This window comes from Nonomuraea turkmeniaca, assembly GCF_005889735.1.
In the GTDB taxonomy this organism is placed as follows: Bacteria; Actinomycetota; Actinomycetes; order Streptosporangiales; family Streptosporangiaceae; genus Nonomuraea; species Nonomuraea turkmeniaca.
In genome coordinates, this window is record NZ_VCKY01000045.1 from 1 (window position 1) to 53,477 (window position 53,477).

The window sequence follows — 53,477 nt, forward strand, 5'->3', positions numbered from 1 at the left end:
ATCCGGCCGGGCGGCGACCGGGCGCTGGTGCTGGCCCACACCGGGACCGACTTCCGGCGGCACGGGATCGAAGGCGTACAGGTCAGCTACCTGCGCGAACTGGTCGGGCGTGGCCGGCCCGTACGCCGTCAGATAGGTCCTGATCAGGCCGCCGAGCCCGTCGGCGACCGGCCCAGGGGCGGGCACGGCGACGGGCGGGGCGGTGTAGGTGACCTTGCGCCCCCTCGGGGGACCGAACACGACCGCGCCCCGATGCCCGGCCAGCGCCATCGCCTGCCGCCACCGCGGCCACATGACCTGGAACGCGGGCATGACCAGGTCCCCGGCCCACGGCCCGGTGGCGGCCACGACCGCGTCGCTCAGCTCGTCGATCGTCATCTCGACACCGGCGAGCACCTCGCGAATGGCCTCCACCACCTGGTCGGTCTGCTCGGAGGTCATCCGCACGCCGGGAGGAAACGTGTTGTACCCGGACGGCGCCGACGACAGCGCGCTCACCCACATCGGCAGGTCGCCGGCGGGCAGCAGGTGCACGGTGCCGCGCGGCCCGAACGTCTTGACCACGCTGCGCTCACGCCACAACGCCTCGCGCACGTGCGCGCGGGTGGCGCCGTCCAGCCGCAGGGCGACGGACGCCTCGCCGGCCGACATCACCTGGGCGTGCGCCCCGCACATGGCCGCCACGACCTGCGCCGGGGCCGTCTCGGTCAAGGGCGCGGCCAGCCCGGCCCGCTCCAGCCGCCGCGCGCTCACCTGCGGCCAGGACACTTCGATCATCACGTCCTCCTCCGTCCGTCATGCTCACGGTAGAGGCCAATGCGGAAGATTCCATGCCGCAATCAACGGCGTCCGATGCGTGGTAAGTATCCGTAAAGCGATCATCAATGCGGAATCACTAGTCTCACGCCCTATGACCCGCCTCAGTCCCGGCCTCGGGCCGCTCACCCCCCGCCAGCGCTGGCGCCGGGTCAGGCTCCAGGCCTACTCCTGGGCCCTGACCGGCGCCTATCGGCTCGGCGCGATGCATCCGGCCGTCTGGCGGCTGGTGGCCCGTGGCTACCATCCCGTGCTGGACCGGGTCGCCGCCAGGCATGCCAGAGTGGCCTGTCAGTTCGCCGCCGTGGACGTGCCGGCGTACCGCGACTTCCTGCGGGCGAACGGCGCCGAGCACTCCAGGCGGCTGGCGGACTTCCCGGAGACCACCAAGCACAACTACGCCGGCGTCTACGACGAGCAGAGCCGCTGCCAGGAGGGCCGGCTCCACCGGGCGGGCGTGATCGTGGACGAGTCGTCGGGGTCGAGCGGCAAGCCGTACAACTGGGTACGCGGGCCGCGCGAGCTCAAGGGCATCTACCGCAACGCCGCCGGCTACATCGAACTGGTCTTCCCCGGCGAACGGCTGTTCGTGATCAACGCGTACTCGATGGGCGCGTGGGCCACCGGCACCACCACGGGCGCCGCCATGGCCCGCATCGCGATGGTCAAGAACACCGGCCCCGACCTGGAGAAGATCGCCGACACGCTGGAGCACTTCGGGCCCGGCTACGACTACGTGGTGGCCGCGTACCCGCCGTTCCTCAAGCACCTGCGTGACCGCCTCGACGAGGCGGGCTTCCCATGGGGCGACTACCGCATCCGCGGCATGGTCGGCGGCGAGTACCACCCGGGGCGGCTGCCCGGCGAGGTGGCCGACGGGCTCGGCGGGATGCGCCGGGTGGCCTGCCGGGACCTGGCGGATCTGCTGCACGCGGCTGACCTGCACCAGTTCGGGGACCGGGAGGTGACGCGGGAGCTGCGTGCCTGGCTGCGCCTGACCCGGTGGCACCGCCGCTACCTGCTGGACGGCCTCAGCGACCGGGCGCTGGCGCTCAGCCGGTTCGAGGCGCTCGCGCTGCGTGCCTCCCTCGCCCTCTACCCGGCGCTGCGCCCGCTCGGCCTGCCCCGCCTGCTGGCCGGGGCGTCGCGCGGGCTGCTCGACTACGACGGGGACGTGCTGGTGCTGGTCGGGGCGGCCGGGGACGAGGTGGAACAGGGCCGCGTGCTCATGCGGCACTGGCTGACCTTGTCCGGCCTCGGCTACACCACGCATCCGCTGAGCCAGATCATCGACTGCGGTCCCACGCGGGACGAGCTGGCGCGGCGGCTGGAGGTGGACGATCCCACGTCGCTGCTCCACGTGGCCCGCGTCGGCCGGCCGAAGGCGCCTGCCGCGCCGTCGGCCCGGGTGAAGGATTCGTAGCGGCCGGACGACCAGCGAACGGGCCGCTTCCCGTGGGAGGACAAGAACGCGACGTCATGAGCCGCAGGCGGCCCGTGCCTCCGCGATGAGCCGGACCGCGTCGTCGACGGTGCGGCCGATCTCCTCCGGCGTCCGCCCGACCGCACCGAGCAGCGCCTGCGCCCGCTCGCCGAACCCGCTGGGCGCCGACGGCAGCCGATCCGCTGACGCCACCATGCCCTTCTCGTTGATCAGCCAGGCGCCGTCGTTCGCGTGCAGCGCGTGGCAGGCGACCCCGATCGCGCGGAACAACGCCCCCGCCGTGTACGCCGGGTCGCAGCCGACGGCCCCGTATCTGGCCGTCGCGAGAGCGAAGTCCGCCTCCCACAGCCTTCCGATCAACGCCTCTCGCAGCGCCGGCGGATACTCCGCGGCCTCTTCCCGCAACGCGGCCAGTTCCCCGCCCGGATCGGCGAGCACCCGGCAGAGCGCCGCCTCCCCCGCGTACGCGTGGGAGTAGAAGCCCAGCGGATGGCCGACCTGGACGCCGATCTCGACCCGGCCCTCCCGGCAGTCCCGCCAGATCCGGTGGACCCGGTCGAGGTCGCGGTAGATCCAGTCCACCCGCCACCCGGCCACGGTCAGCCACCCGCCGCCGTCCACCCACGGGCCCCATCCCCCCGGCTCGGTCACGTCGGTGGGCTCGCCCGTCACCTCCCGTGCCAGCGCCCGCAACGCCACCACGTCGGGCCGCTCCCGGTAGTAGAGGCCCAGGTCGATGTCCGAGTCCGGCCGGTGCGTGCCCCGCGCCCGGCTGCCGCCGAGCACCACGGCCACCACTCCGTGCACCTCGACCAGCCGGTCGGCGAGAGCGCGAAGATCCTCATCCTGCATGGAACGAAGCCTAGAGGCCGCGGGCGCCGGCTCCGCTAGCCCTGCCAGATACGCCGGTAGGCCTCGCGGTAGCCGCGCGGCTCCCATGAGGTCGTGTCACCCACGTTCCCGATCGTGGTCAGGTGCACCGGGGCCACGTACCCGCTGGGCGGCTGTCCGGCGAACGCCCGGTTGAGCTCGTCGATGATCTGGCTGCCCTGAGCGCTCAGCGGCTCGGGGACGGTCGCCTGCTGGAACCGCCGGTCGCGGATGCGCTCGAACGCCGAAGGATCGCCGTCCCCCGCGCCGATGGAGTAGGGAGGCCCGTCGCCTTTCCGGCCGGCGGCGCGCAGTGCCGGGGCGGCGTCGGCGAAGTAGACGTCGTTGATGGCGACCGAGTGCGTCCACCGCTCGCCGAATCGGGACAGCAGCGAGGGCACCACCACCGGCATGCGGCTGCCGGTGTCGGGGAGCGGGATGTTCTCGTACCCGAGCAGCTTGACGCCGGAGCAGCTCAGCAGGGTCTTCCTGATCAGCTGGGACTTGTTCTCCGCGAACGGGATCGAGGAGTCGGTGAAGATCACGACTCCGGCGTCGCCACCGGACCTGGCGATGATCCAGTACGCGCTGATCCGCGCGACGTCCTCCACCCGGCTGGTCACGTTGGTGAAGAGCTTGGGGTTCGCACTGGGGCCAGGGACCCGGAGCGCGTGCCAGCCGACGAGCGGAATGCCGGCGTCGGCGGCCTGCTCGACCTGCTGAGCCACGGAGCTCGGGTCGAACCCGCCGATGACGATCCCGGACGGCCGCAGGGCGATCGCCTGGCCCAAGGCCGACCGTATCCCGGCCGGAGTGCCCTGGCCGTCGATCACGCGGACGCCCCATCCTATGGTTCGCGCGGCCTCGCGTACCCCGTTGGCGGTGCCGGCCACGCCGGGGTTCGTCATGCTCGAGGCGACGAAGACCACGTTCTTGCCGGGGACCGCGCGCGGCCCGGTCGTGGGGCCGTCCCACGGAGTGTCCATCGCTTCCGCCTGGGCGACCGCACGCGCGGCCGTGTCCGCCACGTCGGGGCACGCGCCGGCCGGCCGGTCGCGGGCGGGCGCGCCGTCCGGCGCGGGACCGCGCGAGCAGCCCCCGGCCGCCGCACCGGCCACCACGGCGGCCAGCACGAGTGCGGTCGCGCCGTGCCGGAAGCCGCTGCGGGTGACGTTCATGTCTGCTCCTCGTTCGGGGCTTCTCGCTCGGGGGCGGGGCGGGCGCGCGTCCGGCGGCGTGCGGAGTAGCCGGCCAATCCGACCGCGATGAGCAAGGTGATCCCGTCGAACAGAGGTGTCACCCAGAAGTCCGCCCCCATTTGGCTGATGCCCGACAGGCCGATGGCCAGGACGGCGACGGCGACGACGGTCCCCCAGGGGTTGGCCCTCCCGGGTTTGATCGTGGTGGAGCCGAGCAGGGCGGCGACGAACGCCGGCAGCAGGTGGTCCAGCCCGACGCTCGGGTTGCCGATCTGCTGCTGGGCGGCGAGCAGGATCCCCGCGAAGCCGGTCACCAGGCCGGAGCCCGCGAAGGCGAGGATGACGTACCGGCGGACGGGGATCCCGACGAGTTCCGCGGCCCGCGGGTTCGAGCCGATGACGTAGAGGTAGCGGCCCAGCGCGAGACGCTCCAGCACGATCCAGAGCACGGCGGTCAGGACGAGGACGTAGAACGCGGCTACCGGCAGGTTGAGGATCCTCGATTCGTACAGGCCGGTGAGACCGGCGGGCAGGCCTTGCGGGCCGGCGACGATCCGGGCGCCGCCGGTCACCCAGCCCGTCACGGCGTACATGACGCTGCCGGTGCCCAGCGTCGCGATGAAGGAGTCGATGCGCGCGAACTCCACCAGGAATCCGTTGATCATGCCGACGGCGACCCCGCCGGCGAGGACGGCCAGGCAGGCCTCGTGCCACGGCCGGCCGGCGTTGACGACCAGGTGCAGCGTCATGACGTGGCCCAGGCCGAGGCCGTACCCGATGGACAGGTCGAAGTTGCCCGTGACGATGGGGATCATCGCACCCTGCGCCAGGATCGCGATGATCGAATAGGCGGAGATGATCGCCGTCAGGTTGGCCATCGTGGGGAACGTGTCCGGCAGGGCCAGCGCGAACACGACGAACAGGACAAGGGCCAGCGCCGGCAGCCCGTAGCCGCCGATGAAATGTCCGGCGGCGAGCCGCCGCCGGACGACCTCGCTGGTCAGCAACGGTCCGCCCGGCGGCCGGCGGGCGGAGCCGTGGCCGCGCGGGTGAGGGCGGCGACGGTGAGGGCGTCACCGCTGAGCTCGGCGGTGACCGCCCCGCGCACGAACACGAGCGCGCGGTCGCACATGTTCACGACCTCCTCGAAGTCCGCGGAGACGAGCAGGGCGGCCAGCCCGGTCGCCAGCGCCTCGCCGAGCAGCCGGTGGATCTCGGCCTTGGCGCCGACGTCGACGCCGGCCGTGGGCTCCTCGAGGATCAGCAGACGGCGGCGGGCGCCGAGCCAGCGCGCGATCAGGATCTTCTGCTGGTTCCCGCCCGACAGGGCGGCGAACGGCGCCTCGGTGTCGGCGGGGCTGACCCGCAGCCGCGTGATGACCGCCGCCGTCTCGGCGCGCTCCCGCCGCGCTCCCAGCGGGCTCAGCGGCGACCGGCCGCGCGTCGCGGGGTTGGCCAGCAGGTTCTCCCGTACGGTCAGCTCTCCGGCGGCCTCCTCCTGCCGGTCGCCGCTCACGAGACCGACGCCCGCGCCGACGGCGGCCGGCACCGAACCCGGCCGGTACGGCCGCCCGGCCAGGTGCACGCCACCCGACACGGCGGGACAGGCGCCGGCCAGCGCGCGTCCGATGTCCACGTGCCCGGCGCCCGCGAGTCCGACCAGGCCGAGCACCTCGCCGGCGCGCAGGTCGAATCCGACCGGTCCCGCCTGCCCGGCACGCACGCCGGCCACGCGCAGCAGGACCTCTCCCGGTCTGCGGACCCGGTGCCGGTGAACGCTGCCCTCCCGGCCGACGATGTCGCGGACGAGATCGGCCGGCCGGCGGCCGGCGAGCGGTCCCCGGCTGACGACGCGTCCGTCGCGAAGGACTGCGACGCTGCCGGCGATGCGGTAGACCTCGTCGATCCGGTGGGTCACGTACAGGATGCCGTGGCCGCGGTCACGGAGCGTACGCAGCACGTCGAACAGGACGACGCAGTCGGCGGCGGGCAGGGCCGCGGTCGGCTCGTCGAACACGAGGATGGTCGCGTCCGTGGCCAGCGCGCGGGCGATGGCCACGAGCGACCGCTCCGCGCGCGTCAGCTGCGCGATCCGCAGGGCAGGGTCGAGGTGGGCGGCGATGGTCCGGAGGGCGTCCGCGCCGCGGCGCCGCACCGCGCGCCAGGATATGAGGCCGCCGCGCCGGGCGTATCCCGCGCCGAGGGCGATGTTCTCCGCGATGCTCATCCAGTCCACGAGGCCGAGATCCTGGTGGATGAACGCCATGTGGCCGGACGCGGCCTGGCTGCCCAGGAGATGACCGGCCACCACGACCTCTCCCCCGTCTGCGTGATGGATACCGGCCAAGATCTTGATCAGCGTCGATTTGCCGGCCCCGTTCGCGCCGAGCAGGGCGAGGATGTCGCCGCCGTGAAGGTCGAGATCCACTCCTCGCAGCGCGTGGACGCCGCCGAAGTGCTTGCGGAGTCCCCGGATCCGGACGAGCGGATCGGGGCCGGCCGCCGGTCCCGGACTGACCGGACGGTGATTCGAGATGTCGTTGTGCACAGCTGTCTCCGCGGGACTTCACCACCCGGCGGACAGGCCCTCGAGCTCGCCGAATATGCCGTTTCATGGTACAGAACCCATGGTCAAAAGCTTCGTTGCGCGCCCGGGTTCACTCTTGATCGGGCCGGCGCGCGTCCCAGGTTTTGACGATCTGCGACCGGGACGTGAAGTTCAGCTTGCGGAGGATGTTCTCGACATGGCACTCCGCGGTGCGTTGCGCGATGACCAGGGTCTCCGCGATCTGTTTGTTGCTCAATCCTTTCGCGACGTATTCGGCGATCTCCCGCTCCCTGCGGGTGAGGACGGATGTCACATCGGGGCCGGCCTGGCGTGCCGGACTCTCGTCCAGCGCAAGGGCGGCGGCCTGGTCGAGGGTCAGCGCCGACCCGCGGTCGAAGGCCGCCTGGAACCGCTCTTCTCTCAGGCGCTGCCGGAGGGCGGACGCGCACCGGTCGTGAGCGCCGGCCAGGTGCCCGAGCCCGGACAGGGAGGTCCCGATCGACCTCCAGAGCACCTGCGCGGCGCCCAGCATCTGGGCGGCCTGCTCGTCCCGCTTGTCGTCCGCCAGGATCCAGGCCAATCCCTCGATGCACTGGGCCAGGCCCAGATGGTCGTTGCAGCGCAGCTTCAGCCGCACGGCGTCGCGCATCAGGGGCACGGCCTCTCGCAGAGCGCCCCGCCGCCACCGCTCGAGAGCCGTGACCCACTGCCCGTAGGAGACCGACCACTCGGCGTTCGCGCCCCTGGCCGCCTCCAGCACCTCCGCGCAGAGCTGCGCGGAACGCGGATCGTCCATGAGGACGGCGGTCACGGCCAGCTGGAAGAGCACGACCCACTCATGTCCCCGATTGCCCAGGGCGCGGCGCCGGTCCAGGGCCTCTTCCAGCAGCGCGTACGCTCGGGCGAAGTCCGCGGCCAACAAGGCGGCGAACCCGGTGATGTGGACGGCGCCGGCCAGCTGGGCCTCGTCGCCGAGCCGCGCCGCCAGCGTGCGGCACTCCTCCAGCAGCGGCTCAGCGGCCTCGGGGTCGCCGCGGAGCAGCACGAGCCACGCGTCGACCCACAGGGCCTTGGCCCGGATCGCGTCGGCGTCGGTCTCCCTGGCGAGCGCCTGCTCCAGCCAGTGGTGTCCCTCGCTCGGCGAGCTCCACGACAGCCGGTGACTCCACATCGCGGCGGCGATCTCGAGAGCGCCCCAGGCCTCACCGGGCTCGCTGAGGCAGAACTCCAGCGCCGCCCGGACGTTGCCCTGCTCCCGGGCGAGGCGGCCGAGCCAGTCCATCTGATGGTCGCCGAACCATTCCGCCTCGGCCCGCACCGCCAGGCCGCGGCACCAGTCGCGATGCCGCAGCCGCAGGGCCTTGTCCTCGCCGGAGGCGACCAGGCGTTCCCGTCCGTACTGGCACAGCGTGTCCAGCATGTCGAAACGGATGTCGGTGCCTTGGCCGCGGCGCAGCACGATCGACTTGCCCACCAACTGAGCCAGCAGGTCCGGCACGCTCTCGCGGGCGATGCCGTCCTCCGAGCACACCTGCTCGACCGCCTCCAGGTCACAGCCGCCGCAGAAGACCGACAACCGTCCCCACATCGCCTGCTCCTCATCGGAGCACAGCTCGTAACTCCAGTCCAGCAGCGCCCGCAGCGTCTTCTGTCGCGGTGCTGCGGTGGTGGGCCCGGTCGTCAGCAGCCGGAAACGGTCGTCGAGGCGCTGGAGGATCTGCTCCGCGGAGAGGATCAGTATGCGCGCCGCCGCGAGCTCGATGGCCAGGGGGATGCCGTCCAGCCTCCGGCACAGCCGCGCCACCACCAGAACGTTCGCGTCGTTGACCGTGAACTCGGGCACGACGGACCTGGCACGGTCCTCGAACAGCCGGACCGCCTCGTTGTGCAGGACGTCCTCCATAGATGCCTCGGCCGGTTCCGGCACTGTGAACGGCGCGACGTGGAGGAGTTGCTCGCCCGCGACGTGCAGTGCCTGCCGGCTGGTGGCCAGGATGCTCAGCCCAGGGGCCAGGGACAGCAGGTCGCCGGCCAGCGTGGCGCACTGGCCGAGCAGGTGCTCGCAGTTGTCCAGCACGACCAGCGTCTTCTTGTCGTGCAGGTACTCGGCCAGTGACGTCCTGTCCGTATGAGGGGACCCGACAGCGGCGGCGACCGTTTCGGCGAGCAGGTCTCCGGCGCCCAGCGGCGCCAGGTCGATCAGCCAGACCCCGTCCTGGAAGTCCCGTGCCGCCTCCGCGGCGATCCGCAGCGCCAGCCGTGTCTTGCCCACCCCGCCCACGCCGATGAGGGTGAGCATGCGGCCGGCGGAGAGCGCGCGTTTGCCCTCCGCCAGTTCGCGCCGGCGACCGACGAAGCTGGTGAGCTCGAATGGCAGGTTCCCGCTGCGCGGTCGCGTTGTCGCCCTCATAGCACCACCGCTACCCCTGCCGGGCAATGCCAGGACAGGGGGGACGCAAACCCTGCTCGTGTCACGGGCGCGCCGGTCACGTGCGGCCAAACGCACGTCCACGGCATGTCCTCTGGCCGCGCCTCTACCATGTGCTTGTGACATGCATGCTGATGATCCACGCCGGCGCCGCGTCGCAGCAGGCCGCGGCGGCACGGCCGGTCATCGATGAGGTGTAGTGACCGTGGGTGACGTCGAGGGCTTGCTGCGCGAGCTGGCGCCACAGGTCCTGGGCGTGCTCGTCCGCCGCTACGAGCAGTTCGACACCTGCGAGGACGCCGTGCAGGAGGCGCTGCTCGACGCGGCCGTGCAGTGGCCGGAGCAGGGCCTGCCGGACCGTCCGCGGGCGTGGCTGATCACCGTGGCCTCGCGTCGGCTCGTCGATCACATGCGCAGCGAGCACGCGCGGCGGCGGCGGGAGGAGAGCGTGGCGGTCAGCGTGCCCGCCGACGCGTTCGTGGCGGCGGCGCCGGGTGAGGAGCGGCCCGGCGACCAGGATGACACGTTGACGCTGCTGTTCCTGTGCTGCCATCCGGCGTTGTCGCAGCCGTCGCAGCTGGCGCTCACGCTGCGGGCGGTGGGCGGGTTGACGACGGCGCAGATCGCCAGCGCGTTCCTGGTGCCCGAGGCGACGATGGCGCAGCGGATCAGCCGGGCCAAGCAGCGCATCAAATCCACCGGCGTGCCGTTCGCGATGCCGCCGGAGGCCGAGCGGGCCGACCGGCTACGTGTGGTACTGCACGTGCTGTACCTGATCTTCAATGAGGGGTACACCGCCACTTCCGGGCCCGAGCTGCATCGGACGGAGCTGACCAGCGAGGCGATCAGGCTCGCCAGGTCCGTACGGCGGCTGCTGCCCGATGACGGGGAGGTGGCCGGGCTGCTGGCGCTCATGCTGCTGACCGAGGCGCGGCGGCCGGCGCGGACCGGGCCGGACGGGGGGCTGATCCCGCTGGCCGAGCAGGACCGGAGCATGTGGGACCGGCGGCTCATCGACGAGGGCGTCGAGCTGGTGACCAAGGCGTTGTCGACGACCGCGCTGGGGCCGTACCAGGTGCAGGCGGCCATCGCGGCGGTGCACGACGAGGCGGCGACGGCGGAGGAGACGGACTGGCCGCAGATCCTCGCGTTGTACGGGGTGCTGTCCGGTCTGGACGACAACCCGGTCGTCAAGCTCAACCACGCGGTGGCCGTGGCCATGGTGCGCGGCCCGCGGGCCGGGCTCGACCTGCTCGACCGCCTGGCGGCCGACGAGCGGATGACGCGGCACCACCGGCTGGCCGCGGTACGCGCCCACCTGCTGGAGATGGCGGGCGACGTGGCGGCGGCGGTGGCCGCTTACGAGGAGGCGGCCCGGCTGACGACCAGCCTGCCGGAGCGGCGCTACCTCGAATACCGAGCAACCCGCCTGTCTTGACCATGCCCGGCCGAAGGTGCACTACCACCTGCGGACGCTGGAGCGGCACGGCCTGGTCGAGCTGGGGCTGCTGGCGCTGGCCGCGCAGCTCGTACGGGACGTCGGCGCCCTCATCACCGGGGCCGCGAACGCGCAGAAGCGGGTGGCGACGCTCGCGATCGACAGCGAGGTGCGCTTCGCGTCGGCGGCCGACCGGGCGACGTTCGCCGAGGAGCTGCGAACTGCGTGACGTCACTGGTCAGCAAATATCACGACGAGAGCGCATCGCAGCCCATCTGCTGCAAGGGTGACGACCAGGGCCCGGTGTGGCGGGACTGGCTTGGAGAGCCTGCACGCGGACGGGGCATGAGGAGGGTATGAAGGTCGTCGCGCTGTCCGACACCCACGCGCCCCGGCGCTGGCACTCGTGCCCGCCCAGGGTGGCCGAGCACCTGCGGGACGCGGACGTCATCCTGCACGCGGGAGACGTCTGCGTCGCCTCGGTGCTGGCGGAGCTGGCCGCGTACGCGCCGGTTCACGTGGTGAAGGGCAACAACGACGGCCCTGACGTGGACGCGCCCGAGACGCTGGAGCTGACCCTGGACGGGCTGCGGGTCGGCATGATCCACGACAGCGGCCCGGCCAACGGCCGGCTGGCCCGCCTGCGGCGCCGGTTCCCTGCGGCGGACCTGGTGGTGTTCGGGCACTCGCACATCCCGCTCGACGAGTCGGGCGGGGGCCTGCGGATCTTCAACCCGGGCTCCCCCACGGACCGCCGCCGTCAGCCGCACGGCACGCTCGGCCTGCTCACCATCGAGGACGGCGTGCTGACCCGGGCCGAGATCGTGCCCGTCACTTGACGACGTCGTCGCGGGCCTTGTCCAGGTTGGCCTTGAGCTCCTCCATGACCTGGGCGTACCCGAGGTAGCTGTAGCGCTCGGCCGCGCGCCACGGGTAGAGCTGCCCCGCCTTGACAGCGGGCAGCTTGGCCCAGGTCGGCTTCTTGGCCATCTCCTCGATCTTCATCGACGCGGCGCGGGCGTCCACGAGGATGGCATCGGCCTGGTACTTGTCGGCGTTCTCCCAGCTCACAAGCTCCCAGAAGCCGCCCTCCGAGGGCTTGGGCGGGTAGACCACGTTCAGGCCCAGCTGGTCGCCCCAGTACGTGATGTCGGGATGGTCGGGCAGGTAGGCGACGTACAGGCCGTCGGGCGTCCCCGCGACGATCATGATCTTCAGGTCGGGCCTGGCCGCGGCGAGCGCCTTGAGCGCGGCGCCGGCGGCATCGAAGCGGTTCTTGGCCTCGACCACGGAGGCCGCCTTCTGGTCCGCGCCGAGCGCGGCGGCCAGTTCGCCGTACTTCTCGATGATCTCCACCAGTGGCCTGCCGCTGAGCTGCACGCCCACGGAGGGCGCGACCTGGTCGACCGCCTCGGTGAGTTCCTTCGGGACGTACCAGAGGGAGTTCTTCTCGTACATGCCCGCCACCATCAGGTCGGGCTGCAGCGAGGCGTACTTCTCGACGTTGAACTCGCCGAAGGCGTTCCCGACCGACTCCACCTTCGTGATGTCGACCTCACCGACCGCGCGGTCACGGCTGCCGTCCTTGAGCCTGTGCGGTCCGAACAGCGCCACGGGCCGCAAACCGAAGTCCCACAGCGCGGCCGCCGAGTCGAACTGGGCGACGACGCGCTGCGGCCGGTGCGGGAGCGAGATGTTCTTGCCGCGGTCGTCGGTCCACGTCCAGGGGCCCTGTTCCCCGGCGGAGGCCGCTGCCGGCGTGGCCGGTCCGGCAGGCGGGGAGGACGTTCCGCCGCAGGCGCCGACTCCTAGCACGGCGAGGGCGCCGAGGGCGGCGGCAAGGGTGCGTCGCGGGACGATGGCCATGGATTCTCCTCATCGCGGGGTTTGCCCTTATGGACGGAATATTAGATTAGCCTTACCTAACTCAATAGATCGGGTGGGGTGGCGAACCAGCGGCGTACACGCCCGCGCCGCTCGTACGCCCGATGGCGTAGCCCGACGGCGACGGCCGGCGGATTCGTTCCTCCGCCGACGGCAAGATCCTGGAGTCCTTAAGGGGGTGCGGTAAGGCCACTGGAACAGGACCGTAAGCGCCCTCCAGCACAGTGATCACAGATCACCGCAGAGAAGGGCAGAAAGATGAGCCGGCCGTACACCGCCACCCTCCAGGACGAGATCACCCTCCCAGGCTTCACCGGCCCCGTGCACCTGCCGGGCCAGGACGAATACGACGAGCTGCGCCGCTCGCTCAACCCCACGGTCGACGCCCGCCCGGCCCTGGTGGCCGAGGCGTACGGGGTGGCGGACGTGCGCGCGGCGCTGCTCGCGGCGCGGGCGCGCAGGCTGCCGTTCGCGGTGCAGGCGACCGGGCACGGCACGCATGCCGCGTGCGACGGCGGCGTGCTGGTCAGGACGTCCCCGATGGCGTCGGTGCTGGTGGACCCCGTCCGCCGGACCGCGCGGGTGGGGCCGGGCGCACGCTGGAGCGCGGTGCTGGCCGCGGCCGCCCCGTTCGGCCTGGCGCCGCTGTCGGGGTCGGCTCCGTCGGTCGGCGTCACCGGGTACACGCTGGGCGGCGGCCTCGGCTGGCTGGGGCGCAAGCACGGGTTCGCCGCCGACAGCGTGGTACGGGCCGAGGTGCTGCTGGCCGACGGCAGGCACGTCACGGCGAGCGCGACCAGCCATCCCGAGCTGTTCTGGGCGCTGCGCGGGGGCGGCGGCGGGTTCGGCGTGGTGACCTCGCTGGAGTTCCGGCTCTACCCGGTCTCGCAGGTGTACGCCGGGTTCGCGTACTTCCCGATCGAGGCGGCGGCCGGCCTCCTGCACGCGTACCGGAGCTGGATCGACGACGCTCCCGACGAGATCAGCACCGCGGTCGTGCTCAGGCGCATGCCCGCCGACGGGCCGCTGCCCGGACGGCACGTGGCGATGCTGAAGGTCATGCACGCCGGCGAGGCCGCCGAGGCCAGGCGGCTGCTGGCCCCGCTGTGGCAGGCCGCGGGTCCGGCGCTGCTGGACGAGACCCGGACGATCTCGTACGCGGACGCGGCGATGGGCGGCACCCCGAACCGGCACATGGACATGTTCGACACCGTCCCCGGCGAGGTCGCCGACATCCTGGTGCGCGCCGCCGAGCAGGCGCAGACCGTGGAGATCCGGCACTGGGGCGGCGCGATGGGCCGCCCCGGCCCGGACGCCGGCCCGGTCAGCCACCGCGGCACCAAGTTGTCGGTCATCGTGGACACGCGGGTGCCCGGCCTGGCCGAGGAGCTGCGGCCGTACGCCAACGGCGGTACGTTCCTCAACTTCCTGTCCGACCCGGGGCGGACGGCGGCCGCCTACAGCGCGGCGGACTACCGGCGGCTGCGGGACGTCAAGCGGGCCTACGACCCGGACGGCTTCTTCCGCATCGGCCACGTGGTCTGACCGGCAATCGCCTCCGTAGCTCGCGCGGCGGCGCCCCTACCCCCGGCCCGCCAGGGACGGCGCCCCCAGGACGGGCCGGAGCGGGTGGGTGTCCTCCAGGACGTTCGCGCGGACCCGGGCCTCGGCGAGGCCGGCCAGCGCGGCCCGGGTGTGGAGCGGCCCGGCGGGCGCGGGACGTACCGGGGCGAGGAGCGTCACCTCGACGGCGAGCCCCCGGGTCGCGGCCACCCGCAGCATCGAGGCCAGCAACGAGTCGTCGCCGACGAAGCAGGCGCGGGTGGAGGTCGCCGCGCCCTCGCGGTACCGCAGCGTCGCCGGGACCACCGTGGCGCCGGCGTCGATCGCGGCCTGGAAGACGGCGGGACGGAACCTGCCCATCCCGCGCCCGCACCAGGTGGTGCCCTCGGGGAAGGCGACCACGGTGTCGCCCGCCCGCAGCGCGCCCGCGATCGCGCCGACGGTCGCCGGCAGCGCGTACAGCCGCTCCCTGTCGATGAACAGCGCGCCCGAGCCCGCCACCAGCCGCCCGATGACCGGCCATCCGGCGATCTCGTGTTTGGCGAGGGGTCGCGACGGGATGGTGGCGGCGAGGACCAGCGGGTCCAGCCACGAGGTGTGGTTGGCCACGACGAGCCCCCGCGCGTCCGGCCCGCACGCGGCGACCTCGATCCTGACGCCGAGCGACCGGAGCAGCAGCCTCGCCCACGCCCGTGTGACGCCCGCCCGCAGGCCGGCGCGGGCCCGGCAGGTGGCGAGGGACACCGGCACGCCGGTGAGGATCACCAGCAGCGCCGCCGTCAGCCGCGCGAGCCGGCGCAGCGGCCCGGCGGCGGCGGCCGGGCCGTGCACGCAGGCGGCGGGCGTGCACGGGCCGAGCGGCCGCCAGGGGCTGGGCGGGACGGAGTTCACCGTGCCGCTCCCACGGCGGCCTCGCCCAGGAAGTAGCGCAGGTAGCGCTGGTTGACGCGGGCCATGGACAGCAGCAGGAAGAAGTCGGCGGTGCCGAAGTCCCGGTCGTGCGCGGGCGCCCCGCACACCCAGGACCCCAGCCGCAGGTAGCCGCGCAGGAGGGCGGGCGGCACGAACCGGTCGGCGCGTTCCGTGGCCCGGCGATCCGGGCGCCAGGGGTCGCGCGGCATGACCCGGTACTCCTCCGGCCCGAGCGGCACCCGTTCGGCGACCGCCGCCGCGACCGTGCCCTGGTCGTCGAGGGGCACCGAGCAGCAGCCGGCCAGCCACTGGTGGCCGCCGTCCACCATGTACCGCGCGATGCCCGCCCACATCAGCGCCATCACCGCGCCGTCCCGGTGGCCTGGGTGCACGCAGGTGCGGCCGGCCTCGACGAGGCCCTTCCTGATCGGGGCGAGGTTGCGGAGATCGAACTCGGTGTCGGAGTAGAGCCGGTCCGCACGTCCCGGCGGCAGCAGCCGGTACGTGCCGACGACCTCGTCACCGTCGCGGACGATGAGGTGGTCGCAGTAGGCGTCGAACCGGTCGGCGTCGAGGCCGGAGACGGGGCTGTCCAGCCGCGCCCCCATCTCGCCGGCGAAGACCTCGTACCTCAGCCGTTGCGCGGCCCGCAGGTCGGCCGGGCTGGTGGCCATGCCGACCGTGTACCGACCGGTGTCAAGAGAGATCGTCATGGGCGGGCGTCCTTCCCTGAAAGGGTCTCGCGCCTATGTCGACATGCGGAAATGACGGCGGCGTCGCCCCCCGGGGGCAGGCAGGCGTCCTCGCGGTGAACCTCGGGGCGAAAACCTGTTTCGGGCGTCGCGCCGCGTTCACTACACTCGACCCGCCATGATCGACGAGAGGAAGGAGCCGGCCGTGCGTCACCGCACCGCTGCCGCCGTTCCCTCGTCGCGGTACGAGGTGATTCTGGTGTCTTCGTCGCTCCGGTGCCGGCTGCGCGGCCGTCACCGGACGCCCTGACGAGGACTTTTCCGAGGGGCTTTCCCCTGCCCGGGTGCCGGGCCGGGGCATCGCGCTGACCTTTTCACCCACGTACCGAAGGGCCATCGGCCATGCGCGCTCGTATCACCAGTTCCCTGACGGCTGTCCGCAACCTGGGCATCCTCGCCCACGTCGACGCCGGCAAGACCACCGTCACCGAGCGGATCCTGTACCTGACCGGCGCGACCTACAAGCGGGGCGAGGTCCATGACGGGACGACCGTCACCGACTTCGACTCCCAGGAGCGCGACCGCGGCATCACGATCTTCGCGGCGGCGGTGAGCTGCGTCTGGGACGGGCACCGGATCAACCTCATCGACACGCCTGGCCACGTCGACTTCTCGGACGAGGTGGAGCGGTCGCTGCGGGTGCTCGACGGGGCTGTCGCCGTTTTCGACGGCGTGGCCGGCGTCGAGCCGCAGAGCGAGTCGGTGTGGCGGCGGGCCGACCGGCACGGGGTGCCGCGCATCGCGTTCGTCAACAAGCTGGACCGGGCCGGCGCCGACCTCGACACGGCGGTCGCGTCGATCCGCGCGCGGCTGCACCCGGCGCCGCTCGTGGTGCAGCTGCCGATCGGCCGCGAGGACGGCTTCACCGGCGTCGTGGACCTGGTGCGGATGCGGTCCCTGGTATGGGCCGGGGGCGGCGCTGTCGAGGAGGGTCCGGTGCCCGGTGAGTTGCTGGAGGAGGCCGGGCGGCGGCGCAGGCTGCTGGAGGAGGCGGTGGCCGAGCTGCATGCGGGCGCGCTGGAGGAGTTCTGCGCGGAGCCGGCGATCTCCGAGCGGACTCTGGCGGGCGCGCTGCGGGAGCTGACGCTCAGCGGTGCGGGGCTGGTCGTGTTGTGCGGGGCGGCGTACCGCGATCGCGGGATCGAGCCGTTGCTCGACGCCGTGGTGGCGTACCTGCCGTCGCCGCTGGACCTGCCGGCGGCGCCTGCCGCCGACCCCACGGTGCCCGCCGCCGACCCGGAGGGGTCGCTGGCGGCGCTGGTGTTCAAGGTGAGCACGACGGCGACCGGGCGGCTGACGTACCTGCGGATCTACTCGGGAACGATGCGGAAGGGGGACACGGTGCTGGACGCGGGCGCGGGCCGGGCCGAGCGGATCAGCCGCATCCTGCGGGTGCAGGCCGACCGGCACACCGAGGTGGACCGGGCGGTGGCCGGGGACATCGTCGCGGTCGCCGGGCCGAAGGCCGCCCGCGCCGGCGCGACGTTGTGCGCGCCCGGGTCGCCGCTGGTCCTGGAGCCGCCGGGCGCGACGGATCCGGTGGTGTCCGTGGCGGTCGAGGCCCGCAGGAGCACCGACGCCGATCGGCTGGGCGCGGCGCTGGCCCGGCTGGCCGAGGAGGACCCGTCACTGCGGGTGCGGTCCGACACCGAAACCGGCCAGACGCTGCTGTCCGGCATGGGCGAGCTGCACCTGGAGGTGGCGGTGGAGAAGCTCCGCCGCGACCACGGCCTCGACGTCGCCGTCGGCCGGCCGCAGGTGGCCTACCGGGAGACGGTGGTCGGCGGGGTGTCGGGACTGCTGTACCGGCACGTCAAGCAGGACGGCGGCGCGGGCCAGTTCGCGCACGTCGTGCTCGACGTGGAGCCGCTGGCCGGTGCGGGCTTCGAGTTCCGCTCGACCGTGACCGGCGGGCGGGTGCCGCGCGAGTACGTGCGGGCGGTGGAGACCGGCTGCCGGGACGCGCTGGCCGCGGGACCGCTCGGCGGGCATCCGGTGACCGGGCTGCGGGTCACGCTGACCGACGGCGCCACCCATGTGAAGGACTCGTCCGAACTGGCCTTCCGCACGGCGGGCCGGCTGGCGCTGCGCGAGGCGCTGCGGGCCTGCCGGATGGCGTTGCTGGAGCCGGTGGCCGAGGTCACGGTGACGGTGCCGGACGACGCCGCCGGCGGGGTGCTGGGCGACCTGGCGGCGCGGCGCGGCCGCGTCTCCGGGTCCACGAGCCGGTCCGGCACGGTGGTGATCACGGCGATGGTGCCGCTGGCCGAGGTGTTCGGGTACGCGACCCGGCTCCGTAGCCGCACCCAGGGCCGGGGCACGTTCACCACCCGGCCGGGCGGGTACGCCCCGGCCCCGTGACCCCCAGGGGCCGTGACACCGAGGGCCGCCCAGCCCTCGGTGTCACGGCCCTCGTAGTCCGGCAGGAGCGTGACCGCGTCAGGGCATGGTGACGGGCGCGCCCGTGACCGCGGCCGACCAGTACAGCGCCCTCGCCACCTGCGGGAACAGGCCCTTCGGGTGGTTGCGGAACATCGGCTCGGTGCCGAACAGCACGACGGCCGCGCCCCGCTCGTCCCGGCCGCTGACCACGGCGGCCTGGCCCCTGGCCGCGTCCGGGCCGCCGGTGCCGTCGGCGTTCGGCCGCCAGTGGCCGGACACGAGCGGGCCGTCGGCGGCGTACGACTGCTCGACCGTGACCCCGGCCCCGAGCGCGGTGAACCAGCGTGGCGAGTACACGAACGAGTGGTCCGGCGATCCACCGGCGACGGGCCCGGCCGACGAGGTCACGCGTACCACGCCGTTGGCGTCGCCGCGGCCGGCCACCGCGGTCGCCGTGAGCAGTCCCGCCGCGGCGTTGAAGTTCGTGCCCGTGCCGCCTCGGGTGATCACGCCGCCGGTGGCGAGGAAGGCGTCCAGCGCCGTACGGGCCACCGGGTTGAGTGCCGTGTAGCTGAGCCCGCTGGAGACGTACAGGACGTCGGTCCCGCTCCAGTCGAAGCCCGCGTTGAGCACTGCCGTGGAGACCGGGGTGACGGGGAAGCCCAACTCGCGCAGTGTGAACAGTTCGTCGGCGGAGGCGGCCGCGGCGATGCGCACCGGCGACAGCGGCGTGCCGGTGGCCGTGCCGGCCGGGGCGAAGGCCACGCCGTAGCGGTCGGACACGGTCACGGCGGCCGGGCGGGCGCCGGCGGGCACGATCGCCCTGCCGTCGTTCGTCCAGGTCACGGCCACGCCCTGGGCGAGCAGGTCGTTGAGCGCCAGGACCTCCTTGCCGTCGGTCACCTTCAGCGCGAGCGGCCCCGGGGCACGCGGGACGGATCCGGTGGGCGCGGCGGCCTTGACCGGCTCGGACGAGACGTGCAGCGGGCCGGAGGCGACGCTGTCCACGGTGGCACCCCAGAGCAGGCCGTGGCTCCATCCGGAAATGTCGTACATCGCATCGACTCTCGGGGAGATGTCCTCGCCCGGCTCCAGCATGACGTTGGCCATCCCGCGCTTGGGCTGGCGCATGTCCACGATGTAGGACCCGGCGGGGTACGTCGTGCCGTTCAGCCGGAACGGACGCTTGGCCCGCTCGACCCGCACGTCGTTCGCGATCAGATGGTCGACCAGGCGGGCGGCCGCGGTGGCCGAGCGCTGTCCGGTGATGACGTACGCGCGGGGGAAGGTGGTGGTGTAGACGTCCTCCGGGCCGAAGCCGGGCACGATGCCGAGCGGCACCACCTTGGACGGCTCGCCGGCCGCGCCCCGCCTGAACACCTCGATCTGGTCGGCGATCAGCGCGTCGTGCTTGGACTGCACGAAGCCGTACGTGGCCCGGATCGCGGCGGCGGCCACGTCGGTGTTGATCGCGGAGCGGCGGCGCAGCTCCTCGGCAGGCAGGTTGGTGTAGTCGGCGCCGTTGACCCGGAGCGGGATCTCCACGGTGTGCGCGGCGACCGTGCCCTGGAAGGGGGCGTACTGCGGGGTGAAGATCGGCGGCCAGTCGTCCCAGCCCTCGGCCGAGTCCCGGAACGGGATCTGCACCGGCTCCACGCCGTCCTTCTCCGGCGTGTAGCCCAGCCCGTTGACCGCGGCCTCCATGCCGAGCCCGTTGGCGTAGGTGTTGGTGATGAACAGGTCGTACTCGTAGTTGGCGCCGTGTGGCGGCGTGGTGGGCTCGATGAGCGTGCCGTTGACGTAGCCGTGCAGGTCGATCATGGCAACCGGCTGGGTGTCGATCATCACCTGGCGCATGGCCCGGACCTCGGGCTGGGAGGCGGTGACGAAGTCGCGGTTGAGGTCGAAGCCGGCGCCGTTCTGGCGGACGCCGTTGACGCGGCCGTCGGGGTTGGCGGTGATGTTGAAGTACAGCCTGGTGCGTTTCATGAGGTCCGCGACCTGCGGGTCGGTGCTGGTCGCCAGCTGCTCGAGGGTGCGCAGCGCGGCGTCGGTGCCCTCCCACTCGTTGCCGTGGATGTTGGCGTTGACGTAGATCGGCGCCTTGTACCTGGCGGCCAGCTTGCGGTCGCGGGCGGCGCCGGCCGGGTCGTTCTCGATGCGGTCGCGGATCCGGCTCTGCTCGCGGGCCTCGGCGCGGCTCTCGGGGGCGGTGAGGGTCACGAGGTAGAGGTCGCGGCCCTGGTGGCTGCGGCCGATGATCTCGACGCTGACGCGGTCGCTGCGCCGCTGCAGGTCGTTCAGCTTGGGCGCGATGCCGTGGTACGGCACGAGGCCCAGCTTGATGGAGGCGTCGGCGGCGTTCTCGGCGGGGATCGGCAGCTGGGTCTGCCTGGGGTACCCGCGGTCCATGGACAGCCCGTACGACTCGGTCGTCTCCGGGGCCCGGCGGAGCGTCTCGGCCCGCTGCCCTTCGCCTGTCCCGGCCGCCACCTCGTTCCGCTCGGGGCCGTTGCCGAAGTCGCGTACGGCGGGGTGTGGTGGCTCGGCGGGCTCGGCTGTCGCCGACCCTGGAGGGACGAGGAGCGCGGCCGAGACGGCGATGCTCAGGAAAGCAATGGATAAGCGCACAAAAGCCTCCACGATTTCAGAAGTGCGGTCTCTTCGTAAGTTTTGCGGCAAAACCACACAAGACGCCGTGATCAGAGCGACGCGCAATCCATGTCATTCTGTGTCACCGGCGAGCCGGGCGATGCCTGAGCGAGGCGAGGAGATACGCAGGATCGGCAGCTCCACCAGCGGACGGGCCCGCTCGGCCGCCTCACCGATGGAGGAACAGGTGACCAGCATCGCGATCTTCGAGGCGCTCATCGGGCGCTCCACGGGCGGGCGTACTCGTCGACGATCTCGGCCAGACGCCGGAGCCTGGGCACGGCGCGAGCGCGAAGCGCGGCAGCGAGCCCACTGGAGCCGCTGCCGACGAGGTCGCTCCAGATGGCGCGCCCGGCGAGCATCCCGGACGCACCCGCGCGGCAGGCGGCCCGCACCGCGGCCGGGAAGTCGTCGCGGTCCACGCCCTGCGAGAGCACGACCCACGGGACGGGGATCACCTCGTCGAGCTTGGCACACTCGTCGACCAGCCGCTCCTCAGGCGCGGCGCCGCCGAGCGGGACCTGAGCCTTGTACAGGCTGGGCCGCAGCCCGGCCAGCTCGGCGGCGGCCTCCCTGATCGCGGCGGGCCCGTCGAAGGCGGCCGGGCCCGCGGTCTCCCCGGAGCCGGGACCCGCGGTGGCGGTCGGTTTCGCCACGCCTTCGAGCACGGACAGCAGCCCCGCCTCGGCGCACCGCCGGACGAACGCGGCCGCGATGTCCAGGCGGCGCCGCCGATGCTCGTCGTCGCGCCAGATGAGCAGCAGCTTGGCGGCGACGGCGCCGGCCCGCCGGGCGGCGGCCAGGTCGACGCGCTCGTCGATCGAGGTGTCCTCGACGGGCCCGTCAGAGCTCTGCTGGAGGCTGTCAACGGCGATGATCAGTCCGCCGGGGATGAGGCCCTCGGCCGCCACCCGGTCGAAGCCGTAGTCCTGGTCGATCAGGAACCCCGAGGCGTGCGGCCCGACCTCCCGGGCCACCGCCAGCTTGAACGCGGTCAGCGTGTCGTCGCCGGCCCGCTCGCCGGTGGCGGCGGCGAACATCTGCCTGAGGCTCTCACGCTGGTCCATCGCCACCATGGCGAACCCGCCGGACGGCCGGGCCAGCAGGTCGAGCGTGGGGGTCGCGGGTCCGGTCCTGGGCGTGGTCATGTGAACTCCGATCTGCGGGCCGAAGCGAGGAAGCGCTCGCAGTGGGGACGTGGCGATGGCGAGCGCGGTTCTGCGGACCGCACAACGCCATGGTGTCACTCGCCACCGCCGACCCGGTCACCCCGCTGGGTGTCACCCCCACCACCGTGCGGCGGGACCTGTGCAGACCGGCCGCCGACGGCCTGGTCAGGGCGGTGCACGGCGGCGCCCGCGTGGAGCTCGCACCTCCCACGCAATAGGCCATTCAATTCACTGCAACTCGTGCATTAATTTCGCGAAATTGCCGCTGAAATTAATCCTTGACAAACCTCACAACCGGCCAATAATCTCCGGGGGATTTTATCGATTTAATGCGCCAGGAGCCCTGTGCCATGAGACCCCCCAGCGGCATCCGCCGCATCCTCGTCACCGCCTTGGCCGCCCTGCTCGCCACACCGCTGGCCGCGGCCCCGGCCGCCGCCGACTCCGCAGGCGGGCACGGCGCGGGCGTCCGGCTCGAGCATCTCGACCGGGGCCTGGTGGCCGCCTCCACCAGCCAGGGAGTGTTCCTCAGCTGGCGGCTGCTCGGCGATGAGGTGACCGGCGCCGGCGCCACCGGCATGGAGGGCGCCGACTTCCGCGTCTACCGCGACGGCCGTCCGATCGCGACGGTGACCGACAGCACCAATTACCTCGACACCGCCGGCACCGGCTCGGCCGAGTACCGCGTCGCCCCCATCGTCAAGGGCCGGGAGGGCCGCCGCAGCGCCGCGGCCACGCCCTGGCTTAAATCGTTTTATGATCTTCAGCTGAAGAAACCGGCCGACGGAGTGTCCCCGGCCGGTGAGGCGTACACGTACTCGGCCAACGACCTGAGCGTCGGCGACGTGGACGGCGACGGCCAATACGAATACGTCGTGAAATGGGACCCGTCGAACTCCAAGGACGTCTCCCAGCGCGGCTACACCGGCAACACCTACCTGGACACGTACGAGCTGGACGGCACCCTGCGCTGGCGGCTCGACCTGGGCGTCAACATCCGCTCGGGCGCCCACTACACGCAGTTCCTGGTCTACGACTTCGACGGCGACGGCCGCTCGGAGATGATGCTCAAGACCGCCCCCGGCTCGAAGATGATCCGCTACGGACGTGACGGCGAGATCGTCTCCGAGCGGTACGTCACGATGCCGGAGCAGGACGTCAAGAGCGGCTACTCGCACGCCGACGACTACCGCAAGAGCGCGGCGGACTACTTCGACCACGTGGTCGGCATGTTCGAGAAGTGGCACGAGCACCCCGAGGTGGTGGCCGGGCGCTGGCCGGCGACGCTGGAGCAGGCCTTCGGCATCGCCGCGAAGCACCAGTACCCGCTGTCGCACGAGGCCGCCGTCGACCTGGCCACGTACTTCGTGGACGTCTACGCTCCGAGCCGCAGCGGCAACAACCGCCTGCGGGAGTTCGCCGGGTTCGTCATCACCGGCCCCGAGTATCTGTCGGTGCTGGACGGCGCCACCGGCAAGGAGCTGCAGACCATTCACTACAAGCCGGGCCGCGGCGACGACGGCCTGCTGTGGGGCGACTACGCGATGGGCCGCATCGAGCCGGGCAACCGGGTCGACCGGTTCCTGTCCGCCGTCGCCTACCTGGACGGCAAGCGGCCCTCGGCGGTGTTCGCCCGCGGCTACTACACCCGCACCACGCTGGTCGCCTACGACTGGAACGGCAGGAAGCTCAAGGAGGTCTGGTACGTCGACAGCGGCCACGCGCCGATGGCGAACCCGTTCAACGCCTCGCCCCACGGCGTGCCCGGCAGCAACCCCGAATACGCCGACCTCACCACCCAGGGCTTCCACTCGATGAGCGTGGCCGACGTGGACGCCGACGGGCGGCAGGAGATCGTGTACGGGGCCGCGACCATCGACGACGACGGCGACCTGCTGTACTCGTCGTTCGCCGAGGGCCCGCCGCAGAGCAACGTGCCCGGGCAGAACGTGCGGCTCGGCCACGGCGACGCCATGCACGTCGGCGACCTCGACCCCGGCCATCCGGGCCTGGAGATCTGGACCGTGCACGAGGGCGGCGCGTGGGCCCCGTACGGATGGGCGATGCGTGACGCCGCCACCGGAAAGGTGCTGTTCGGCGGCTACAGCGGCCGGGACACCGGGCGCGGCATGGTCGGCGACATCGACCCCGCCATCCGCGGCCTGGAGGCATGGTCGTCGATGCCGCCCAACCAGGAGATCCAGGCGGGCCTGTGGTCGGCGCGCGGCGAGCACCTGGGCCGGACCACCCCCGGCACGAACATGAGCATCCGCTGGGCGGCCGACATGACCACCCAGCTGATCAACGGCACCGCCACCACCGTGCTCCAGACGCCGACGATCGACGACTGGAAGCGCGGCACGGTGCTCACCGCTGAGGGCACACTGACCAACAACTGGACGAAGGGCAACCCGGGTCTGGTGGCCGACGTGTTCGGAGACTGGCGGGAGGAGATGCTGACGCGTACGGCCGACAGCTCGGCGATCCGGATCTTCCTCAGCACGGAGGTCACGGACCGCAAGCTGTACACGCTGATGCACGACCCGCAGTACCGCGTGGAGGTGGCACGGCAGCAGACCGGCTACAACCAGCCGGCGTACCCGAGCTTCTACCTGGGCTCGGACCTCGACTGGTCGCGGGTGCCCGTGCCGCGCTTCCGGACCCCCCAGGGCTGAGCCCCCGCGAGTCGACCGGCGGTGCTCAGCCGCCGGTCGACTCGCGGGCCACGACCGTGAAGCGGCTGATGAACTCCCGCGCGACCTGCCGCTTCTTCCCCTTCTCCGCCAGCCGCCCGACCAGGAACCGCACGGCCGTGCTCGCCATGAGCGCGTGGTCGGGGTCGATCGACGACAACGAGGGCACGATGTAGGCCCCTTCTGCGATGTTGTCGAACCCGATGACCTTGACGTCCTGCGGCACGCGCACCCCGGCGTCGGCGAAACCGCGCAGCGCGCCCATCGCCACGGTGTCGGTCACGCAGAAGGCGCCGTCGAACTCGACCCCGGACTCGCTCACCCGGCGCGCGGCGGCGGCGCCCTGCTCCATGGTGAGCCCGTCGATGTGGACGAGCAGCCGCGGGTCGAGGGGGATGCCGGCCTCCGCCAGCGCCTCCCGGTAGCCGTCGTAACGCAGGCTGGAGACGTCGACCTCGTCCCCGGGCGGCCCGCCGTCGATCAGCACGACGCGGCGGCAGCCCCGCTCGATCAGGTGCGCGGTCGCCGCCCGTGCGCCCTCGACGTTGGGCATCGCGACGTGGTCCACCGGCCCGTCGAAGATCCGCTCCCCCAGGATGACCATGGGGTAGTCGACCTTGAGCAGGTCGGTGTCGGCCGGCCCCAGCCCGACCGTGCTGAGGATGAGCCCGTCGTAGAGCCGGTTGCGGGACAGGGCGAGCGCGTCGAGCTCGCCCTCGCGAGAGGCGCCGGTCTGCTCGATCGCCACCTTGAGGTTGTGCCGGGCCGCCGCCGTGATGATCTCGGCGGCGAGCTGTCCGTAGTAGGGCCGGTCGACCTCGGGCACGGCCAGCCCGATCGTGCCGGTGCGCCCGGTGCGGAGGTTGCGCGCGGCCACGTTGACCCGGTAGTCGAGGTCGGTGATGGCCTGCAGCACGCGTGCCCGGGTCTCGGTCTTGACGTGCGGGTGGTCGTTGATCACGTGAGACACGGTCATGGCGGACACGCCTGCCGCCCGTGCCACGTCCTGGATCGTCACCATCCCCGCCGCCTCACCGGAGAATCCTCTCATGGCCGGTCTAGCCCTTGACGCTGCCTTGCAGGAGCCCGTTGACGATGTGCCGCTGCATCACGATGAAGAAGATCACGACGGGGATCAGCACGATCACGCTGAGCGTCATGAACGCCGGCCAGTCCACCGAGTACTCCCCGACGGCCTTGTAGACCTGCAGGACCAGGGTCTGCTTGTCGGGCGAGCTGATGAAGACGTTCGGCGTGATGAAGTCGTTCCAGATCCACATGGTCTGGAACACCCCGACCGTGATGAGGATCGGCCGGATGAGCGGCAGCACGATCCGCCAGTAGATCTGCCAGGGCCCCGCGCCGTCGATGCGAGCGGCCTCGAAGATCGAGATCGGCAACGACCGGAGGTATCCCTGGATAAGGAAGTAGCAGAAGATCGATCCCGCCGTGTACAGCATGATGAGCCCTTCCAGGCTGTCCACGAGCTGCAGCTCCACCAGGATCCGGTAGACCGGGATCAGCGTGGCCTGGCCGGGGACCAGGAACGCGATCACGAGCAGCACGCCGGCGACCCGGTTGATCAGGTTGGTGCGCAGCAGCATGGCGTACGCCGCCATCGACCCGATGACCAGCATGATCACGATGGACACGGCCGTGACGTACACCGTGTTGAGGAACGACTGCAGGATCGGCGTGTTCTCGAAGACGCGCACGTAGTTGTCGAGGTACAGGCTCGTGGGCGGGGCGAGCGGCGAGGCCGAGGTCTCCCGCTGTGTCTTGAACGTGTTGACGACGATGTAGTAGAAGGGCACGCCGACCACGGCCGCGGCCAGGATCATGACCAGCGAGAGGATCGGCGAGGAACGCTGCTTCCTCATGACAGGCGCCCTTCCAGACGACGCGACAGGACCAGTTGCAGCGCCACGATCGCGCCCACCACCAGCATGAAGACCACCGCCAGCGCGGAGGCCTGGCCGAACTTGGCCTGCGCGATGCCGCTCTGGATGATCGACTGGGTGATGGTGAAGGTGGCGTAGCCGGGACCGCCCTTGGTGAGGGTGTAGGGCAGGTCGTAGACCTTCAGCCCGCCGGTCATCAGCAGCAGCGAGCTGACGGTGACCGCGGGCGCGAGCAGCGGCAGCGTGATCCGGAAGAACGCCTGCCGCGCCGAGGCGCCGTCCACCCGCGCCGCCTCGTAATAGTCGCCGGGGATGGCCTGCAGGTAGGCGAGGTAGAGGATGGCGTGCCAGCCGGTGGACGACCAGACGGCGACCATGATGACCGACAGCTGGGCGAGCGTGCCGTCCGACAGCCACGGCACGGGGCCGAACCCGCCCACCGCGTCGAGCAGCCAGTTGATCGCGCCCGAGCCCAGCGGCGACAGGATGAACGCCCACACCAGGCCGAGGATCGCGATGCTGGGGATGGCCGGGAAGAAGAACACCGCCCGCACCACGTTGCGGCCGAAGAAGCGGCGGTTGAGCAGCACCGCCAGCGGGATCGCCAGCACCGTGACGATCACCGTGGTGCCGATCGCGTACAGCAGGGTGAACCCCAGGCCCGCCAGCATCGACGGGTCGGTGAAGATCTTCCGGTAGTTCTCCAGCCCGACGAAGTTGACCTTCGTCGAGTAGCCGTTGAAGTCGGTCACGCTGAAGTAGAGCGACTGCGCCAGCGGGATCGCGAACAACACCGCGAACACGACCCCGATCGGCACCATGAACGCCTGCAATCGCAGACCCTCCAGCCGCTTCGGCGACATCAGCCAGGACAGGGCGCCCGTCACCGCGGGCGCCCTTCTGCCGAGCACCGTCATGTCAGCTGCTCTTGAGCCGGTTGTCCAGCGCGGCGGCCACGTCCTCGGGCTTGGCCTGGCCCTGGATCATCAGCTGAATCTGCGCCACCATCTCGGTGTTGAGCGCGTCCTGGACTCGCGGCCAGGCGATCTGCGGCAGGTAGAAGGCGCCCTCCTTGAGCGCCTGGAGGTTGGGCTCCAGCACCTTGTCCACCACGGGGGTGACGTCGGACGTGGTGGTCATGGCGGCCGTCTCCTTGTTGAACAGCGTGACGGCCTCTTTGCTGCCGAGGTACGTCAGGAACGCCTCGGCCTCCTTCTCGTGCTGGGTCTTGGCGTTGATGGCCCAGCCGGGCGAGGCGGCGCCGGCCCAGAACGGCTTGCCGTCGGGAGTGGGCACGCCGGCGAAGACGAGGTTCAGGTCCGGCGCCTTCTGCCGCAGCGTGGGAACGTCCCACGGGCCCGCGGCGATCATCGCGACGCGGCCGTTGGTGAACTCGTCCACGATCTGCTCACCCTTCAGGCCGACCACGTCCTTGGTCATCACGCCGCTGGTGAACAGCTGGTTGTAGGTCGTCAGCGGCCCGGTCCACAGGTCGCCGAACTTCTTCTGGCCGGCGAAGATCTGAGCGTCGACGCCACCGCCCTGGCGCGCGTTCTCGTGGCCGACCAGGGCCGCGATGCTGAGCGGCAGGCCGGTCGCCGACTCGTAGTACGGCGTGGTGCCCGCCGCCTTGAGCTTCTGGCACAGCGCGATGAAGTCGTCCCACTTCGTGGGGAACTCGGTGACGCCCGCCTTGGCGAGGACGTCCTTGTTGTAGAGGATGCCGGCGGACCACGACGAGATCGACATGCCGTAGGCCTTGCCGTCCACGGACCAGGCCTCGGTGTTGAACTTGGACATGTTCGCCATGAACGGCTTGCCGGTCAGGTCCTTGACGAAGCCGCCCTGAACGAGGTTGGTCTTGTTCTCCGCGGCGATCACGAACACATCCGCCGCGGTGCCCGAGACGAGCCTGGTCTGCAGCGTCGAGATGTACTCGGCCACCGGCGGGGCGGTGGAGAACTCGATGTCGATGCCGGGGTTCTGCTTCTCGAAGGCGTCGATGAGCGGCTTCATCGTCTGCTCGTTCTCCCAGGAGAAGAAGCTCAGCTTGGTCTTGCCGCCACCGCCTTCACTTCCCGAGCCGCATCCGGCCGTTCCGGCCAGGACGGCAGCCGCTGCCGCCAGTGTCGCGACCGATCTTCTGAGCAGGGACATCGCTCACCTCTTTGGCGATCGTTACCGTGGGGGATGCGCGGATGGGCGTCCGCTTGTGGGTGACCGGCTCGAGAGCCTTCCGCCGCTTTTATCGATAAAGGGGTTTGTATCGATAAAAATCGGTCGATGTCAAGGATGTGTTGCCGGACCCTCAACGGGCAGGATCGGGCCGGTGAGCGGCTCGTCACGATCACAGGTCAGCACGCCGTCGCGGACGCGCAGCCGGGCCGCGTGCACGGCCGAGCGCCGCTGGTCGTCCGGCTCGTCCAGGTGGGTGAAGTAGAAGGCCAGGGCCTCTTCCCCGGTCACCACGACGTCCGCGTGGTGCCCGTAGCCGGCGTCGTGCGCACCGGCGCCCGGCTTGTCGAGGATGAGCCCCTGGGGTTGCCAGGTCTCGAGGTCGTCGGATCTGAGCACGCGCTGGCCGTGCCATTCGTCCACGATCATCCAGTGGTGGCCGCCGAGGGTGAACACGTTGGGCCCCTCATGCGCGGACATCGTGACCGCCGGACCCTTGACCTGCCAGCGGTACAGGTCCTGGCTGTCGGCGGCCCAGGTATGGGAGTCGTCGGCCTCGTCCTTGTACCAGAGGCGGTGGCCGCCGCCCGGCAGCGGGGCCACACAGGCGTCGATCACGTAGGGGGAGGACAGATCCAAGGTGGAGCGGTAGGTCCAGCGCACGAGGTCGGAGCTGGTGTAGTGGCGGATATGGCGTTCGTGCGACCGCCACGCGTCGGGGACGCCGCGGATGACGCTGACGTACATGTGGTAGGTGGCGCCGTCGTCGACGATCTCCGGCGCCCAGTACGTGTGCCGCCCCCACTCGATGTCGAGGCCGTCGATCGTCCCCCGGTACAGCCAGGTCACGCCGCCGTCGGCGGAGGAGGCCACGCCGAGGCCGGTGCCGTGCACCCAGCTGACGTCCTCGCGGTGCGGGGCGGTCGCCCGCCTGCTGGTGTAGAGGAGCCACCACGTGCGCTCGGCGCGGTTCCAGATCACGGTGGGATCGGTGGCGCCGTCGAACATGGGGTCGCGGTAAAGCGGCCGGGGAACCTCTGTCATGACCGTCCCTTCTGGAGATCGCTTTGTAACGATACAGACGAAGAGGGCACCCCCAAAGGGATGCCCTCCTCGCGGACGGACTTGACCGGGTGACCCGACCTAGTGCTTCACCGACGCGGTCGTCACCTGGGTGGTGTCCTTCTCGGACCAGGCGCCGGTGGAGAAGGCGACCGGGTGGCTCTTACGGCCGACGCCGTCGCCCCACTTGGTCACCACGTACTGGATGTCGATGTGGCCCTCGCCGCCGACGCCGTCCACGCCCAGGGTGTCGGGGTTGAACGTGCCGCCGGTCAGCTCGGCGAAGGTCTTGGCGTCCAGGTCGAGCATGACGCCACGACTGGAGGGGTCTCCGGGGCCGCGGTCACCGACGAAGAAGGGCAGCTTCTTGCCCTTGTAGACGACGTAGCCCTCGGTCATGAGCGGCCAGCTGGGGCTGGCGGCCAGGCCCTTCTGCATGGGCTTGCCGCTGGCGGGCAGGCCCGTGTCACCGGCCCGGCCGGAGGCGTCGTCCCAGTAATAGGATGCGGTCGTCGAGCCCTGGAGCACGGCCTTCTGGTCGGTGCCCGCGTCGGCGTGGGCCGAAGCCGAGCCGAAGGCCAGGGCGCCGAGGGTAGAGGCGGCGAGCAGAGCGATGGAACGCATACGGGCAGACACAGTCAAGTCAGTCCTTTGTTAGGGGACACGGCACATTGCGCTCGCATTACGGACGTAGCCGGGCGCGAAGCCATACAGTCGCTACGGTGGAGCGCTACAGACGCGGGTAACCGCCCTTCAGAGGTAAGGCGCTGGTCACCCTGCGGCAACGAAAACTACGTTACCGACTCAAACCGGACAAAAGCAAACAAAACGCCAGGGTCCAGGCAAAGATCTACCCTGCCAGGTAAAGCGGGTCCGACGGATGGGCTAACGCCACGGCGGCCACGTCCATTCCCAGGTCAACTTGGGGGCCCGGGCGGCGCCCCGGCCCACGGGGCGCCGCCCGGGCACTGTCAGGTGAGCTGGATGTAGTCGAGTTCGGCGTAGCCGGTGCCGCCCGCGAAGTACGGCGAGCCCTTCGCCAGGCGGATCACGTTGTAGCCGGCCCTGAGCGTGACCGTGGTGCTGATGGTGGCGCCGAACTGCCCCCAGCCCGCCGTCGGCGGGTAACTGACGGTGGTCCAGGCTCCGCCGTTGTAGGCCAGGCCCTGGGTGGCGGTGGCGCCGGTGCCGTTGGCGTAGCCGATGGTCATCGTGTACGCGCGGGCGGTGGGCACGTTCACCACGAAGTCGACGTAGCTGTCGGTGCGTGGTGTGCCCGAGTTGTCGATCCGGCCCACGTACCCGCCGCCCGACGCGCTGGAGGCGGTGAGCCGCTGGGCACGGAACACGGAGGCGTTCTCGGCCTCGTAGCGCTGCTGGTAGGCGGGCACCCCGCTGACCGGCTCGACGATGAGCTGGTAGGCGCTGGTGGCCACCATGTTGGGAACGGACACGCTGAGCTGCCCGCCGCTGACCGTCCTGGTCGTCGTGGAGATCGTGGTGGGCGCGGTGACCGCGGTGAAGCGGCCGCTGGACGGGGTGGACGACAGGGTGACGCGGACGCTGGAGCCGAGCGCGCCGAGGCCGGTGAGGTTGACGATGTTGGCGCCGGCCTCGTTGCCGAACACCACGTTGACGATCCTTCGGGTGCCGTCGTAGGAGGCGAACCCGTCCAGCCCGGTCTGCGTGGTCGACGTGGTCGTGACCATGCCACCGGCCATGTCGCCGTACCACTTGTACAACCACCAGGTGCCGGTGGGCTGGTTGTTGTTGACCACCAGGCCGTTCATGGTGCCGTACTCGTACCAGAAGGCCCGGTGCGCGGATTCCACGCCGCCGCGCTCCAGCTTGGCGACGTAGCTGGCGATCCGGCCGGGAACGTCCACCTCGGCGGGGGCGGCGTACTCGTTGATGGAGATGCGGCGCGGGCTGATGCCCAGCGACGCCTCCAGGTTGCGGTAGTCGGCGATGTCGCCGGCGATCCTGGTGGGGTTGACCAGCTCGTGCCAGCAGATGATGTCGGGCAGCGTGCCGGTGTTCCTGGCGTGGGTGAGGAAGGACTGCATCCAGGAGCGGTTGTAGGTGGCGGTGCTGGGGCCGACGATCGGCGTCAGCGAGTCCAGCGCGCGCACCGCCCGGTACGTGCGCACCCAGCCGTCGTTGAAGGAGCCGGCGGCGGAGGTGTTCCAGGTGTAGTCGGGCTCGTTCCAGAGCTCCCAGCCGATGACGTTCGTGACCGTGGTGGCCGACAGCCGGGCGTTGACCATGGTGTTCACCTTGGCCAGCCAGTCGTCCCAGCTCACCCACTGGTACGGGAAGTCGGGGTAGACGTCGGGCATCCGGATGAACTGGCCCGCGCCGACCCTGGTGGCCTGTGGGGCGATCAGGAGGGAGTCTCCGCCGGGCGGCTGGCCGTTGGGCCGCTGGCCGACTCCGGGCGCGGGCTGGGTCAGGGAGTTCACCTTGATCGGCAGCAGGGTGGAGTCGGCCGGGCGGGAGTTCTCCGCCAGGCCGTACAGGCCGCCGGAGGCGACGTGGGTGACGGGCCGGAACGGCTGGGCGACGTTGACGGTCAGCGTCGCGCCCGCCGCCGCGGCCGGGGGCGTGCCGGTCACCACGGTCGCGACCGTGGTGACCAGGACTAAGGCGATCATTCGGATGCGGGACATCGGGTCACTCTCCTTCGGGGGGTGGGGATACGGGCAACCAGACACGCATGCTCGACGGGCCCCGCTGCGCCCAGGAGTGATAGGGCCGCAGCGGCACGTCGAACCAGCCGGCCCCCGCCACGGGAGCGGGAGCGGCCGCTGCCTGCGGGTAGGGCCAGGGCCGGTCGGCGTGGGCGGGCAGGCGGCCGCGCACCCGTGCGCCGCCGGGATCGGCCTGCGGGGCGGAGCGGGCGTCGACGGCCAGGGCGTCGAGCTGGCCGGGGACGTCATGGGACTCGGCGCACAGGACCTCGGGGCCGCGCTCGACGGCGACGCAGCCCCGCACGGCGTCGATACGGGGATCGGGCCAGGTGAAGCGGGGCTCCATCGGCAGTTCGAGGGTGATCACCTCACCGGCGCGGAACGCCCGCCGCACCTCCGTCATGCCGGGATCCACCGGCCGCGCCCGCCCGTCGTCGATCAGCGTGGCTCCGGCGGCCCAGGCGGGGACCCGCAGGGCGAGGGTCCAGGGCGCGGCCGCGTCGGCAGCGATCCGGACGCGGACGGTCCCGGTCTCGGGGTAGTCCGTCTCGACCTCCACGGCGGCCTCCTGCCCGCCGGGCAGCTCGGCGCGGATGGTGCAGGGGGCGTACTGGTGGATCCGCAGGCCGTCGTCGTCGGTCGTGGCGAGGTAGCCGTGCAGGCCGGCCAGGGTGCGAGCGACGTTGGTGGGGCAGCAGGAGACGTCGAACCAGGCGGCCCTGGCGCCCGCCTCGGCGCGCGGGCTCACCTCGTCCGGGTCGGCCGGCTTGCCCGGCGTCCGCTGGTGGAGGGGGTTGGCGTAGAAGAACGCCCGGCCGTCAGGGCTCGGGGAGGTCGCGATGACGTTGTAGAGCGTGCGCTCGATCAGGTCGGTGTAGCGGACGTCGCCGGTGGCGAGGTGGAGGCGCCAGGAGACCATGATGGAGGCGACCCCGGCGCACGTCTCGCAGTAGGCCCGGTCCGGCGGCAGCTCCCAGTCCTCGCCGAAGCCCTCGTCCTGGTGGCGTGAGCCCATACCGCCGGTGATGTACGTCCGGCGGGCGACCGAGCGCTCCCACTGCCGTTCGACCGCGCGCAGCAGCTCGTCGTCGCCGCGTTCGACCGCGACGTCGACCGCCGCGGCGGTGAGGTAGAGGGCGCGCACGGCGTGGCCGCGCCACACCTCCGCCTCCCGGACCGGGATGTCGTCCTGGAAGTAGGCGCGTCCCAGGGAGATGTCCTTGAGGGTGCCGTGGCCGCGCCGGTCGAGGAACAGGCGGGCCTGCTCGACGTACCGGTCCTCCCCCAGCGCCCGGCCGAACTCGGCCAGCCCGACCTCGATCTCCGGGTGCCCGCAGATGCCCGGCAGGCCGTCCGGACCGAAGGTCCGGCACACGTGGTCCGCGGCCCGCCGCGCGATGCGCACCAGATCGTCCTCTCCGTGCCGAGCTCCGGTGCGCAACCGGGCCACGGCGGCCTGCAGCAGATGGCCGGTGTTGTAGAGCTCGTGGCCCATCTCGAGGTCGCTGTAGCGCGGCGGCTGCCCGCCGTGCCCGAAGCAGGTGTTGAGGTAGCCGTCCGGGTCCTGTGCCCGGCCGATCCGCCCGGTGAGCCGCTTGATCGCCGCATCTGCCCCGGTGTCGCCGGTACGGGCGGTCTCCCAGGCCAGAGCCTCCAGGAGCTTGTACACCTCCGAGTCGGAGAACGACCAGCCGGGCCGGTCGGGCGAGGTGGTCCCGTCGGCGACCCGGTCGAAGTTGGCCAGCCAGCCGAGGCGCTCCATCCACGACTCGCAGTGAGCGAGCGTGGCCGTGGCGTTCACGGCCTGGCGGCTCCCCCAGAACCCGCCGGTGATCGAGACCTGCGTGAGCCCGAGGGGACGTACCCGGCCGTGGGACGGCAGCACGGGGCTGGACATGTGGTGAACCTTTCGACGAATGGCTGGTCAGTCCTTCACGGCGCCCGCGGTGACCCCGGCGGCGATGTAGCGCTGCGCGAGGACCAGGAGGAAGGCCGCGGGGATGGACGCGATCACGGCGGTCGCCATGATCGAGTTCCACTGCGTGGTGTTGTTGCCGATGTAGCGGAAGATGCCGAGCGTGATCGGGATGACGTCGCTGTTGCGGTTGAGGGTCGAGGCGAAGATGAAGTCCGACCACGCCCACAGGAACGCGAAGAGCGAGACCGTGATCACCGAGTTGCGGCTCAGCGGCAGGATGATCGAGCGGAACGTGCGCCACGTGCTCGCCCCGTCGATCTGCGCCGCGGCCATGAGCTCGCCGGGGATGCTCGCCATGAACGCCCGGAAGAGCAGCACCCCGAACGGCACGGCCAGCGTGGAGTCGGCCACGATCAGGCCCGCGACGGTGTTGAGCATCCCGAGCCTGATGTAGATCGCGTAGAAGCCCATGGCCATGACCACGGCGGGGATCATCTGGGCGACGAGGAGCAGGAAGTCGATCCCGCGGGCGCCGAGCGGCCGCAGCTTGGCCAGCGCGTAGCCGGCGGGCAGGGACACGACGAGCGTCAGCGCGACCGTGCCGAGGCCGATGAACAGGCTGGTGGCGAGGGCCGGAAGCTGCTGGCCGAGTGCGGCGGTGTACCCCTCGAACGTGGGGTCCCACGGGAACCAGTGGGGCGGGTCCGCCCGCATGTCGGACGTCTTGGTGAGCGAGACGTTGAACATCCAGTAGACCGGGAAGAGCATCACCGCCACCAGGACAATGCCCAGGACGGTTCTCCAGGATGACTTCATCCGCGTTCCTCCCTGCGTTGCAGGCGCACGTGTACGAGGCCGGCGGCGAAGGCGATGAGGATGAGCAGGTTGCCGACGGCCGCCGCCGGGGAGAAGTCGGGCTGGCCGGTGCCGAACGCCTCCCGGTACGACCAGATCGCCAGCGTCGTCGAGGCGTCCGCGGGACCGCCCTTCGTCATGATCCAGATGATGTCGACGACCTTGAGCGTGTAGATGAGGCCGAGCAGCAGGGTGATCGCCGAGACCGGGCGCAGCAGCGGGAACGTGATGCGCCAGAACCGCTGCCAGGCGTTCGCCCCGTCCAGCCCTGCGGCCTCGTACAGGTCGGCCGAGATGGTCTGCAGCCCGGCGTAGAGGATCACCAGGTTGAACGGGATCCCGAGCCAGATGTTGGCGATGGTGACGGCCAGCAACGAGGTGTCGGGGGACGTGAGCCAGTTGATCTGCCCGATACCGAACGCCTGCAGGGCCGCGTTGACGATGCCGTTCTCGCTGTTGAGCATCCACGACCAGGTCGAGGCGGAGACGATCAGCGGCAGCAGCCACGGCACGAGGAACATCGCGCGCAGCGCCACCGACAGGCGGAAATGGCGGTGGAAGAAGACCGCGAGCGCCAGCCCGAGGGCGTACTGCACGGCGATCGACCCCAGCGTGAACAGCGCGGTGTTGCTCAGCGCGCGCAGGAAGGTGTCGTCGGAGAGGATGTTCACGTAGTTGTCGAGCCCCGTGAACTCCGGGTCGCCCTGCACGAACGCGCGCGGCGTGTAGTCGTGCACGCTGAGGTCGATGTTGCGATAGAGCGGATAGGCGTAGAAGGCGATCAGGTAGAGGACGAGGGGCGTGAGGAACGCGAGGGCCGTCCATCGTGGAGACCGCCGCCGGGGAGCCTGGTGCGCCGCTCTCCGCACCGTGGCCGGTCGGGTGCGAACGGAGGTCATCGCATCAGCCGCCGGTGGCCTGCTTCGCCTGGGCCTGCGCCTCCTTGAGCGCGTCGGCCGAGGTGGCCGCACCGCTCAGCGCCTTCTGCACCGCCGTCCACATCGCTTCGGAGATCTTCGGGTACTTGGTGCCGAGGTTGTCGCTGGTGCGGCCCTTGGCGGACTGCACGGCCTCGACCCACGGCTTCAGATCCGGTTCCTTGGCGAGGATCGCCTGCCGGCCGTCGGCGGTGGAGGGGATGTAGTACGCGAATGTCGTACCGGTTTCCACCAGGCCCTCGGGCGTGGTCATGCACTCGAGGATCTTCTTGGTGGCGCTGTAGCGGCCGGTGTCCTTCTGCACCGGCACCGTGATGAACTCGCCGCCAGTGGGGGTGGGGGCGACGCCCCCGTCCTTGCCGGGGATCTGGACGATGCCGGTGGGGAAGCCCGCCTTCTCCGCGCTGTTGATCTGCCAGGTGCCGTTCTCGGCGAACGCGAACTCGCCCGTCAGGAACTCCTCCCAGGTGGTGTTCTGGGAGTTGCTGATGACGGAGTTGGGCGCGGTGCCGTCCTTGACCCAGGAGGTCCACAGGTCGAGCGCCGCCACGGCCTCGGGCGAGTCGAGCCGGGTCAGCTGCGCGCCTGCGCCCCAGAACCACGGCAGGAACTGGAACGACCCCTCTTCCGTGCCGATGGCCGAGAACGTGATCGGCTTCTTGCCCGCCGCCTTGACCTTCTTCAGCGCCGCGTTGAGCGAGGCCCAGTCCTTGATCGAGGCGGGGTCGACTCCGGCGTCGTCGAGGATCTTCTTGTTGTAGTAGAGGGCGAGGGTGTTGGCCCCGATGGGGATGCCGTAGGTCTTGCCGTCCAGTTCGCCGGCGGCGATGAGGTTCTTGTCGAACCGGGCGGTGTCCAGTCCGAAGTCCGACATGGTGCCGGACCCGGGCACGTCAGACATCGTGGTGAGCATCCCGGCGTCGGCGAGCGTCGAGACGGCCGGATTGTCGAGGAGGATGACGTCCGGCGCGTTGCCCTCCTGACCGGCCAGCAAGGCTTGGTTGGTCAGCGCGGTCGTGTCGTAGGCCGTGCGCTCGATGGTGACGCCGGCCTGCTGCCCGCAGGTGTTCACCCGCTTCGCCCAGGCGGAGGACGCGTCGTGCTGCGGGTACGGGTCCCACCACGTGTAGGACTTGCCGGCCGAGCCGGCGGCCGTGGGGGTGGCGCCGCCCTGGGGAGCGGAGGCGCAGGCGGACAGAGCGGACAGCGCCAGAACGGCGGTTCCGAAGAACGCCGCCCTCGTGGACATCGACGGACGGTTCATCGATTCCTCCAATGTTAGCGCTCACATCGGAGCGTGGAAGGAAGGATTTGGGGGGTCGGGCCCGCTCAGCGGGCGGGCGGAGGCGGGAGAGGCGCTCCCGGGGGCGCGGTGCTGCCCCGGGAGACCAGCTCGGGAGAGATGAAGCGCACCACGAACGGCTCGTCGCGCGCCACCGGCGATTCCACGCGGCGCACGAGCTGGCGCACCGCCATGGAGCCGAGGCGGTCGGGTGCGCTCTCGATGAACGAATAGGGCAGGGAGAAGGTCGCGGCGAACTCGTCGGAGTAACGCCCGATGACCGACAGGTCCTCGGGCACCCGCAGCCCTCGCTGATAGGTGACCGACGGCAGTGCCGCGGCGGCCGCCTCGTTGTTGATCAGCAGGCCGGTCACCGACGGGTAGGCGTCGAGCAGGCCGTTGAGCAGGCGGCCGACGGCCGGCTGCCGGGACTCGCCGTACACGGCGTGCAGGGTGACGCCCAGCTGCCGCGCCCGTTCCAGCGCGGCGTCGCGCAGGCGCCACACGTAGGCGCCGCCCCGCTCGACGACGTGCTCCGGCTGCGAGATCAGGATGAGCTCGCGGTGGCCGAGCCGGTGGAGGTGCTCCACCATGACCCGGCCGGCCTCCTCGAAGTCGAGGTCGAACACGTCGAGTCCCGAGCAGTCGCCCGGCAGGCCGACCAGGGCGCCCGGCTGCGGCGCGGCGCGCAGGAAGGGCAGCCTCGAGTCGTCCTGCGCGATGTTCATCAGCACGACGCCGTCCACCATGCGCGAGTCGGTGATGCGCCGCAGCGCCCGCGCGCCGTCGGCCTCGGTGACCAGCAGCGTGTCGTAGCCCAGGTCGCGGGCGGTGTCGGTGACGCCCAGGATGTACTGCATCATCGCGGGCGCGAACTCGTCTTCGTGGAACTGGGCGAGCAGACCGAGGACCTTGGTCTGGGAGGTGGCGAGCGCGCGGGCGCCGGCGTTCGGCGTGTACGCGAGCGCCTCCGCGGCCGCCAGCACGCGCCGGCGGACCTCCTCCGAGATGGGCCGCTTGCCCGACAACGCGTACGACGCCGTGCTGCGGCTCACCCCGGCCTCCCGGGCCACGTCTCCGATCGTCGCCACTCTCACCTCCTGAGTCGTTGAACCGGTTCGACAGCGGCGTTGCGGACGCCCTCGTATCGCCGACCGATGTCCCTGCTGCTCTCTCGAGCGAGCGGCGAACCGGTTCAACGACTGCGCTCGACTTTTGCCCGGGCAGGAGGCAGGCGTCAAGAGCGCGGGCCGGGGACGATACCGAATCGTGACATCCCGGAAACGAGAGAACGCGGCCCATTGACGTGCCCGGCGCGGCTACGTGACCTACGCGAAACCCTAGGTTGCGGTGCGGATCGACTCCGTCAGATTTGTTAGCGCTCACATGACCCAGCGACATCGTGATGACATTTCCGAGCATCACCAAGGCCATGCGTGCCGGGCTGCTCCCGGCCGCCCTGACCCTCGCGTTAACCACGGGCGTCGCGGAATCGGCGGCCGCCGACCCGCCCGCTCCCGCGCTCGTCTACGAGTTCGACACCGACGACATCACCACCGGCTCCGTCACCGACTCCTCCGGGAACGGCCTGCACGGCACGCTGGTCAACGGCTCGACCGCGGCGCTGGTGGACGGCGCCGCCCCGCAGCGTGTCCTGTTCCCGCACTCCTTCCACGAGAACAACTTCTGGGAGCTCACCATCCCGGTGCGGCTGGGCAAGGGCGAGAACACGGTGCGCTTCGCCGCCGAGGAGCTGCCGAACTTCGACGGCAAGACCTACGCGTCGGAGACCTTCCCGGGAGTGCTTGTCCGCTCCCGGTTCGCCCCGACCATCGACAAGATCACGATCGCTCCTTATAGGGGCTGACACACGAATCCGCCCGTGCCTCGAAGGGATTCCTTCGAGGCACGGGCGGCGCGTGGGGGGCGCTCACCTGTGCTGCGGCACGAGCCGGGCGCCCAGGGCGCGGGCGGCGATGACCATGGCGGCGGCGGCCAGGACGATGTCCTTGAGCACGTACTGCGCGGTCAGCGTGGGAGGCCCGGGGAACAGGTCGGTGAAGAACAGCACCAGCGGCGCCATGATCCCCACCAGCGCCCCGGCCAGCACGGCCAGGCCGGTCTTCAGCAGCCGTCCGGTGATGAGCGTCAGGCCGACGAAACATTCGACCGCCGCCACGAACATCAGCGCGGTGGTGCCGGAGAGCAGCCCTAAGGACAGCGTCTGAACGGTGGCCACGGACAGCTCCTCGGCCGGGCTGACGCCCGGGAAGAACTTCAGCACCCCGAAGCCCAGGAAGATCATGCCGAGGCTGACCCGCAGGACGTCGATGCTGTTCGCGGCGAGCCAGCGGGTCACGGCCGGGATCATGCGGTGGATCGTGGTGGTCATGTCGTGCTCCTGTGTCGAGTTCGTCGTTGTGTGCTCGACATCAGAGTCGCCGGAAACCACCCTTCGGGTCGTCAGGCTGAGGGATGGCTTCGTGCTACACCGTCATGCGTAGCGGACGGGGACGGAGGTCACCTCGGGAGCGTAGACAGGGTCACCTCCCTTACTCCCGCGACCCCGCCGGCCGTGTCGTCCGCGGCGGGCGACCACGCCTGAAGCTCGGTGACGCCGGCGTACGCGCCGGAGGATCTACTCGATGACCAGGTTGACCGGGATGTTGCCGCGGGTGGCGTTGGAGTAGGGGCACACCTGGTGGGTGGCCTCGACGAGCTCGCGGGCGGTCTCAGGGGCGATCGAGTCGGGCAGCTCCACCCGGAGCGTGGCCTCGAGCTGGAAGCCGCCCTGACCGTTCGGTGACAGGCCGATCTCGGCCGTGACCGACGCGTCCGAGACGTCGATCTTCTTCCGTGCGCCCACCAGCCGCATCGCCGAGGCGAAGCAGGCCGCGTACCCGGCGGCGAAGAGCTGCTCGGGGTTGGTGCCGTCGCCGTCGCCACCGAGCTCCTTCTGCCGGGCCAGCTTGACGTCCAGCCGTCCGTCGGAGGAGACAGCGCGGCCGTCGCGGCCGGCGGAGGTGGCGATGGCGGTGTAAATGCTCATGACGATGCCCTTCTTGACGAACAGACCTGTCTGTCTACGACTGGGCCTAAGAGTAGACAGATCTGTCTGGTATCGTCAACGTGTGACCGCAGAAACGTTGGAAGGACGTCGCCCGAGCGCCGCGCGCACCCGCGTGCTCGTCACGGCCGCGCGACTGTTCTACCGGGAGGGCGTCCACACGGTCGGGATCGACCGGATCATCGCGGAGGCGGAGGTCGCCAAGGCGACCTTCTACAAGCATTTCCCGAGCAAGGACGACCTCGTCCGCGCGTACGTGACCGCGGAGAGCTCGCGGCAGCGGGCCGCGGTCGCCACCGTGGACACCGGATCGTCGCGCGAGAAGCTGATGGCGATCTTCGCCTTCATGTGCGAGTTCGGCGCCGGCCCCACCTATCGGGGTTGCCCCTTCGTCAACACGGCGGCCGAATATCCCGATCCGGATCATCCGGTGCGGCAGGCCATCGCCGAGCACCGCCGCTGGACCCGCGACCTGTACCGCGACCTGCTCGCCGACGACGGCCACCCCGACGCCGAGCGGACCGCCGACATCCTGCTGCTGCTCAGGGACGGGCTCGTGGTCGGCTTCGACCTCGACGACCCGGCCACCACCCGCGCCGCCGTCCAGGAGGCTCTCGCCAGAGTCCTGGCCGCCTGAGCCGCGTCCTCGCCGTGCTCGCGGGTGCGATGTGCCTGCTGCACAGGTGGTGGGCGCGCTGGTCCTCTGGGCGGCGGCCGGCGACGCGGGACACGTCAGGGCTTGGACAGGCGGCGGGCGATGACGCGGAGGGCGAGGACCTCGTCGGCGCCTTCAAAGATGGACAGCACGCGGGCGTCCACGAACAGCCGCGAGATGCCGTACTCCTCGGCGTACCCGTAACCGCCGTGCAGCTGCTGGGCCTCACGGGTGACCCACTCGGCCGCCCGGCAGGCGACCTGCTTGACCTGCGCGGCCTCGAGCCCGCCGTCGCCGGCCGCGACCGCCCGGGCCGCCGCGAACGTGAACGCCCGGCACGCGGCGGTCAACGCCGCCATTCTGGCGATCTTGGCGCGGGTCAGCTGGTAGTCCGCGAGCGAGCGGCCGAAGACCGACCGCTGCGTGGCGTAGTCCACGGCCAGTTCGAGCGCCGACTGCATGACGCCGACGGCGCGGGCGGCGGTCTGCAGGCGCGCGTTGGCGAACGCCTGCATCTGCAGGTAGAAGCCGCGCCCGAGGCCGTCGTCCAGGCCGATCAGGTCGTTTGCGGGCACGCGCCAGCCGTCGAAGCCGACCTCGAAGGAGTGCATGCCGCGGTAACCCAGGGTGCGGATGGCGCGGCCTTCCACGCTCCCGCCGCCCTCCTGGGTGAGGCGCCACTCGTGGCCGGTGAAGGACGGTTTCTCGATCACGAAGAGCGACAGTCCGCGGTGACCGGCCGCGCGGTCCGGATCCGTTCGGGCGAGGACGAGCAGGTAATGGGCGCGGCCGGCGAAGGTGCACCAGGTTTTGACGCCGTTCAGCACCCACTCCTCGCCGTCCCTGACCGCGCTGGTGGTGACGGCGGCGACGTCCGATCCACAGTCCGGCTCGGTCACCGCGACGGCGCACAGCCGCTCCCCCGAGGCGATGGCCGGGAGCCAGCGCCGTTTCTGCTCCTCGGTGCCGCCCCGGGTGATCGCGGCGCCGATGATCTCCGGGCGGGTGATGAGCGAGCCGGCGGCCCCGAGCGAGGCGCGGGAGAGCTCTTCGGTCACCACGACCATGCTCAGCAGCTCGTCTGCCCCGCCCTCGGCGTAGCCGCCGTACGCGGCCGGGATCGACAGCCCGAAGCAGCCCATGTCGGCGAGCCCGTCGATGATGGCGGCCGGGATGTCCTCGTCGTCGCGGTGGATGCGGTCGGCGACGGGGACGATCTGGTCGGCGGCGAATTCGCGAAAGGCGGTGCGGACCAGTTGCAGCTCGCCGGACAGGTGCCGCGGTCCGGCCTCGCGAGTGGCCATGACCCGCCCGGCCACACGTTCCAGAAGTGCCGGGTCCCGTCCGGCGGCGATGTGGGCGGCGATCCCGTCCAGCACCGTCCGGTCCACGCCCCACAGGGATTCCCGGCCGGTCATCCGGCCGGCCAGGTCCGCGGCGACGTCGGCGGCGTAGAGCAGCGCCAGGTCGTCCTCGGCCGCGCCGCCGCCGTGGCCGCCGGCACGGAGGTCGCCGGCACGGAGGTCGCCACCGAGATCGCCGGCACGTAGCCCACGGCCGGGGGCGGCGTCGTGCGTGCCGTGGCCGAGGAGTGCCACGCCGGCCGCGACCGACGACGACACGGACGCCAGGTCGTAGGCGACGGCCTGACGGTCGTCACCCACCCCCACGTGCGCGGCCGCCTCGCCCACGACGGCCCGCAACACGTCAACGATGGCGCGGGCGTGGTGCTCCATGCCGGCGACCTCGTCACGCATGGCCGGTCCCTTCCATCGTCAACGTGGTGCATGGTTCGACGGAGTCCTGCCCGTACAGCCCCAGTGTGAGCGGGGCGTCCTCGACCCGGCGCAGCCGCGCGGCCTGGCCGCAGAACAGCGGTGCGCGGTTCCTGTGCCGCATGCGCGGGATCGGCACGTCGTGCTGCTCGAGACGGAGCACCTCGGCGAGGGCGAGCGTCATCAGCGGCCCATGCACCACCAGGCCGGGGTATCCCTCCACGCGGGTGGCGTACGGCCAGTCGTAGTGGATGCGGTGCGGGTTCGAGGTGGCGGCGCTGAAGCGCATCAGCAGGGTCGGGTCCGTGACGAGATCCCAGGCCCACTCCCCCGCCCGGGTGAGGGGGGCGCCGACTGGGGCCAGGGCGGCGGCCGGCTCGGCCGGGGTCTCCACGGCGCGGACGGGTCTCGTGTCCCGGTAGATGAGATCCTGCCGTTCCTCGATCGCGAGCCGGTCGTGCGCGTCGTACAGCCTGGTGGCGACGGCCACGACGACCAGCTTGCCCGAGCGCCCGGACTTCTCGGTGACCGACGCCACCCGCGACTCGCGCCGGACGGTGGCCCCGACCGTGAGTGGGGCGTGGAAGACGACCTCGCCACCGGCGAACATGCGACGCGGCAGCTCCACCGGAGGCAGGAACGACCCGCGCGCCGGATGGCCGTCCAGGCCGAGCGCGGACGACACGGGCCAGCGGGCCAGGGCGAGCCAGTGCCACAGCGGCGGCAGCGCGTCTCCGGGGCCGGTGGCGGGCGTGCCGTCGTCGAACAGCGCCGACAGGGCCGCCACGGGGTGCGGGTCGACCGTCTCGACGGTGGTGACGGTGTGCGGGGTCCAGCTCACACGGACCGTCCGCCGGTGACGTCCGCGGTCCTGCCGGCCAGTAGCGTCATGTCCGATCCGTTCCACTGATGGGGTGGCGCGCGATCAACTGGGCCGCGATGACGTTGCGCTGGATCTCGTTGGTGCCCTCGCCCAGGATCATCAGCGGGGCGTCCCGGAAGTACCGCTCGACCTCGAACTCCTTGGAGAAGCCGTACCCGCCGTGCACCCGCATCGCGTCCAGCGCCACCTGCATCGCGGTCTCGGAGGCGAACAGCTTGGCCATGCCGGCCTCCATGTCGGCCCGGCCGCCCTCGTCGAGCCGGCGCGCGGCGTCCTCGGTGAGCAGCCGCGCCGCCCGCACCTTGGTCGCCATGTCGGCCAGCAGGTTGCCCACCGACTGGTGTTTCCAGATCGGCTTGCCGAACGACTCCCGCTCCTGGGCGTACCTGATGGCGTCGTCGAGCGCGGCCTGGGCCACGCCGACCGCGCGGGCGGCCACCTGGATCCTGCCGACCTCGAGGCCGCGCATCATGTGCGCCCATCCCTGGTCCGGGGCGCCGCCGAGCACCGTGGAGGCGGGGACCCGCATCCGGTCGAAGACGAGCTCGCACGCCTCGACGCCGCGGTAGCCGAGTTTGGGCAGGTTCTTGGAGATGTGCAGGCCGGCGCCGGGCTCGACGAGCAGCACGCTCATGCCCTGGTGCGCGGGCCTGGCGTCCTGGTCGGTCACGCACAGCAGGCCGATCAGGCCCGAGTGGCGGGCGTTGGAGATCCAGGTCTTCGACCCGCTGATCAGCAGGTCGCCGCCGTCGGCGACCGCGTGCGTGCGCATGGCCTGCAGGTCGCTGCCGCCGCCCGGCTCGGTGAGCGCCATGGTGGCCCTGAGCGTGCCGTCGGCCATGGGCGGCAGATGGCGTTCGCGTTGTTCCCGGGTGCCGAACGTGCGGATCAGGTAGGTGATCACGGAGTGTCCGCCGATGGCCCCGGCCAAGCTCATCCAGCCGCGGGCCAGCTCCTCGGTCACGCGGGCGAAGCAGGCTGCGCTGACGTCCACGCCGCCGTACTCGGCGGGGACCAGCAGGCCGAAGAAGCCCAGCTTCTTCATCTCGTCGATGAACTCGGCCGGGTATTTGTCCACCGATTCGTAGTCGCGTACGCGCGGCCGCACGCGCTCGTCGACGAATTCGCCGGCCAGGGCGACGATGTCCCGCTCGTCCTCGGTCAGTGCGCTCATGATCGTTCTCCGCTCCGGATGATGCCGTTCTCCCGCAGCTTCGCCAGGTCCGGCCCGGACAGGCCGAGCTCCGCACGCAGCACCTCGTCGGTGTGCTGCCCCACCAGCGGGGCCGCCGCCGGCGGCGGCTGCCGCCCGTCCATCACCAGGGGTGATCCCGGCGCCCAGTGGTCGCCGACGCCGGGCTGGTGGAGCAGCGCCATCAGCGGGTTCTGCGGCAGCAAGGGGGCAAGGTCGGCGAAGCTTCGGTACGCCGACCACAACACCCGGGTGGCGCCCAACGCCGCCTCCGCCTCGGCGAGGGTGTGGGCCTCGAACCAGCCGGCGAGCAGCTCACCGAGCACCCTGCGGTGCCGGTGGCGCGCCGACTCCTCCGCGAAGTCGGCCCCGAGCGCGGTGGCCAGCGCGGACACCACGTCGGTGAGGCCGGTCGCGGCAAGGAGGTCCCGCCAGTGCCGGGGGGTGAGGGCGACGACCATCAGCCGCCCGCCGTCAGCGGTGGCGAAGTCGCGACCGAAGGTGCCGTACACGTGGTTGCCGTCGCGCTCCCTGGGCGTTCCGCCCAGCTGGGCCTCGGCGAGGTAGCCGAGGCTTCCGGCGGTCGCCAGGGCGACGTCCTCGAGCGCGAGGCGAACCTGCCGGCACTCCCCTGTCCGCAGGCGGTGCCGCTCGGCGGCCAGCAGCCCGGCCGCCAGGTAGAGCCCGGCGGCCAGGTCCCAGGCGGGCACCACGCTGTTCACCGGCTGCGCCGTGTCCGGCGGGCCGGTCAGTAGGGGGAATCCGGTCGCCGCCTGGACGGTGTAGTCCACGGCGGCGGCGCCGTCGCGACGGCCGGTGAGCAGCACGTGGATCACGTCCGGGCGGCGGGCGCGCAACGCCTCGAACGTCAGCTCGGGGAAACGGTCGGAGTTGCTGACCACGATCCCGGCGCGGACGATCAGGTCGGCGACGAGCCCGCGGCCCTCGGCCCGCGACAGGTCCACTTCGATGGCACGCTTGCCCTTGTTGAGCCCCGACCAGTACAGGCTCGTGCCGCTCTCGGCCAGCGGCCACCGGGTACGGTCCACCGCGCCGCCGACCGGCTCGACCCGGATCACGTCGGCGCCCAGCTGGGCCAGTGTCATCCCGCACAACGGCGTCGCCACATAGCTGGACAGCTCGACGATCCGCACGCCGTCCAGCGGCCGCACCGCTTCCGTCTCCACTGCTTCCACTCCTGACCTGGTCTCAGGCGGCGTTCCCGCCGGCAAGGTTCACGTACCCGATGTGCTTCACGGCGTGCAGGGCCGGTCCTGCGTCGTGGCGAGGAACGACCGGAGCAGGCGGGCCAGGTCGCGGCGGTCGGTCTCGCCCATCCCGGCGAAGATCTCCTCGCTGATCCGATGCTGCAGGCGGCCGATCTCGTCGATCGCGCCGAGCCCCTCCTCGGTGAGGGTGAGGCGGAAGGCACGCCGGTCGCCGGGATCGGGCCCGCGGGTGACGAGGCCGTCCGCCTCCAGCGCGTCGACCAGCGGGGTGATGGCGCGCCCGCTGACCCCCAGCACGTCGGCGAGATCCCGCATCCGGCTGCCCGGGCGGCCGTGCAGGGTCGTCAGCAGCCGCACCCGGGCAGGCGAGAGGCCGTGCTCCCCGAACCGGGTCCGGCCCTGCTGCGAGAACGCCCGCGAAGCGGCCACCAGTAGCTCGCCCAGCTCGGTCGCGCTTGACATCAGACTCCACTCTTGAGAGATAGTGAACTAGGTAACTATCCAATACTTCTTCTTCAGTGTAACTACACGTCCGGAGGGACACCATGGAAGCAGAGACCGCACGCCCGCTGATCCTCGTCACCGGCGCCACCGGCAACCAGGGCGGCGCCGTGGTGGACGCGTTGCTCGAGCAGCCGGGCCGCTGGCGCGTGCGGGCGCTCAGCCGCGACCCCTCAAGGGCCACGGCGCTGGCGGCCAGGGGCGTGGAGGTCGTCGCCGGCGACATGGCCGACGCCGGCTCGCTGAAGCAGGCGCTGACCGGCGTCGACGGAGTCTTCGGCGTGCAGAACTCCCGCACCGCGGGGCTCGACGGCGAGATCCGGCAGGGCGTGACGCTCGTCGACGCCGCACAGGCGGCCGGCGTCCGGCACTTCGTCTACACCTCCGTCGGCGGCGCGGAACGGGTGCGCGGCATCCCCCACTTCGACACCAAATGGGAGATCGAACAACATCTGCGAGCCACCGGCCTGCCCGCCACCGTGCTGCGGCCGACGACGTTCACCGAGGTGTTCACCATGCGCGGGGCCGGCATCGGCCTCGGCATGATGGCCGCCGGGCTCGGGCCCGCCAAACCCCTGCAGATGATCGCCGTACGGGACATCGGCGTCTTCGCACGGCTGGCCTTCGAGCAACCGGACGACTTCACGGGCCGGGCACTGGAACTGGCCGGTGACGAGCTGACCGTGCCGCAGATCGCCGCCGCGCTCAAGGCGGCGGGCCGGCCGGCCCGCTACCCGCGCCTGCCCAAGCTGGTGCTGCGGGCGATGGGCAAGGAGGCGCGCATGTTGTTCTGGTTCGGCGAGTCCGGCTATCGCGCCGACATCCCGTCCCTGCGGGCGCTGCACCCCGGCCTGCTGACCCTCGAAGCGTGGCTGAGCGGCCGGTCAGACCGCCTTGGTCGGGAGTAGGGCGATTCGCGGGCGAGCAGCGGCGGATCGGCAGCCGCTAGGGGACCTGATGCTCGGTGCTGGCGCGGACGATGAGCGTGGTGGCCAGCTCTATACGGGTGCCCGCGGGCCCGCCCGGGTGCGTCAGCTCCTCGAAGATGAGACGTACGGCCTCGTTGGCCATGTCGTCGAGGGGCTGGCGCACGGTGGTGAGCGGCGGCGACATCATCTCGCACAAGGGCGAGTCGTCGAACCCCACCACGGACAGGTCGCCGGGGACGCGGACGCCCCGTTCGGCCGCCGCCTGGTAGACCCCCGCGGCCTGCAGGTCCGACCCGGCGAAGATCGCGGTCGGCGGGTCGTCGCGGTCGAGCAGCTCACCGCCGAACCGCTTGCCGCCGGAGACGAGGAAGTCGCCGTAGCGAACCAGCTCGGAGTCGGGGTCGATGCCGAACGTACGGTGCGCGGCCAGGTAGCCCTCGTACCGGTCGAGCGTGCATTGCACGTCGAGCGGCCCGCCTATGAAGCCGACCCGGGTGTGCCCCAGCTCGAGCAGGTGCGTCGTCGCCATGACGCCGCCGGACCAGTTCGTCGCCCCGACCGTGGACATGCGCGGGTCGCGCTGGCCGACGGGGTCCAGCAGCACGAGGGGGACGTGCAGCAGCTCCCCGATGGCCGCGATCTCGTCCTTGTTGTACCGGGAGAGCACGAGCACGATGCCGTCGGTGCCGCGCTTTCGCATGATCCCGATCCAGCGCCGCAGGTCGAAGTCGGCCCGCGCGGACGAGGTCACCACGAGCGAGAACCCCCACCGCGCCGCCGCCCGCTCCGCGCCCTTGATGAGGACCTGCGCCCACGGCGAGCCGAGCCCGTCGATGAGCAGGTCGACCATCCCGACCCGAGGCGTGCTCGGCGGGCGCGGGGCCTCGTAGCCGAAGGCGCGGACGGCTTCGAGCACCTTGTCCCTGGTGGCCGCCGAGACGTGCTTCTTGCCGCTCAGGACCTTGGAAACCGTCGGCACCGACACTCCGGCGGCTGCCGCGACGTCGGCGAGCGTCGCTCGGGGCACTTAACCTCCTGCTGCCGCAGTGCCGCCATCCGGCTGACACCGGCGAGTGACAACTTTCGGAAACTCATGTGAAACCCGGATAGCCCCTTGAGCTGGGCCGACCGGCGTTCTCTTACTGTGCGATGGGCCTGTTGACAGGGTTGAGGACCGCAGCCTACCGTAACGGATCGGCAATGTCACGGTAACCTTTCGGAAAGCTAACCAGAAACTTTCCGACCAAACGAGGGTGTATGCCTGCACGTGTTGAGCAGCCGACGTTGGAGACCTCCGAACGCCGATCGCGCCGGGTCGAGGAACTGCTCGCGGACATGTCGCTCGATGAGAAACTCGCCCAACTGGTGGGCCTGTGGCTGAACGTCAATCGCGACGATGGCGTCGTCGCGCCGCTGCAGGACGCGATGCAGGGCGAGGAGGTCGAGTTCGAGGCGTTCGCCCGTCACGGACTGGGCCAGATCACCCGCCATTACGGCACCCGGCCGGTCGATCCGGAGCGGGCGAGCGGTGTCCTGGCGGCGCGGCAGCGATGGCTGCGTGATCGCACCAGGCTCGGCATTCCCGCGATCGCGCACGAGGAGTGCCTGACGGGGCTGGCGGCGTGGCGGGCCGCGGTCTACCCGGTGCCGCCCGCGTGGGGCGCGTCGTTCGACCCCGGGCTGGTGGAGGAGATGGCGGGGCGGTTCGGGCGGAGCATGCGGGCGCTCGGCGTGCACCAGGGCCTGGCGCCGGTGCTGGACGTGATCCGCGACCAGCGGTGGGGCCGGGTCGAGGAGTGCATCTCCGAGGACCCGTACGAGGTCGCCACCATCGGCGCCGCCTACGTGCGCGGCCTGCAGTCGGCGGGCGTCATCGCCACGCTGAAACATTTCGTCGGCTACTCCAACTCCCGCGCGGGGCGGAACCTGGCGCCGGTGCACGCCGGCGCCCGCGAGGTGGCCGACACGTTGTTGTTCCCTTTCGAGGTCGCGGTACGGGACGCGGGCGCGGGCTCGGTCATGAACTCCTACGCCGAGATCGACGGCATCCCGATCGCCGCGGACGCCCACTACCTGACCCGCGTCCTGCGCGATGAATGGGGCTTCGACGGGACCGTCGTCGCCGACTACTTCGCCATCGCCTTCCTGCACACGCTGCACGCCGTGGCCGCCGACGCCGGGGACGCGGCCGTGCAGGCGCTCACGGCCGGCATCGACGTCGAGCTGCCCACCGGCGTGACGTACCTGGAGCCGCTGAAGCAGGCGGTCACGTCGGGCCGGATCGAGGAGGCGCTGGTCGACCGGGCACTCCGGCGCGTGTTGCGGCAGAAGGCCGCGCTCGGCCTGCTCGACGACGGCTACGAGCCTGCGGAGCTCACCGGTCCGATCGACCTCGACGATCCGGAGTCGCGTGCGGTGGCGCGACGGCTGGCCGAGGAGTCGATCGTGCTGCTGACCAACGACGGCCTGCTGCCCCTCGGCGACGCCGCCGGCAAGCGGGTCGCCGTCGTCGGCCCCAACGCCGACGACCTCGCCGCGCTGTTCGGCTGCTACTCGTTCGTCCAGCACGTTCTGCCGCACTTCCCCGAGGCCGGCACCGGCATCGCCGCGCCGACGCTGCTGGATGCCCTGCGCGAGGAGCTGCCCGGCGCCACCGTCCTCACCGAGCGGGGCACCGGCGTCGACGACGGCGACCGGGCCGGGATCGAGGCGGCCGTCCGGCTGGCCGCCGGGTCCGACGTGGCGATCCTCGTGCTCGGCGACCGCTCAGGGCTGTTCGGGCGGGGCACCTCCGGCGAGGGGTGCGACGTGGAGAGCCTGGAGCTGCCCGGCGCCCAGCGGGAGCTGGCCGAGGCGGTGCTCGCCACCGGCACGCCGACCGTGGTGGTGCTGATGACCGGCCGCGCCTACGCGGTGCCCGGGATCGTCAGGGACGCCGCGGCCGTCGTCCAGGCGTTCTTCCCCGGCGAGGAGGGCGCGGGCGCGATCGCCCGCGTGCTGAGCGGTGCGGTGAACCCGTCCGGCAGGCTGCCGATGAGCCTGCCGCGCACCACCGCCGGCCAGCCCTACAGCTACCTGCACCCCAGGCTGGGCGGGGCCGGCTCGGTCAGCAACATCGACCCCGCCCCCGTGCTGCCGTTCGGCCACGGGCTGAGCTACACGCACTTCGCCTACGACGGCCTGAGGGCCGACGCGGCAGAGGACTCGATCCGGTGCTCGGTCAGCGTGCGCAACGCCGGGGAGCGGCGCGGCGCGGAGGTCGTCCAGGTGTACGCCGCCGACCGGATCGCCTCGGTCACCAGGCCCGTCGCCCAGCTCGTCGGATACGCCCGGGTCGAGCTGGACCCGGGCGAGAGCGCCCGGGTCGGCTTCGACGTGCCGGTGCGGCTGCTGGCGTTCACCGGCCGGGACGGGCGGCGGATCGTCGAGCCCGGCGAGGTCGGCGTGTCGATCCGTCGCTCGGTCACGGACGTGGTGGACGAGCGGACCGTGACGCTGACCGGCCCTGTACGCGAGATCACCGGCGCCGAGCGGCGGCTGACCGACGTGTCGATGACTAAGGAGTTGTGAAATGACCCGGATGGACGCGTTCAGGAACCGCGTCAAAGGTTTCGCCTTCGGCGGCGACTACAACCCCGAGCAGTGGGAGCCCGCCGTCTGGCGGGAGGACGTGCGGCTGATGCGTGAGGCCGGCGTCAACACCGTGTCGCTCGGCGTGTTCGCGTGGGCGTCGCTGGAGCCCGAGCCGGGCAAGTACGAGTTCGGGTGGATGGACGAGGTCATGGACCTTCTCCACGACAACGGCATCAGCGTCAATTTGGCCACCCCTACGGCTGCGCCGCCCGTCTGGCTCACCCACCTGCATCCCGAAGTGTTCCCGATCAGGGAGGACGGGCAGCCGTTCGGTTTCGGGAACCGGCTGCACTACGATCCGTCATCGCCCATTTACCGCGAGTACGCGGCGAGCATCACGACCAAGCTCGCCGAGCGGTATTCGTTCCATCCGGCGCTGGCGATGTGGCACATCAGCAACGAGTACGGGCCGACGGCGTACAACGAGGCCGCGGCGGTCAACTTCCGGCGCTGGCTGCGCCGCAAGTACGGCGACCTCGACGCGCTGAACGAGGCGTGGACCACTCGCTTCTGGGGCCAGATTTACACCGACTGGGACCAGATCGACGTGCCGCACATCCCCCGCACCTGGATGAACCCCACCCGTCGCCTCGACTTCAAGCGCTTCAGCTCCGACGCGCTGCTGGAGTGCTACATCGCCGAGCGGGACATCGTGCGGTCCTTCCGCGACGACCTCCCGGTCATGACGAATTTCATGCGTTTCTTCCGCCACGCCGACTACTGGAAGTGGGCGCCCGAGGAGGACGCCGCCGCGCTCGACATCTACCCCAACCCGGCGGAGGCCGATTCCCATGTGTCGGCGGCCTTCAACTACGACCTGTTCCGCTCGCTCAAGGGCGGGCAGCCGTGGATGCTGATGGAGCAGTCGAGCAGCGCCGTCAGCCAGTGGAAGCTCAACGTCGTCAAGGAGCCGGGGCGGATGCGGCTCGGCTCGCTGCAGGCGGTGTCGCGGGCGGCGGACTCCGTCATGTTCTTCCAGTGGCGGGCCAGCCGCGGCGGGCAGGAGCGTTTCCACTCGGCGATGTTGCCGCACTCCGGGCCGGACTCGCGGACGTTCAGGGAGATCACCGACCTCGGGCGGGAGCTGAAGCTGCTGGCTCCGGTGGCGGGCACGACGTCGCGGTCGGAGATCGCGGTCCTGTTCGACTGGGACGGGTGGTGGGGGCTGGAGGAGGTCTTCGGCCTGCCGCGCAACGACTTCAGCTACACGGAAACCGTCATGCGGCACTACACGCCGCTGTGGGAGCGGCACTACCCGGTGGACGTGGTGTCGGCCGGGTCGGCTCTGGAGTCGTACAAGGTGCTGGTGGTGCCGAACGCGTACCTGATCGACGACGAGGGCGTGCGGCGGATCACCGAGTTCGCGCGGAACGGCGGGACGGTGCTCATGTCGTTCTTCTCCGGCGTGGTCGACGGGAGCAACCGGGTGCGGCCGAACGGCTACCCGGGGGCGTTCCGCGAGCTCATCGGCGCGAAGATCGACGAGTACTGGGCGGCGCGGCCGAACGAGGAGTTCGCGGTCACCTTCGCCGACGGTCGGCGCGCGACCTCCACCTGGTGGCGTGAGGACCTCCACCTGGAGTCCGGCACGGCCCTGGCGACGTACGGCGACGGGCTCCTGGAAGGGCGGGCCGCCGTGGTCGAGAACCGGTACGGCGCCGGCCGGGTCGTCTACGTCGCGACGCTGCTGGAGCAGGCCGCGTTCGACGCGCTGGTGGCGGAGACGGTGGAGGCGGCGGGTGTGCGCCGGCTCTTCGAGGGTGTTCCCGCGCACGTGGAGTGCTCGGTGCGGGGGGACGACGCCTACGAGTACGTGTTCCTGCTCAACCACAGCGGCGAGTTGTCGGCCTCCGTGCCGATCGGCGCGGAGGGCACGGATCTGCTCACGGGGACGCCGGTGTCCGGGCAGGTCGAGCTGGAACCCCTGGGGGCTGCGGTGATCCGGCGCGCCGCGCCGTAACGGCCTGATCCGTCCCTCATCACCGGGGGGGCGGGCCGATTTGCCTTGCGGGCGGGGAAACGCTGGTCGCACTGCGCCCTTA

45 protein-coding genes are annotated in these 53,477 nt (G+C 71.3%); 13 read left to right on the plus strand and 32 right to left on the minus strand.

Translation table 11 applies throughout. The features are described from left to right. Window positions 1-777, minus strand: a 777-nt coding sequence (locus ETD86_RS15740) for a DNA glycosylase AlkZ-like family protein (RefSeq protein ID WP_138666899.1), incomplete at its 3' end; no start/stop codon positions are given. Between the two features lie 133 nt (window positions 778-910). On the opposite strand from ETD86_RS15740, the gene ETD86_RS56965 reads away from it, so the two are divergent. Then, window positions 911-2,239 (plus strand): phenylacetate--CoA ligase family protein, encoded by a 1,329-nt coding sequence (locus tag ETD86_RS56965; RefSeq protein ID WP_211370070.1) that lies wholly within the window; start codon window positions 911-913, stop codon window positions 2,237-2,239. A gap of 54 nt (window positions 2,240-2,293) precedes the next feature. Here ETD86_RS56965 and ETD86_RS15750 read toward each other — a convergent pair whose 3' ends face one another. The 5 genes from ETD86_RS15750 to ETD86_RS15770 form a co-directional block, all read right to left on the minus strand. Continuing rightward, window positions 2,294-3,112, minus strand: coding sequence for a nucleotidyltransferase domain-containing protein (locus ETD86_RS15750; protein ID WP_138666900.1), 819 nt, complete (start codon window positions 3,110-3,112; stop codon window positions 2,294-2,296). 35 nt (window positions 3,113-3,147) lie between these two features. Beyond that, window positions 3,148-4,308 carry a substrate-binding domain-containing protein gene (locus tag ETD86_RS15755; RefSeq protein WP_138666901.1) on the minus strand — a complete coding sequence of 387 codons (1,161 nt, stop codon included), beginning with the start codon at window positions 4,306-4,308 and terminating at the stop codon, window positions 3,148-3,150. After that, on the minus strand, window positions 4,305-5,336 hold the full coding sequence (locus ETD86_RS15760) for an ABC transporter permease (RefSeq protein WP_138666902.1): 1,032 nt from the start codon (window positions 5,334-5,336) through the stop codon (window positions 4,305-4,307). Before ETD86_RS15760 ends, ETD86_RS15755 begins: the two co-directional genes overlap by 4 nt. Then, window positions 5,330-6,877, minus strand: a complete 1,548-nt coding sequence (locus tag ETD86_RS15765) for a sugar ABC transporter ATP-binding protein (protein WP_211370071.1) — start codon at window positions 6,875-6,877, stop codon at window positions 5,330-5,332. Before ETD86_RS15765 ends, ETD86_RS15760 begins: the two co-directional genes overlap by 7 nt. 109 nt (window positions 6,878-6,986) lie before the next feature. Then, window positions 6,987-9,287: an ATP-binding protein gene (locus ETD86_RS15770; protein ID WP_138666903.1), complete on the minus strand. Its 2,301-nt coding sequence runs from the start codon at window positions 9,285-9,287 to the stop codon at window positions 6,987-6,989. Between the two features lie 223 nt (window positions 9,288-9,510). Between ETD86_RS15770 and ETD86_RS15775 the strand changes: the two genes are divergently transcribed. The 3 genes from ETD86_RS15775 to ETD86_RS15785 all read left to right on the plus strand — a co-directional run bounded on the left by ETD86_RS15775 (window position 9,511) and on the right by ETD86_RS15785 (window position 11,582). Continuing rightward, window positions 9,511-10,743, plus strand: a complete 1,233-nt coding sequence (locus ETD86_RS15775) for an RNA polymerase sigma factor (protein WP_211370072.1) — start codon at window positions 9,511-9,513, stop codon at window positions 10,741-10,743. A 16-nt stretch (window positions 10,744-10,759) separates the two neighbouring features. Further along, window positions 10,760-10,972: a hypothetical protein gene (locus ETD86_RS15780; protein ID WP_246147927.1), complete on the plus strand. Its 213-nt coding sequence runs from the start codon at window positions 10,760-10,762 to the stop codon at window positions 10,970-10,972. 127 nt (window positions 10,973-11,099) lie between these two features. After that, a complete protein-coding gene (locus ETD86_RS15785; RefSeq protein WP_138666905.1) occupies window positions 11,100-11,582 on the plus strand; it encodes a metallophosphoesterase family protein in 483 nt (160 codons plus the stop codon). Here the strand turns inward: ETD86_RS15785 and ETD86_RS15790 are convergent. After that, window positions 11,575-12,609, minus strand: a complete 1,035-nt coding sequence (locus ETD86_RS15790; RefSeq protein WP_138666906.1) for an ABC transporter substrate-binding protein — start codon at window positions 12,607-12,609, stop codon at window positions 11,575-11,577. The two genes, ETD86_RS15785 and ETD86_RS15790, sit on opposite strands and share 8 nt — an antisense overlap. 276 nt (window positions 12,610-12,885) lie before the next feature. Here ETD86_RS15790 and ETD86_RS15795 point away from each other — a divergent pair, with 276 nt between their 5' ends. Beyond that, on the plus strand, window positions 12,886-14,172 hold the full coding sequence (locus ETD86_RS15795) for an FAD-binding oxidoreductase (protein WP_138666907.1): 1,287 nt from the start codon (window positions 12,886-12,888) through the stop codon (window positions 14,170-14,172). A 36-nt stretch (window positions 14,173-14,208) separates the two neighbouring features. Here the strand turns inward: ETD86_RS15795 and ETD86_RS15800 are convergent, their stop codons facing one another. Together ETD86_RS15800 and ETD86_RS15805 are read right to left on the minus strand one after the other, a co-directional pair. Next, window positions 14,209-15,081, minus strand: a complete 873-nt coding sequence (locus ETD86_RS15800) for a lysophospholipid acyltransferase family protein (protein ID WP_170223102.1) — start codon at window positions 15,079-15,081, stop codon at window positions 14,209-14,211. Next, a complete protein-coding gene (locus tag ETD86_RS15805; protein WP_138666909.1) occupies window positions 15,078-15,815 on the minus strand; it encodes a GNAT family N-acetyltransferase in 738 nt (245 codons plus the stop codon). The genes ETD86_RS15800 and ETD86_RS15805 overlap by 4 nt, the downstream gene beginning before the upstream one ends. Window positions 15,816-16,196: 381 nt before the next feature. Between ETD86_RS15805 and fusA the strand changes: the two genes are divergently transcribed. Beyond that, a complete protein-coding gene (fusA, locus tag ETD86_RS15810; protein ID WP_138666910.1) occupies window positions 16,197-18,215 on the plus strand; it encodes an elongation factor G in 2,019 nt (672 codons plus the stop codon). 78 nt (window positions 18,216-18,293) lie between these two features. Here fusA and ETD86_RS15815 read toward each other — a convergent pair whose 3' ends face one another. From ETD86_RS15815 to ETD86_RS15820, 3 genes are all read right to left on the minus strand, one after another. Beyond that, window positions 18,294-20,867 carry a M14 family zinc carboxypeptidase gene (locus ETD86_RS15815; RefSeq protein ID WP_138666911.1) on the minus strand — a complete coding sequence of 858 codons (2,574 nt, stop codon included), beginning with the start codon at window positions 20,865-20,867 and terminating at the stop codon, window positions 18,294-18,296. Window positions 20,868-20,960: 93 nt separating this feature from the next. Further along, on the minus strand, window positions 20,961-21,107 hold the full coding sequence (locus ETD86_RS55140; RefSeq protein WP_170223103.1) for a hypothetical protein: 147 nt from the start codon (window positions 21,105-21,107) through the stop codon (window positions 20,961-20,963). After that, the gene (locus ETD86_RS15820; protein WP_138666912.1) at window positions 21,104-22,036 is read right to left on the minus strand and encodes a hypothetical protein; all 933 of its coding nucleotides are present in this window, start codon (window positions 22,034-22,036) and stop codon (window positions 21,104-21,106) included. The genes ETD86_RS55140 and ETD86_RS15820 overlap by 4 nt, the downstream gene beginning before the upstream one ends. A 41-nt stretch (window positions 22,037-22,077) precedes the next feature. Here ETD86_RS15820 and ETD86_RS15825 point away from each other — a divergent pair, with 41 nt between their 5' ends. Together ETD86_RS15825 and ETD86_RS15830 are read left to right on the plus strand one after the other, a co-directional pair. Further along, window positions 22,078-22,275, plus strand: coding sequence for a DeoR family transcriptional regulator (locus tag ETD86_RS15825; RefSeq protein ID WP_211370073.1), 198 nt, complete (start codon window positions 22,078-22,080; stop codon window positions 22,273-22,275). Window positions 22,276-22,407: 132 nt separating this feature from the next. Next, a complete protein-coding gene (locus tag ETD86_RS15830; RefSeq protein WP_170223104.1) occupies window positions 22,408-24,732 on the plus strand; it encodes a rhamnogalacturonan lyase in 2,325 nt (774 codons plus the stop codon). Between the two features lie 25 nt (window positions 24,733-24,757). Here ETD86_RS15830 and ETD86_RS15835 read toward each other — a convergent pair whose 3' ends face one another. The 12 genes from ETD86_RS15835 to ETD86_RS15890 all read right to left on the minus strand — a co-directional run bounded on the left by ETD86_RS15835 (window position 24,758) and on the right by ETD86_RS15890 (window position 38,662). Beyond that, window positions 24,758-25,801 carry a LacI family DNA-binding transcriptional regulator gene (locus ETD86_RS15835; RefSeq protein ID WP_211370074.1) on the minus strand — a complete coding sequence of 348 codons (1,044 nt, stop codon included), beginning with the start codon at window positions 25,799-25,801 and terminating at the stop codon, window positions 24,758-24,760. Between the two features lie 7 nt (window positions 25,802-25,808). Beyond that, complete coding sequence (locus ETD86_RS15840; protein ID WP_138666913.1) at window positions 25,809-26,630, minus strand: carbohydrate ABC transporter permease; 822 nt, start codon at window positions 26,628-26,630, stop codon at window positions 25,809-25,811. After that, on the minus strand, window positions 26,627-27,568 hold the full coding sequence (locus tag ETD86_RS15845; protein ID WP_211370075.1) for a carbohydrate ABC transporter permease: 942 nt from the start codon (window positions 27,566-27,568) through the stop codon (window positions 26,627-26,629). The genes ETD86_RS15840 and ETD86_RS15845 overlap by 4 nt, the downstream gene beginning before the upstream one ends. 1 nt (window position 27,569) lies before the next feature. Beyond that, on the minus strand, window positions 27,570-28,808 hold the full coding sequence (locus ETD86_RS15850) for an ABC transporter substrate-binding protein (protein WP_138666914.1): 1,239 nt from the start codon (window positions 28,806-28,808) through the stop codon (window positions 27,570-27,572). Window positions 28,809-28,937: 129 nt separating this feature from the next. Further along, the gene (locus ETD86_RS15855) at window positions 28,938-29,870 is read right to left on the minus strand and encodes a glycoside hydrolase family protein (RefSeq protein WP_138666915.1); all 933 of its coding nucleotides are present in this window, start codon (window positions 29,868-29,870) and stop codon (window positions 28,938-28,940) included. 99 nt (window positions 29,871-29,969) lie between these two features. Next, a complete protein-coding gene (locus tag ETD86_RS15860) occupies window positions 29,970-30,512 on the minus strand; it encodes a hypothetical protein (RefSeq protein WP_246147928.1) in 543 nt (180 codons plus the stop codon). 347 nt (window positions 30,513-30,859) lie between these two features. Further along, window positions 30,860-32,557, minus strand: coding sequence for a carbohydrate-binding protein (locus ETD86_RS15865; protein ID WP_138666917.1), 1,698 nt, complete (start codon window positions 32,555-32,557; stop codon window positions 30,860-30,862). Between the two features lie 4 nt (window positions 32,558-32,561). Then, window positions 32,562-34,475: a glycoside hydrolase family 127 protein gene (locus ETD86_RS15870; protein ID WP_138666918.1), complete on the minus strand. Its 1,914-nt coding sequence runs from the start codon at window positions 34,473-34,475 to the stop codon at window positions 32,562-32,564. A 27-nt stretch (window positions 34,476-34,502) separates the two neighbouring features. Further along, window positions 34,503-35,312 (minus strand): carbohydrate ABC transporter permease, encoded by an 810-nt coding sequence (locus tag ETD86_RS15875; RefSeq protein WP_138666919.1) that lies wholly within the window; start codon window positions 35,310-35,312, stop codon window positions 34,503-34,505. Then, window positions 35,309-36,250: a carbohydrate ABC transporter permease gene (locus ETD86_RS15880; protein ID WP_138666920.1), complete on the minus strand. Its 942-nt coding sequence runs from the start codon at window positions 36,248-36,250 to the stop codon at window positions 35,309-35,311. The genes ETD86_RS15875 and ETD86_RS15880 overlap by 4 nt, the downstream gene beginning before the upstream one ends. Before the next feature lie 4 nt (window positions 36,251-36,254). After that, window positions 36,255-37,553 carry a sugar ABC transporter substrate-binding protein gene (locus tag ETD86_RS15885; protein ID WP_211370076.1) on the minus strand — a complete coding sequence of 433 codons (1,299 nt, stop codon included), beginning with the start codon at window positions 37,551-37,553 and terminating at the stop codon, window positions 36,255-36,257. Window positions 37,554-37,618: 65 nt separating this feature from the next. Continuing rightward, window positions 37,619-38,662 carry a LacI family DNA-binding transcriptional regulator gene (locus ETD86_RS15890; RefSeq protein ID WP_138666921.1) on the minus strand — a complete coding sequence of 348 codons (1,044 nt, stop codon included), beginning with the start codon at window positions 38,660-38,662 and terminating at the stop codon, window positions 37,619-37,621. Between the two features lie 314 nt (window positions 38,663-38,976). Between ETD86_RS15890 and ETD86_RS56970 the strand changes: the two genes are divergently transcribed. After that, complete coding sequence (locus tag ETD86_RS56970; RefSeq protein WP_211370077.1) at window positions 38,977-39,438, plus strand: carbohydrate-binding protein; 462 nt, start codon at window positions 38,977-38,979, stop codon at window positions 39,436-39,438. A 63-nt stretch (window positions 39,439-39,501) separates the two neighbouring features. On the opposite strand, the gene ETD86_RS15900 is transcribed toward ETD86_RS56970, so the two are convergent. Then, the gene (locus tag ETD86_RS15900; protein ID WP_138666922.1) at window positions 39,502-39,963 is read right to left on the minus strand and encodes a DoxX family membrane protein; all 462 of its coding nucleotides are present in this window, start codon (window positions 39,961-39,963) and stop codon (window positions 39,502-39,504) included. Window positions 39,964-40,209: 246 nt separating this feature from the next. Continuing rightward, window positions 40,210-40,620 carry an organic hydroperoxide resistance protein gene (locus ETD86_RS15905; protein WP_138666923.1) on the minus strand — a complete coding sequence of 137 codons (411 nt, stop codon included), beginning with the start codon at window positions 40,618-40,620 and terminating at the stop codon, window positions 40,210-40,212. Window positions 40,621-40,702: 82 nt separating this feature from the next. Between ETD86_RS15905 and ETD86_RS15910 the strand changes: the two genes are divergently transcribed. Continuing rightward, on the plus strand, window positions 40,703-41,275 hold the full coding sequence (locus tag ETD86_RS15910) for a TetR/AcrR family transcriptional regulator (protein ID WP_211370078.1): 573 nt from the start codon (window positions 40,703-40,705) through the stop codon (window positions 41,273-41,275). Between the two features lie 95 nt (window positions 41,276-41,370). On the opposite strand, the gene ETD86_RS15915 is transcribed toward ETD86_RS15910, so the two are convergent. The 5 genes from ETD86_RS15915 to ETD86_RS15935 form a co-directional block, all read right to left on the minus strand. Next, window positions 41,371-43,050 (minus strand): acyl-CoA dehydrogenase family protein, encoded by a 1,680-nt coding sequence (locus ETD86_RS15915; RefSeq protein WP_211370079.1) that lies wholly within the window; start codon window positions 43,048-43,050, stop codon window positions 41,371-41,373. After that, window positions 43,043-43,909, minus strand: a complete 867-nt coding sequence (locus ETD86_RS15920; RefSeq protein ID WP_138666925.1) for an HTD2 family dehydratase — start codon at window positions 43,907-43,909, stop codon at window positions 43,043-43,045. Before ETD86_RS15920 ends, ETD86_RS15915 begins: the two co-directional genes overlap by 8 nt. Before the next feature lie 46 nt (window positions 43,910-43,955). Continuing rightward, window positions 43,956-45,125, minus strand: a complete 1,170-nt coding sequence (locus ETD86_RS15925; protein ID WP_138666926.1) for an acyl-CoA dehydrogenase family protein — start codon at window positions 45,123-45,125, stop codon at window positions 43,956-43,958. Further along, window positions 45,122-46,330, minus strand: coding sequence for a CoA transferase (locus tag ETD86_RS15930; protein ID WP_246147929.1), 1,209 nt, complete (start codon window positions 46,328-46,330; stop codon window positions 45,122-45,124). Before ETD86_RS15930 ends, ETD86_RS15925 begins: the two co-directional genes overlap by 4 nt. Before the next feature lie 66 nt (window positions 46,331-46,396). Further along, window positions 46,397-46,834, minus strand: coding sequence for a MarR family winged helix-turn-helix transcriptional regulator (locus ETD86_RS15935; RefSeq protein WP_138666927.1), 438 nt, complete (start codon window positions 46,832-46,834; stop codon window positions 46,397-46,399). Between the two features lie 83 nt (window positions 46,835-46,917). On the opposite strand from ETD86_RS15935, the gene ETD86_RS15940 reads away from it, so the two are divergent. After that, complete coding sequence (locus tag ETD86_RS15940; RefSeq protein ID WP_138666928.1) at window positions 46,918-47,781, plus strand: NmrA/HSCARG family protein; 864 nt, start codon at window positions 46,918-46,920, stop codon at window positions 47,779-47,781. A 37-nt stretch (window positions 47,782-47,818) separates the two neighbouring features. On the opposite strand, the gene ETD86_RS15945 is transcribed toward ETD86_RS15940, so the two are convergent. Continuing rightward, on the minus strand, window positions 47,819-48,829 hold the full coding sequence (locus ETD86_RS15945; protein ID WP_138666929.1) for a LacI family DNA-binding transcriptional regulator: 1,011 nt from the start codon (window positions 48,827-48,829) through the stop codon (window positions 47,819-47,821). Window positions 48,830-49,059: 230 nt separating this feature from the next. Here ETD86_RS15945 and ETD86_RS15950 point away from each other — a divergent pair, with 230 nt between their 5' ends. Together ETD86_RS15950 and ETD86_RS15955 are read left to right on the plus strand one after the other, a co-directional pair. Then, a complete protein-coding gene (locus tag ETD86_RS15950) occupies window positions 49,060-51,372 on the plus strand; it encodes a beta-xylosidase/alpha-l-arabinosidase (RefSeq protein WP_138666930.1) in 2,313 nt (770 codons plus the stop codon). A gap of 1 nt (window position 51,373) precedes the next feature. Continuing rightward, on the plus strand, window positions 51,374-53,395 hold the full coding sequence (locus ETD86_RS15955; RefSeq protein WP_246147930.1) for a beta-galactosidase: 2,022 nt from the start codon (window positions 51,374-51,376) through the stop codon (window positions 53,393-53,395). Window positions 53,396-53,477 lie beyond the last annotated feature (82 nt).

Bases quoted from the DNA above. Each gene is read 5' to 3' on its own strand.
- ETD86_RS56965 (WP_211370070.1), top strand. From the start codon at position 911: ATGACCCGCCTCAGTCCCGGCCTCGGGCCGCTCACCCCCCGCCAGCGC.
- ETD86_RS15750 (WP_138666900.1), bottom strand. From the start codon at position 3,112: ATGCAGGATGAGGATCTTCGCGCTCTCGCCGACCGGCTGGTCGAGGTG.
- ETD86_RS15755 (WP_138666901.1), bottom strand. From the start codon at position 4,308: ATGAACGTCACCCGCAGCGGCTTCCGGCACGGCGCGACCGCACTCGTG.
- ETD86_RS15770 (WP_138666903.1), bottom strand. From the start codon at position 9,287: ATGAGGGCGACAACGCGACCGCGCAGCGGGAACCTGCCATTCGAGCTC.
- ETD86_RS15785 (WP_138666905.1), top strand. From the start codon at position 11,100: ATGAAGGTCGTCGCGCTGTCCGACACCCACGCGCCCCGGCGCTGGCAC.
- ETD86_RS15790 (WP_138666906.1), bottom strand. From the start codon at position 12,609: ATGGCCATCGTCCCGCGACGCACCCTTGCCGCCGCCCTCGGCGCCCTC.
- ETD86_RS15795 (WP_138666907.1), top strand. From the start codon at position 12,886: ATGAGCCGGCCGTACACCGCCACCCTCCAGGACGAGATCACCCTCCCA.
- ETD86_RS15805 (WP_138666909.1), bottom strand. From the start codon at position 15,815: ATGACGATCTCTCTTGACACCGGTCGGTACACGGTCGGCATGGCCACC.
- fusA (WP_138666910.1), top strand. From the start codon at position 16,197: ATGCGCGCTCGTATCACCAGTTCCCTGACGGCTGTCCGCAACCTGGGC.
- ETD86_RS55140 (WP_170223103.1), bottom strand. From the start codon at position 21,107: ATGAGCGCCTCGAAGATCGCGATGCTGGTCACCTGTTCCTCCATCGGT.
- ETD86_RS15820 (WP_138666912.1), bottom strand. From the start codon at position 22,036: ATGACCACGCCCAGGACCGGACCCGCGACCCCCACGCTCGACCTGCTG.
- ETD86_RS15830 (WP_170223104.1), top strand. From the start codon at position 22,408: ATGAGACCCCCCAGCGGCATCCGCCGCATCCTCGTCACCGCCTTGGCC.
- ETD86_RS15835 (WP_211370074.1), bottom strand. From the start codon at position 25,801: ATGAGAGGATTCTCCGGTGAGGCGGCGGGGATGGTGACGATCCAGGAC.
- ETD86_RS15840 (WP_138666913.1), bottom strand. From the start codon at position 26,630: ATGAGGAAGCAGCGTTCCTCGCCGATCCTCTCGCTGGTCATGATCCTG.
- ETD86_RS15845 (WP_211370075.1), bottom strand. From the start codon at position 27,568: ATGACGGTGCTCGGCAGAAGGGCGCCCGCGGTGACGGGCGCCCTGTCC.
- ETD86_RS15850 (WP_138666914.1), bottom strand. From the start codon at position 28,808: ATGTCCCTGCTCAGAAGATCGGTCGCGACACTGGCGGCAGCGGCTGCC.
- ETD86_RS15855 (WP_138666915.1), bottom strand. From the start codon at position 29,870: ATGACAGAGGTTCCCCGGCCGCTTTACCGCGACCCCATGTTCGACGGC.
- ETD86_RS15860 (WP_246147928.1), bottom strand. From the start codon at position 30,512: ATGCGTTCCATCGCTCTGCTCGCCGCCTCTACCCTCGGCGCCCTGGCC.
- ETD86_RS15865 (WP_138666917.1), bottom strand. From the start codon at position 32,557: ATGTCCCGCATCCGAATGATCGCCTTAGTCCTGGTCACCACGGTCGCG.
- ETD86_RS15870 (WP_138666918.1), bottom strand. From the start codon at position 34,475: ATGTCCAGCCCCGTGCTGCCGTCCCACGGCCGGGTACGTCCCCTCGGG.
- ETD86_RS15875 (WP_138666919.1), bottom strand. From the start codon at position 35,312: ATGAAGTCATCCTGGAGAACCGTCCTGGGCATTGTCCTGGTGGCGGTG.
- ETD86_RS15880 (WP_138666920.1), bottom strand. From the start codon at position 36,250: ATGACCTCCGTTCGCACCCGACCGGCCACGGTGCGGAGAGCGGCGCAC.
- ETD86_RS15885 (WP_211370076.1), bottom strand. From the start codon at position 37,553: ATGAACCGTCCGTCGATGTCCACGAGGGCGGCGTTCTTCGGAACCGCC.
- ETD86_RS56970 (WP_211370077.1), top strand. From the start codon at position 38,977: ATGACATTTCCGAGCATCACCAAGGCCATGCGTGCCGGGCTGCTCCCG.
- ETD86_RS15900 (WP_138666922.1), bottom strand. From the start codon at position 39,963: ATGACCACCACGATCCACCGCATGATCCCGGCCGTGACCCGCTGGCTC.
- ETD86_RS15905 (WP_138666923.1), bottom strand. From the start codon at position 40,620: ATGAGCATTTACACCGCCATCGCCACCTCCGCCGGCCGCGACGGCCGC.
- ETD86_RS15915 (WP_211370079.1), bottom strand. From the start codon at position 43,050: ATGCGTGACGAGGTCGCCGGCATGGAGCACCACGCCCGCGCCATCGTT.
- ETD86_RS15925 (WP_138666926.1), bottom strand. From the start codon at position 45,125: ATGAGCGCACTGACCGAGGACGAGCGGGACATCGTCGCCCTGGCCGGC.
- ETD86_RS15935 (WP_138666927.1), bottom strand. From the start codon at position 46,834: ATGTCAAGCGCGACCGAGCTGGGCGAGCTACTGGTGGCCGCTTCGCGG.
- ETD86_RS15940 (WP_138666928.1), top strand. From the start codon at position 46,918: ATGGAAGCAGAGACCGCACGCCCGCTGATCCTCGTCACCGGCGCCACC.
- ETD86_RS15950 (WP_138666930.1), top strand. From the start codon at position 49,060: ATGCCTGCACGTGTTGAGCAGCCGACGTTGGAGACCTCCGAACGCCGA.
- ETD86_RS15955 (WP_246147930.1), top strand. From the start codon at position 51,374: ATGACCCGGATGGACGCGTTCAGGAACCGCGTCAAAGGTTTCGCCTTC.